Annotated in this window: 48 protein-coding genes (1 of these 48 cut by a window edge); 30 read left to right on the top strand and 18 right to left on the bottom strand. The window is 60.7% G+C overall.

Going from position 1 to position 57,671, the window contains the following annotated elements; genetic code table 11:
- Window positions 1-598: the 5' portion of a 5-(carboxyamino)imidazole ribonucleotide synthase gene (locus AOA59_RS15795; protein WP_065932075.1), read on the bottom strand. It extends 488 nt beyond the left edge of the window; the window shows 598 of its 1,086 coding nt (coding positions 1-598); the start codon lies at window positions 596-598; the stop codon falls past the left edge of the window.
- Window positions 599-610: 12 nt separating this feature from the next.
- Window positions 611-1,102 (bottom strand): 5-(carboxyamino)imidazole ribonucleotide mutase, encoded by a 492-nt coding sequence (gene purE / locus AOA59_RS15790; protein ID WP_003195648.1) that lies wholly within the window; start codon window positions 1,100-1,102, stop codon window positions 611-613.
- A gap of 374 nt (window positions 1,103-1,476) precedes the next feature.
- Between purE and AOA59_RS15785 the strand changes: the two genes are divergently transcribed.
- Window positions 1,477-2,106 (top strand): hypothetical protein, encoded by a 630-nt coding sequence (locus tag AOA59_RS15785; protein ID WP_065932074.1) that lies wholly within the window; start codon window positions 1,477-1,479, stop codon window positions 2,104-2,106.
- Between the two features lie 39 nt (window positions 2,107-2,145).
- Here AOA59_RS15785 and AOA59_RS15780 read toward each other — a convergent pair whose 3' ends face one another.
- Window positions 2,146-3,060 carry a LysR substrate-binding domain-containing protein gene (locus tag AOA59_RS15780; protein ID WP_065932073.1) on the bottom strand — a complete coding sequence of 305 codons (915 nt, stop codon included), beginning with the start codon at window positions 3,058-3,060 and terminating at the stop codon, window positions 2,146-2,148.
- A 182-nt stretch (window positions 3,061-3,242) separates the two neighbouring features.
- Between AOA59_RS15780 and aspA the strand changes: the two genes are divergently transcribed.
- From aspA to AOA59_RS15740, 8 genes are all read left to right on the top strand, one after another.
- Window positions 3,243-4,667, top strand: a complete 1,425-nt coding sequence (gene aspA / locus AOA59_RS15775) for an aspartate ammonia-lyase (RefSeq protein WP_017135792.1) — start codon at window positions 3,243-3,245, stop codon at window positions 4,665-4,667.
- Window positions 4,668-5,060: 393 nt separating this feature from the next.
- Window positions 5,061-6,506, top strand: a complete 1,446-nt coding sequence (locus tag AOA59_RS15770; protein ID WP_056860884.1) for a sodium:alanine symporter family protein — start codon at window positions 5,061-5,063, stop codon at window positions 6,504-6,506.
- Window positions 6,507-6,582: 76 nt separating this feature from the next.
- Window positions 6,583-7,560, top strand: a complete 978-nt coding sequence (locus tag AOA59_RS15765; RefSeq protein ID WP_099488239.1) for an asparaginase — start codon at window positions 6,583-6,585, stop codon at window positions 7,558-7,560.
- Window positions 7,561-7,610: 50 nt separating this feature from the next.
- Window positions 7,611-8,597, top strand: a complete 987-nt coding sequence (locus AOA59_RS15760; RefSeq protein ID WP_065932070.1) for an AraC family transcriptional regulator — start codon at window positions 7,611-7,613, stop codon at window positions 8,595-8,597.
- Between the two features lie 132 nt (window positions 8,598-8,729).
- Window positions 8,730-9,764, top strand: coding sequence for a histone deacetylase family protein (locus tag AOA59_RS15755; RefSeq protein ID WP_099488237.1), 1,035 nt, complete (start codon window positions 8,730-8,732; stop codon window positions 9,762-9,764).
- Entirely contained in the window at window positions 9,761-10,852 is a 1,092-nt protein-coding gene (locus tag AOA59_RS15750; RefSeq protein ID WP_099488236.1) for a polyamine ABC transporter substrate-binding protein, read from the top strand. Before AOA59_RS15755 ends, AOA59_RS15750 begins: the two co-directional genes overlap by 4 nt.
- Before the next feature lie 139 nt (window positions 10,853-10,991).
- Complete coding sequence (locus tag AOA59_RS15745; protein WP_099488233.1) at window positions 10,992-15,590, top strand: dermonecrotic toxin domain-containing protein; 4,599 nt, start codon at window positions 10,992-10,994, stop codon at window positions 15,588-15,590.
- A 146-nt stretch (window positions 15,591-15,736) separates the two neighbouring features.
- Window positions 15,737-20,410 carry a dermonecrotic toxin domain-containing protein gene (locus AOA59_RS15740; protein ID WP_099488232.1) on the top strand — a complete coding sequence of 1,558 codons (4,674 nt, stop codon included), beginning with the start codon at window positions 15,737-15,739 and terminating at the stop codon, window positions 20,408-20,410.
- Here the strand turns inward: AOA59_RS15740 and AOA59_RS15735 are convergent.
- A complete protein-coding gene (locus tag AOA59_RS15735; protein ID WP_099488230.1) occupies window positions 20,364-21,902 on the bottom strand; it encodes a PLP-dependent aminotransferase family protein in 1,539 nt (512 codons plus the stop codon). The two genes, AOA59_RS15740 and AOA59_RS15735, sit on opposite strands and share 47 nt — an antisense overlap.
- Window positions 21,903-21,989: 87 nt before the next feature.
- Here AOA59_RS15735 and AOA59_RS15730 point away from each other — a divergent pair, with 87 nt between their 5' ends.
- From AOA59_RS15730 to AOA59_RS15720, 3 genes are read left to right on the top strand one after another with little or no spacing between them, the layout of a single operon-like run.
- Window positions 21,990-22,628 (top strand): FMN-binding negative transcriptional regulator, encoded by a 639-nt coding sequence (locus AOA59_RS15730; protein ID WP_099488228.1) that lies wholly within the window; start codon window positions 21,990-21,992, stop codon window positions 22,626-22,628.
- On the top strand, window positions 22,625-23,071 hold the full coding sequence (locus AOA59_RS15725) for a GNAT family N-acetyltransferase (RefSeq protein ID WP_099488226.1): 447 nt from the start codon (window positions 22,625-22,627) through the stop codon (window positions 23,069-23,071). The genes AOA59_RS15730 and AOA59_RS15725 overlap by 4 nt, the downstream gene beginning before the upstream one ends.
- Before the next feature lie 10 nt (window positions 23,072-23,081).
- Window positions 23,082-23,762 (top strand): GNAT family N-acetyltransferase, encoded by a 681-nt coding sequence (locus tag AOA59_RS15720; protein ID WP_099488224.1) that lies wholly within the window; start codon window positions 23,082-23,084, stop codon window positions 23,760-23,762.
- A 3-nt stretch (window positions 23,763-23,765) separates the two neighbouring features.
- Here AOA59_RS15720 and AOA59_RS15715 read toward each other — a convergent pair whose 3' ends face one another.
- Window positions 23,766-24,665, bottom strand: a complete 900-nt coding sequence (locus AOA59_RS15715) for a homocysteine S-methyltransferase family protein (RefSeq protein ID WP_099488222.1) — start codon at window positions 24,663-24,665, stop codon at window positions 23,766-23,768.
- 113 nt (window positions 24,666-24,778) lie between these two features.
- Here AOA59_RS15715 and AOA59_RS15710 point away from each other — a divergent pair, with 113 nt between their 5' ends.
- The 3 genes from AOA59_RS15710 to AOA59_RS15700 all read left to right on the top strand — a co-directional run bounded on the left by AOA59_RS15710 (window position 24,779) and on the right by AOA59_RS15700 (window position 27,866).
- A complete protein-coding gene (locus tag AOA59_RS15710; RefSeq protein ID WP_068932278.1) occupies window positions 24,779-25,600 on the top strand; it encodes an ABC transporter substrate-binding protein in 822 nt (273 codons plus the stop codon).
- Window positions 25,597-26,427, top strand: coding sequence for an amino acid ABC transporter permease (locus AOA59_RS15705; RefSeq protein WP_069785755.1), 831 nt, complete (start codon window positions 25,597-25,599; stop codon window positions 26,425-26,427). Before AOA59_RS15710 ends, AOA59_RS15705 begins: the two co-directional genes overlap by 4 nt.
- Before the next feature lie 167 nt (window positions 26,428-26,594).
- Window positions 26,595-27,866, top strand: coding sequence for an autotransporter domain-containing protein (locus AOA59_RS15700; protein ID WP_069785756.1), 1,272 nt, complete (start codon window positions 26,595-26,597; stop codon window positions 27,864-27,866).
- Between the two features lie 83 nt (window positions 27,867-27,949).
- Here AOA59_RS15700 and oadA read toward each other — a convergent pair whose 3' ends face one another.
- Window positions 27,950-29,758, bottom strand: coding sequence for a sodium-extruding oxaloacetate decarboxylase subunit alpha (oadA, locus tag AOA59_RS15695; RefSeq protein WP_099488221.1), 1,809 nt, complete (start codon window positions 29,756-29,758; stop codon window positions 27,950-27,952).
- A gap of 11 nt (window positions 29,759-29,769) precedes the next feature.
- Window positions 29,770-31,185 (bottom strand): acetyl-CoA carboxylase biotin carboxylase subunit, encoded by a 1,416-nt coding sequence (locus AOA59_RS15690; RefSeq protein ID WP_003213442.1) that lies wholly within the window; start codon window positions 31,183-31,185, stop codon window positions 29,770-29,772.
- 196 nt (window positions 31,186-31,381) lie between these two features.
- Here AOA59_RS15690 and AOA59_RS15685 point away from each other — a divergent pair, with 196 nt between their 5' ends.
- Window positions 31,382-32,356 (top strand): LysR family transcriptional regulator, encoded by a 975-nt coding sequence (locus AOA59_RS15685; protein ID WP_065932057.1) that lies wholly within the window; start codon window positions 31,382-31,384, stop codon window positions 32,354-32,356.
- On the opposite strand, the gene AOA59_RS33145 is transcribed toward AOA59_RS15685, so the two are convergent.
- From AOA59_RS33145 to AOA59_RS15670, 3 genes are all read right to left on the bottom strand, one after another.
- Complete coding sequence (locus AOA59_RS33145) at window positions 32,286-32,480, bottom strand: PA3496 family putative envelope integrity protein (RefSeq protein WP_074854535.1); 195 nt, start codon at window positions 32,478-32,480, stop codon at window positions 32,286-32,288. The two genes, AOA59_RS15685 and AOA59_RS33145, sit on opposite strands and share 71 nt — an antisense overlap.
- A gap of 206 nt (window positions 32,481-32,686) precedes the next feature.
- Complete coding sequence (gene hexR, locus AOA59_RS15675; RefSeq protein WP_003177007.1) at window positions 32,687-33,553, bottom strand: transcriptional regulator HexR; 867 nt, start codon at window positions 33,551-33,553, stop codon at window positions 32,687-32,689.
- A gap of 162 nt (window positions 33,554-33,715) precedes the next feature.
- Window positions 33,716-36,589 (bottom strand): bifunctional diguanylate cyclase/phosphodiesterase, encoded by a 2,874-nt coding sequence (locus AOA59_RS15670; protein ID WP_099488219.1) that lies wholly within the window; start codon window positions 36,587-36,589, stop codon window positions 33,716-33,718.
- A 279-nt stretch (window positions 36,590-36,868) separates the two neighbouring features.
- Between AOA59_RS15670 and uvrD the strand changes: the two genes are divergently transcribed.
- The 3 genes from uvrD to AOA59_RS15655 all read left to right on the top strand — a co-directional run bounded on the left by uvrD (window position 36,869) and on the right by AOA59_RS15655 (window position 40,769).
- A complete protein-coding gene (gene uvrD, locus AOA59_RS15665; RefSeq protein WP_099488217.1) occupies window positions 36,869-39,052 on the top strand; it encodes a DNA helicase II in 2,184 nt (727 codons plus the stop codon).
- A gap of 301 nt (window positions 39,053-39,353) precedes the next feature.
- Entirely contained in the window at window positions 39,354-40,226 is an 873-nt protein-coding gene (locus tag AOA59_RS15660; protein WP_099488215.1) for a Tim44 domain-containing protein, read from the top strand.
- Window positions 40,227-40,361: 135 nt separating this feature from the next.
- The gene (locus AOA59_RS15655) at window positions 40,362-40,769 is read left to right on the top strand and encodes an SMI1/KNR4 family protein (protein ID WP_017135771.1); all 408 of its coding nucleotides are present in this window, start codon (window positions 40,362-40,364) and stop codon (window positions 40,767-40,769) included.
- 14 nt (window positions 40,770-40,783) lie between these two features.
- Here the strand turns inward: AOA59_RS15655 and AOA59_RS15650 are convergent, their stop codons facing one another.
- Entirely contained in the window at window positions 40,784-42,547 is a 1,764-nt protein-coding gene (locus tag AOA59_RS15650) for a cation:proton antiporter (RefSeq protein ID WP_099488213.1), read from the bottom strand.
- Between the two features lie 291 nt (window positions 42,548-42,838).
- Here AOA59_RS15650 and AOA59_RS15645 point away from each other — a divergent pair, with 291 nt between their 5' ends.
- A complete protein-coding gene (locus AOA59_RS15645; protein ID WP_003213461.1) occupies window positions 42,839-43,324 on the top strand; it encodes an acyl-CoA thioesterase in 486 nt (161 codons plus the stop codon).
- A gap of 131 nt (window positions 43,325-43,455) precedes the next feature.
- Here the strand turns inward: AOA59_RS15645 and pdxY are convergent, their stop codons facing one another.
- Window positions 43,456-44,328, bottom strand: coding sequence for a pyridoxal kinase PdxY (gene pdxY, locus AOA59_RS15640; protein WP_099488211.1), 873 nt, complete (start codon window positions 44,326-44,328; stop codon window positions 43,456-43,458).
- A 117-nt stretch (window positions 44,329-44,445) separates the two neighbouring features.
- Here pdxY and AOA59_RS15635 point away from each other — a divergent pair, with 117 nt between their 5' ends.
- Window positions 44,446-44,841, top strand: coding sequence for a DUF3301 domain-containing protein (locus AOA59_RS15635; protein ID WP_058421086.1), 396 nt, complete (start codon window positions 44,446-44,448; stop codon window positions 44,839-44,841).
- Here the strand turns inward: AOA59_RS15635 and AOA59_RS15630 are convergent.
- The 4 genes from AOA59_RS15630 to dksA are packed head-to-tail and all read right to left on the bottom strand — an operon-like array spanning window position 44,835 to window position 48,121.
- Window positions 44,835-45,797, bottom strand: coding sequence for a GTP-binding protein (locus AOA59_RS15630; protein ID WP_099488209.1), 963 nt, complete (start codon window positions 45,795-45,797; stop codon window positions 44,835-44,837). The genes AOA59_RS15635 and AOA59_RS15630 overlap by 7 nt on opposite strands.
- 42 nt (window positions 45,798-45,839) lie before the next feature.
- Window positions 45,840-46,484, bottom strand: coding sequence for a DUF1826 domain-containing protein (locus AOA59_RS15625; protein ID WP_099488207.1), 645 nt, complete (start codon window positions 46,482-46,484; stop codon window positions 45,840-45,842).
- Window positions 46,484-47,689, bottom strand: a complete 1,206-nt coding sequence (gene zigA / locus AOA59_RS15620) for a zinc metallochaperone GTPase ZigA (RefSeq protein ID WP_017135764.1) — start codon at window positions 47,687-47,689, stop codon at window positions 46,484-46,486. The genes AOA59_RS15625 and zigA overlap by 1 nt, the downstream gene beginning before the upstream one ends.
- Window positions 47,690-47,716: 27 nt before the next feature.
- Window positions 47,717-48,121 carry an RNA polymerase-binding protein DksA gene (gene dksA / locus AOA59_RS15615; protein ID WP_099488206.1) on the bottom strand — a complete coding sequence of 135 codons (405 nt, stop codon included), beginning with the start codon at window positions 48,119-48,121 and terminating at the stop codon, window positions 47,717-47,719.
- A gap of 126 nt (window positions 48,122-48,247) precedes the next feature.
- Here dksA and AOA59_RS15610 point away from each other — a divergent pair, with 126 nt between their 5' ends.
- Entirely contained in the window at window positions 48,248-48,616 is a 369-nt protein-coding gene (locus tag AOA59_RS15610) for a glutamine synthetase (protein WP_065932048.1), read from the top strand.
- On the opposite strand, the gene AOA59_RS15605 is transcribed toward AOA59_RS15610, so the two are convergent.
- Complete coding sequence (locus AOA59_RS15605; protein WP_065932047.1) at window positions 48,613-49,824, bottom strand: N-acetylmuramoyl-L-alanine amidase; 1,212 nt, start codon at window positions 49,822-49,824, stop codon at window positions 48,613-48,615. The two genes, AOA59_RS15610 and AOA59_RS15605, sit on opposite strands and share 4 nt — an antisense overlap.
- 128 nt (window positions 49,825-49,952) lie before the next feature.
- Between AOA59_RS15605 and folE2 the strand changes: the two genes are divergently transcribed.
- From folE2 to AOA59_RS15570, 7 genes are read left to right on the top strand one after another with little or no spacing between them, the layout of a single operon-like run.
- Window positions 49,953-50,849 (top strand): GTP cyclohydrolase FolE2, encoded by an 897-nt coding sequence (gene folE2, locus AOA59_RS15600; protein ID WP_099488204.1) that lies wholly within the window; start codon window positions 49,953-49,955, stop codon window positions 50,847-50,849.
- On the top strand, window positions 50,846-51,514 hold the full coding sequence (locus tag AOA59_RS15595) for a metal ABC transporter ATP-binding protein (RefSeq protein WP_099488202.1): 669 nt from the start codon (window positions 50,846-50,848) through the stop codon (window positions 51,512-51,514). The genes folE2 and AOA59_RS15595 overlap by 4 nt, the downstream gene beginning before the upstream one ends.
- Window positions 51,514-52,380, top strand: a complete 867-nt coding sequence (locus AOA59_RS15590) for a metal ABC transporter permease (protein WP_099488200.1) — start codon at window positions 51,514-51,516, stop codon at window positions 52,378-52,380. The genes AOA59_RS15595 and AOA59_RS15590 overlap by 1 nt, the downstream gene beginning before the upstream one ends.
- Window positions 52,381-52,391: 11 nt before the next feature.
- A complete protein-coding gene (locus AOA59_RS15585) occupies window positions 52,392-53,270 on the top strand; it encodes a metal ABC transporter substrate-binding protein (RefSeq protein WP_065932043.1) in 879 nt (292 codons plus the stop codon).
- Window positions 53,267-53,680 carry a phosphoribosyl-AMP cyclohydrolase gene (gene hisI / locus AOA59_RS15580; protein ID WP_065932042.1) on the top strand — a complete coding sequence of 138 codons (414 nt, stop codon included), beginning with the start codon at window positions 53,267-53,269 and terminating at the stop codon, window positions 53,678-53,680. The genes AOA59_RS15585 and hisI overlap by 4 nt, the downstream gene beginning before the upstream one ends.
- Window positions 53,677-54,237: a DapH/DapD/GlmU-related protein gene (locus tag AOA59_RS15575; RefSeq protein ID WP_017135756.1), complete on the top strand. Its 561-nt coding sequence runs from the start codon at window positions 53,677-53,679 to the stop codon at window positions 54,235-54,237. The genes hisI and AOA59_RS15575 overlap by 4 nt, the downstream gene beginning before the upstream one ends.
- A gap of 3 nt (window positions 54,238-54,240) precedes the next feature.
- Window positions 54,241-55,578: a dihydroorotase gene (locus tag AOA59_RS15570; protein ID WP_099488198.1), complete on the top strand. Its 1,338-nt coding sequence runs from the start codon at window positions 54,241-54,243 to the stop codon at window positions 55,576-55,578.
- Here the strand turns inward: AOA59_RS15570 and AOA59_RS15565 are convergent.
- Complete coding sequence (locus AOA59_RS15565) at window positions 55,575-56,096, bottom strand: DUF3617 domain-containing protein (RefSeq protein WP_065932040.1); 522 nt, start codon at window positions 56,094-56,096, stop codon at window positions 55,575-55,577. The genes AOA59_RS15570 and AOA59_RS15565 overlap by 4 nt on opposite strands.
- Window positions 56,097-56,226: 130 nt before the next feature.
- On the opposite strand from AOA59_RS15565, the gene cls reads away from it, so the two are divergent.
- On the top strand, window positions 56,227-57,666 hold the full coding sequence (gene cls / locus AOA59_RS15560; RefSeq protein WP_065932039.1) for a cardiolipin synthase: 1,440 nt from the start codon (window positions 56,227-56,229) through the stop codon (window positions 57,664-57,666).
- The last annotated feature ends 5 nt before the right edge of the window (window positions 57,667-57,671 follow it).

Raw genomic sequence — 57,671 nt, 5'->3', positions numbered from 1 at the left:
CCAACGGGTAAAAGCGGGTCTCGCCGTCACGGGCACGCACGGCGATCAGCGACACTTCACCGGTGAACGGCACAAAGCCTTCCAGCAGGCAGGCGACACTGCCCAGTTCGGCAAAGGTGCCAACCACATCGGCAGCGGTGCGCAGGACTTTCTGGCCCTTGCCGTCATAACCCAGGGTGCGGGTCTTGAGCACGGCTGGCAGGCCGATGCTGGCGACGGCGGCGTCCAGGTCCGCCTGGGACTGGATATCGGCGAAGGCCGGGGTCGGGATGCCCAGGTCCTTGAACATGCTCTTCTCGAACCAGCGGTCGCGAGCGATGCGCAAGGCTTCGGCGCTCGGGTACACCGGCACGAACTGCGACAGGAAGGCCACGGTTTCGGCCGGGACGCTTTCGAATTCGAAGGTCACCAGGTCGACTTCATCGGCCAGTTGGCGCAGATGGTCCGGGTCGCTGTAGTCAGCGCGCAGGTGTTCACCCAGGGCCGCCGCGCAGGCGTCCGGCGCCGGGTCCAGGAAAGCGAAGTTCATCCCCAGCGGGGTGCCCGCCAAGGCCAGCATGCGACCCAGTTGGCCGCCACCGATTACACCGATTTTCATCAATCAATACCTTCAGGCGATACGTGGGTCTGGGTTGTCCAACACGCTGTCTGTCTGCTCAGCACGGAATTTTTTCAGCACCGCATGGAACTGCGGGTGCTTGGCGCCCAGGATGCTGGCGGACAGCAACGCGGCGTTGATCGCGCCGGCCTTGCCGATTGCCAGGGTGGCCACCGGAATACCGGCCGGCATCTGCACGATGGACAGCAGCGAATCCACGCCCGAGAGCATCGACGACTGCACCGGCACGCCGAGCACTGGCAGGTGGGTCTTGGCCGCACACATGCCTGGCAGGTGCGCCGCACCGCCGGCACCGGCGATGATCACCTCGATGCCACGGGATTCTGCTTCATCGGCATACTGGAACAGCAAATCCGGGGTGCGGTGGGCAGAGACCACCTTCACTTCATACGGAATGCCGAGTTTTTCCAGCATATCGGCGGTGTGGCTAAGGGTGGACCAATCGGACTTGGAGCCCATGATCACGCCAACCAATGCACTCATCGTCGTGCCTCTTCTCTCTGGGCGCCCGCAGGCGCGTCAAAAAACAACAAGCCACGCGGGAAATCCGGCGTGGCTTGGTGTACGAATTAAGGCCGGTTAGACCGGCCGAAGGCCGCGCAGTATACCGTAATAATCCAGATAAACAGCCCCTTGGAAGACCGCCCGTCACAGGCCTGATCAATCGCACAAACTGACTTAAAAGTCAGGCAGGCGCTGACGACGCTCCGAATGTGCTTGAAAGATCGAACAGAGTTATTGAGCAACACTTTGTAGGAAATAAACACTTGAACACAGATGTTAACAAGTAAGCGTTTTACATGCCCGGCGTGATTGCTTTATTAAATAAGCCTTTAAGCCGATAGAGAGCGCTAGTCATGCAATCCATTAACAGATCACCCTTTGACTTCTGGCACGTTGCAAAACCCGGCGGCCCCCTACTTGCCAGCACTGAAAAAAAACCTGTTGAAATACAAGTTATCTTGCATGAGAGCATCAGGCTCACTCAGTCGCAGAAAGACCGAATGCAAAAAAACTTCAACCTGATCCAGTCTGAATTTAAAAAATATGCCGGGCGCGAGGTCAAGTTCAACGTCGATCATTACTCACATCTGCGTGGCTTCAGCAAAGGCGGCGACAAGCTCAGCGACCTGAACTCACAGGTCGACTATTTGAAGCGCCAACAGAAGCAACAGGCCACCGACAACTCGGAAGGACTCAAAAAATATTTGTTTATTACGCCAAAAAGTGAAGACGGTCACCCTGGATCAGGCGCTCCGGGCTTGGACGCCGGCATTGCTGCATTGAATGACGACAGGGGAATTGCCCACGCCGTAGGGCTTATGTTCGGCGCCAAACCAAGCGACGCCGAAGTTAACTATCATTTCCCTTGGTGGTACGAAACTGTTATGAACGATAGTAGCGTTTCAACAATGCACGCAAACGATTACCGCTTCAGCGATAAGAACCGAACAAACATCCGCACCTATCTAAACAAGTTCAGCTGACACACCATATTTACATCAGACGTCGGCGACTTCACTTGCTCATCCAGAAGTCGCCCCCGCGGCACCACCTTCAAGTTTACGCCACAACAACCGCACGTTCGCCTTGCGCACCAACGCGCAGCGATACAGGCGAATCTCCAGCGGCACGTGCCACTGCGGGCCGCCGCACACCACCAGTTCGCCCCGCGCCAGTTCGGCACGCACGCTCAACTGCGGCACCCAGGCAATACCCAAGCCTTCAAGGGCCATGCTCTTGAGACTGTCTGCCATGGCAGTTTCGTAAATGGTGGTGAAACGCAGGGCGCGCTGACGCAGCAGCAAATTTACCGAGCGACCGAGAAAGGCGCCGGCACTGTAGGCCAGCAACGGCACACTGCCCTCACCTTCCAGGTCGAACATCGGTTTGCCGTCGGCGTCGGCGGCGCACACCGGGAGCATTTCGGTGTTACCCAGGTGCAGCGACGGGAAGATTTCCGCGTCCATCTGCATGGCCGCATCCGGGTCGTAGAACGCCAGCATCAAGTCGCAGCCGCCTTCGCGCAGGGCGTGCACCGCATCGCCAACGTTGGTGGCGACCAGCCGGGTGGCGATATTCAAGCCCTCATTGCGCAGTTGCGCGATCCAGCGCGGGAAGAAACCCAATGCCAGGGAGTGGGCAGCGGCCACTTGCATGACTTCGCCCTGCCCGCCTTCCAGATGATGCAAATGGCGCAGCACTTCACCGAGCTGCTCGACCACGGTACGCGCCGTCACCAGGAACAACTGCCCCGCCGCCGTCAGCTCGACGGGCGTGCGCGAACGGTTGACCAGCGTCAGGCCCAACGCAGCTTCAAGGCTGCGGATCCGTCGGCTGAACGCCGGCTGGGTAACAAAGCGCCGCTCCGCCGCCTGGGAAAAGCTGCGGGTGGCCGCCAGGGCGCTGAAGTCTTCCAGCCATTTGCTCTCAAGGTTCATCACTTCCTCCCACGGGTATGCACCATTTTGGCACACACGCCCGCCATGATAACCGGGTCACACCTACATTATGCCGTTTGTGCATAGGCCAGTGCTTAACAGCATTGGCCCAAAAACTTCTACAAGCCTAGCATTCGCAGCGTTCCGGCCTGTTCCGGGTCCCTATCGAGATGATTTCCGTCATGTCCTCCGCTGCATCTTTCCGTACCGAAAAAGACCTGCTTGGCGTACTCGAAGTACCGGCTCAAGCGTATTACGGCATCCAGACCCTGCGAGCGGTGAACAACTTCCGCCTCTCGGGCGTTCCGATTTCGCATTACCCGAAATTGGTGGTCGGCCTGGCAATGGTCAAGCAAGCAGCCGCTGACGCCAACCGCGAGTTGGGCCAGCTCAGCGAAGCCAAGCACGCTGCCATCAGCGAAGCTTGTGCCCGTCTGATCCGCGGCGATTTCCACGAAGAGTTCGTGGTGGACATGATTCAAGGCGGCGCCGGCACTTCAACCAATATGAATGCCAACGAGGTCATCGCCAACATCGCGTTGGAGGCCATGGGCCACAACAAGGGCGAGTACCAGTACCTGCACCCTAACAACGACGTGAACATGGCGCAGTCGACCAACGACGCCTACCCAACCGCGATCCGCCTGGGTCTGCTGCTGGGCCATGACGCGCTGCTGGCCAGCCTCGACAGCCTGATCCAGGCATTCGCCGCCAAAGGTGTCGAGTTCGGCCACGTGCTGAAAATGGGCCGCACCCAATTGCAAGACGCCGTGCCGATGACCCTCGGCCAGGAATTCCGCGCCTTCGCCACCACCCTGGGTGAAGACCTGGCACGCCTGAAAACCCTGGCGCCAGAGCTGCTGACCGAAGTGAACCTGGGCGGCACCGCCATCGGCACCGGCATCAACGCCGACCCACGTTACCAAGCCCTGGCCGTACAACGCCTGGCGCTGATCAGCGGCCAGCCGCTGGTTCCGGCTGCCGACTTGATCGAAGCCACCTCCGACATGGGCGCTTTCGTGCTCTTCTCCGGCATGCTCAAGCGTACTGCGGTGAAGCTGTCGAAGATCTGCAACGACCTGCGCCTGCTGTCCAGCGGCCCACGCACCGGCATCAACGAGATCAACCTGCCGGCACGCCAGCCAGGCAGCTCGATCATGCCCGGCAAGGTTAACCCGGTGATCCCGGAAGCCGTGAACCAGGTAGCGTTCCAGGTTATCGGTAACGACCTGGCGCTGACCATGGCAGCCGAAGGCGGCCAACTGCAGTTGAACGTGATGGAGCCGCTGATCGCTTTCAAGATCTTCGACTCGATCCGCCTGCTGCAACGCGCCATGGACATGCTGCGCGAGCACTGCATCGTCGGCATCACCGCCAACGAAGCCCGTTGCCGCGAGCTGGTGGAACACTCCATCGGCCTGGTCACCGCGCTGAACCCGTACATCGGCTATGAAAACGCCACCCGCATTGCGCGTATCGCCCTCGAAAGCGGCCGCGGCGTGCTGGAACTGGTGCGCGAAGAAGGTTTGCTCGACGACGCCATGCTCGACGACATCCTGCGCCCCGAAAACATGATTGCCCCACGTTTGGTCCCGTTGAAGGCCTAAGCGTTTGTTGCACCGCTCACCAGGTTGAGGGACTAGACACCTCTCACCTTTTGAGGGCCTGAAGGCTCGTTCTTCAGGCCCTTTTTTTTGCCTCGAGGTTGTGAAATGACGCCCATAAAAACTCCAATATCGCCCTGCAAACCCTCATTGCCTGCAACCGCCTGGCTGAAACCTTTAATCGCCCCGTGCAGACGGATCACGCTCGCCTAGGTATAGTGCCGCCCCTCTTCGCGTCTGCGGCCGTCGGTAACGAGGCCCGGATACAACGCGAAAGCGCATGAATAACAACACCCGCAAAAGGATTGGGGTCGAACCGTCGCGCACTGCCTGGTGCTATGCGAGGGCTCGCACCGTCCTGCGTTTGCCATTAGAAAAATCAGCGAGGAACACTCCATGCTCGAAGTCATCAACGACTTCCTCTCAGGGAAAGTACTGATCGTGCTCATTGTCGGGCTCGGCGGTTATTTCACGATCCGCTCGCGTTTCGTACAGTTGCGTCACTTTTTCCACATGTTCTCGGTGTTCAAAGACAGCCTGAAGAGCAGCTCCGGCCAGCTCAGTTCCTTCCAGGCATTGATGCTCAGCCTGGCCGGCCGCGTGGGTGCCGGTAACATCGCCGGTGTCGGCATTGCCGTCACCCTGGGTGGCCCGGGCGCCGTGTTCTGGATGTGGGTCACCGCGCTGGTGGGCATGTCCTCGAGCTTTATCGAGTGCTCCCTCGGCCAGTTGTACAAGCGCACCGATGCCGAAGGCACCTACCGTGGCGGCCCGGCGTATTACATCCAGCACGGTTTGCAGAAGCGCTGGCTGGGTATGGTCATGGCGTTCCTGTTGCTGGTGACTTTCGGTTTCGCCTTCAACGGCCTGCAAGCCCACGCCGTGACTCACTCGCTGAACAACGCCTTCGGCCTGGACACCACCTACACCGGCCTGGCGCTGGCGGTATTGCTGGGCCTGGTATTCATCGGCGGGATCAAGCGCATCGCTTCGATTGCCGACCTGCTGGTGCCGGTCAAGACTCTGGTCTACATCGCTGTGACCCTGTACGTGATCGTGCTGCAATTCGACCACGTACCGGCCATGCTCGCGACCATCGTCAAAAGCGCGTTCGGCCTCGACCAAGCCTTCGGTGGCCTGGTGGGCAGCGCGATCATCATGGGTGTGAAGCGCGGCGTGTTCGCCAACGAAGCAGGTTTAGGCAGTGCGCCTAACGTGGCCGCGGTGGCCTCGGTAGAACACCCGATCGCCCAAGGCGTGGTCCAGGCGTTCAGCGTGTTCCTCGACACGTTCGTGATCTGCACCTGCACCGCGTTGCTGATCCTGCTCTCCGGCTTCTACACCCCAGGCTTTGAAGGCGACGGCATTGCCCTGACCCAGAACTCCCTGGCGGCGGTAGTCGGTGACTGGGGCCGCATGTTCATCTCGGTGGCCCTGGCGTTGTTCGTGTTCACCTCGATCATGTACAACTACTACCTGGGCGAGAGCAACCTGCGCTTCCTGGTGGGCAACAACCGCAAGGTGCTGATGGGCTACCGCGCGCTGGTGCTGGTGCTGATTTTCTGGGGTTCGATCGAGAACCTGAGCACCGTGTTCGCCTTCGCCGACATCACCATGACCCTGCTCGCGTTCGTGAACCTGTTCGCCCTGGCGTTCCTGTTCAAGATTGCCATGCGCATCCTCAATGACTACGACAACCAGCGCGCAGCGGGCATCAAGACGCCGGTGTTCGACTCCAGCCAGTTCCCCGACCTGGACCTGGACCGCAAGGCCTGGCCGGCCAACCCGGCAAAGCCGGAAGCAGTCGCCTCGGCTGAACTGAGCGCTCAAGCGCAACGTTAATCACCGCTAGATGACACGCCGCCCGGCCTTGGGCATGCTCTGGGCCCGGCGGCGTTTTTCGTTCAGGAGATTTTTCATGCAACCAGCTAACAACGTGATGGTGCTCTATACCGGCGGCACCATTGGCATGCAGGCCAGCGCCAACGGCCTGGCGCCGGCGTCGGGTTTTGAGGCGCGCATGCGCGAACAGCTCGCCGATGCAGCAGTGCCCACCTGGCGCTTTCAAGAGATGTCGCCGCTGATCGACAGCGCCAACATGACGCCCACCTATTGGCAGCATCTGCGCAGCGCCGTGGTTGAAGCCGTGGACGCAGGCTGCGATGCGGTGCTGATCCTGCACGGCACCGACACCCTGGCCTACAGCGCGGCAGCCATGAGCTTTCAACTGCTGGGCCTGCCGGCGCCGGTAGTCTTCACCGGCTCCATGTTGCCGGCCGGCGTGCCCGACAGCGATGCCTGGGAAAACGTCAGCGGTGCATTGACGGCCTTGGGCGAAGGCCTGGCGCCGGGTGTGCAGCTGTACTTCCACGGCGCGCTGATGGCACCGACCCGTTGCGCGAAAATCCGCAGTTTCGGTCGCCACCCGTTCGCAGCCTTGCAGCGCAATGGCGGCGTCGCCCAGGCCGACATGATCCCGGCCGCCCTGCATTACCGCCAGCCCAAAGCCTTGGCCAATGTCGGCGTGTTGCCGCTGGTGCCGGGCATCGCCGCCGCGCAACTGGATGCGTTGATCGACAGCGGCATCCAGGCGCTGGTGCTGGAATGCTTCGGCAGCGGCACCGGGCCGAGCGATAACCCTGCGTTTCTCGCCAGCCTCAAACGAGCGCAGGCGCTGGGCGTAACCGTCGTGGCAATCACCCAATGCCATGAAGGCGGCGTGGAGCTGGACGTATACGAAGCCGGCAGCCGCTTGCGTGGCGTGGGCGTGCTGTCCGGTGGCGGCATGACCCGCGAAGCGGCGTTCGGCAAGCTCAATGCCCTGCTCGGCGCCGGGCTTGAGGCCAGCGAAGTGCGCCGTCTGGTGGAACTGGACCTGTGCGGCGAACTGAGCTGACCGGCATGTAACTTGCTGCCCTTCCAGCCATCCCCTGGCTGGAAGTTCCCATGCTGCACTCCCACCTCACCACCCTCAATGCTGTTTCGCTGGTGCTCAATACCTTCAAAGGTTTGCCCCATGAGGCACTGCTGGCCGGCAGCGGCATCTGTGCGGCGGACTTGAGCCGGGCCGACACGCGCATCACCACCAATCAGGAAATGCGCGTGTGCGCCAATGCCGTGGCCCTGCGACGCGATGTCGGCCTGGAGCTGGGCGCACAAATGCATGTGTCGGCCTACGGCATGCTCGGTTACGCCCTGCTCACCAGTGCCACCTTTGGTGACGCGTTACGCTTGGCCCTGCGGTATCCGGCGCTGTTGGGAACACTGTTCGAGCTGAGCCTTGAAGAGGACGGCGAGCGCATCTGGTTCACCGCCGGCGACTACCGGGAAACCCCCAGCCTGGAAATGTTCAACGTCGAGCTGTGCCTGGCGTCATTGAAAGTGATCTGCGACGACCTGCTCGGCCAGCCTTTGCCCTTACTGGCTGCGCGCTTTGAACATGACGCCCCCGACTACCGCACGCGCTACGCCGAACGTTTCCCCTGCACGCTGCAATTTCAGGCCACCGCCAATGCCTTTGCCTTCGACAAACACTGGCTGGACCAACCTCTGCCCCTGGCCGACGCCATCACCCACCAGGCCATGGCCGAGCGTTGCCGTAAACAAAACCTGGAGTTCACCGGGCGCCAGGCCTGGCTCGGCAGAATTCGCCAACTGCTCATCGCACAGCTCAACGCCGCGCCCGGCCTGGAGGGTTTGGCCGAGCAGATGAACTGTTCAGCGCGCACCCTGCGCCGACACCTGCATGACCTGGGCTGCAGCTACCAGGAGCTGCTGGACGAGTTGCGCTTCGAACGCGCCAAGCAACTGCTGGCTGAGGACCAGTGGCCGATCTACCGGATTGCCGAGGCACTGGGCTTCAGCGAAACGGCAAGTTTCAGGCATGCCTTTGTGCGTTGGAGTGGCGTGGCACCGAGCCAGTTTCGCGCATGATGCTTCATTGAGGGGCGAATTCAGGACAGATAATTTGGCCATAATTATCCCCTTTTGGCCGCTCCTGCCGTTCTCTTAAAGCACGCCCGCCGCAAGACTGGATCCACCGATACAGCCTGCGGAGAACAACAAATGCTGACGATCTACTCGGACGATCACCACCTGCACCATGGCCGCTGTGAGTTGATGGACGGGCAACTGATGCCCTGCTTTGAAATGCCCTCGCGCGCCGACCACGTGTTGCAACGGGTCAAAGACCGCGAACTGGGCCCGGTGCACGCACCGCAGGATTTCGGCCTGGCGCCGCTGCAGCGTATCCATAGCCATGACTACCTCGACTTCTTCCAGGGCGCCTGGCAGCGCTGGGCCGAATTCGGCCAGGACGGCGATTTGCTGCCCTACACCTGGCCCGCGCGCACGCTGCGCCGGGTGATCCCCACAAGCCTGCATGGCCAGCTCGGCTATTACAGTTTCGACGGCGGCGCGCCGATTACTGCCGGCACCTGGCAAGCGGCCTACAGCGCGGCGCAAGTCGCCCTCACGGCGCAACAGGCCATCCAGAACGGCGCCCACAGTGCCTTCGCCCTGTGCCGCCCGCCCGGGCACCACGCCGCTGGCGACTTGATGGGCGGCTATTGCTACCTCAACAACGCCGCCATTGCCGCCCAGGCCTTCCTCGACCAGGGCCACAAACGCGTCGCGATCCTGGATGTGGATTACCACCACGGCAACGGCACCCAGTCGATTTTTTACGCCCGCAGCGACGTGTTGTTCACCTCGATTCATGGCCACCCGGAAGCGGAGTTTCCGTTTTTCCTCGGCTATGCCGACGAGCTGGGCGAAGGTGACGGCGAGGGCTTCAATTTCAACTACCCACTGCCGGCCGGTTCCGGTTGGGCAGCCTGGAGTGCTGCACTGGAAGAAGCCTGCACCGAGATCCAACGCTATGGCGCCGACATCATCGTCGTGTCCCTGGGCGTGGACACGTTCAAGGACGACCCTATCTCGCAGTTCAAGCTCGACAGCCCGGACTACCTGGCCATGGGCGCGCGCATTGCCCGGTTGGGCAAGCCCACGCTGTTTGTGATGGAAGGCGGCTACGCGGTGGAAGAAATCGGCATCAACGCCGTCAACGTCCTCGAAGGTTTTGAAGGAGCAGCCCAATGAACAAGCTCAAGTCGCTCGTCCTCTGTGCCGCCGTCCTCAGCGGCGCGGCTCACGCCGAAGAGAAAACCCTCAAGGTCTACAACTGGTTCGACTACATCACGCCCAAAGCCCTGGAAGACTTCAAGGCGCAGAACCCCGCTATCAAATTGGTCTACGACATCTTCGACACCAACGAAGCGCTGGAAGCCAAGCTGCTCACCGGCAATTCCGGCTATGACGTGGTGGTACCGTCCAATGTGTTCCTGGCCAAGCAGATCGAAGCCGGCGTGTTCCAGCCGCTGGACCGCAGCAAGCTGCCAAACTGGAACCACCTCGATCCCAAGCTGATGAAGTTGATTGAGGCTAACGATCCGGGCAACAAGTTCGCGGTGCCCTACATGTACGGCACCATCCTCATTGGCTTCAACCCGGCCAAGGTCAAGGCGGCGCTGGGTGACAATGCGCCGGTGGACAGCTGGGATCTGATCTTCAAGGAAGAGAACATCAGCAAGCTCAAGCAGTGCGGCGTGGCGTTGCTGGACTCGCCATCAGAAATCCTGCCGCTGGCTTTGCAGCACCTGGGCCTGGACCCCAACAGCAGCAACCCCAAGGATTATGACAAAGCCGAAGCGCTGCTGATGAAGATCCGCCCGTACATCACCTACTTTCACTCCTCCAAATACATGGCCGACATCGCCAACGGTGATATCTGCGTGGCCGTGGGCTATTCCGGCAGCTTCTCCCAGGCCGCCAACCGCGCCAAAGAAGCCAAGAATGGCGTGACGGTGGACATGCGCCTGCCCAAAGAAGGCGCGCCGATCTGGTTCGACATGCTGGCCATCCCCAAAGGCGCAAAAAACCCGGACGACGCCTACACCTTTATCAACTACCTGCTGCAACCCAATGTGATCGCGCCGGTCAGCGATTTTGTCGGCTACCCCAACCCGAACAAGGACGCCACCGAGCTGGTCGACCCGGCCATTCGCCACAACCCCAACCTGTACCCGACCGAGGCGGCGATGACGACGCTCTATACCCTCAAACCCCTGGACAGCAAAGCCGAACGCGCCAGGACAAGGGCCTGGACCAAGATAAAGTCCGGAAGGTAAAGCGCTCTACAGGCGCACCTGCCTTTAACAGCAGGCCTATGTAAGCACCGCCTCCCTGGCTGGCCGAGCCCTAGCATGGAAATCCCGAGCCTGTATCTCGGGCTATCTCCATCAACCGGCCAGACAGGGAAACCACACCATGACCTCACCCGCTGCAAATAACCACACGAACGCTAAACGGCTGGATGAGCGCTCAGCGCTGTTCACCCAACTCTATGTCGGCCCTTCATTCAGGGAAACCGCATCGGCCTTGTTGCGCCAGTCACTGCGGGAACTGTACCCAACGCTGGATATCGACCCGGACATCGCCATGGTCGGTACGCCGACCTGGCAACTGATTGACGACGAGATTGTCGCCGGGCCCACGGAGTACAAGGCCCTCAGCGACATCCTCGCCAAACAGGCAGTTCTGTCAGTGCCGGCTTTGTACATCGAGGGCGAACATTTTCTCACCCAGCAACCGATCGTCGAGCCGACAGTTCACTTGCCCGTGCGTATCTGTGAAATCGCCAAAACCCTCAACCTGCTGGCCCCCGTCATGCTGCGGGCCTTCCAGCAACAGTTGGTCGCCTACTGGAATCAAACCAACAGTAGCGGCCCCCATTGGCACGAGTTGTCGAGCATGTTGCGGGAGGTCTGGAATGTCGAGACTGCAGACGACTGGAGCACCACCGAGTGCGCCATGGCGCGCACCCTGTTCACCCACCCCGATAAAGCCGACAGGAAGGGCAAAGACCCATACAACCTCAAGGCCTGCCTGATCGATATCGACCGCGTCGACGCTGACCACATGACCCACCAGAATGAAGTCGTGATCGCGGTACTGCTCGGCGAACATGAAGGGCAGCAGTCGATCCTCATGTATTCACTGCTCAAGGGCTATGAAAAATTTCCCTCGCTGGAGCACCTGGGCAATTCATTGTCATTGCACCTGCCAGCCTCTGCCTCGAACCAGGAAATTCATTGGCGTCTGTTCGAGCCTGATGGCGACTTTTTCGATCATCAGGCCTGCGCGATGGTGTCCGTGCTGATCGAGGCCGTGGGTGCAATCGACTTCTCGGACCTGCGCCAAACCCATAACGCCGATGTCGTCCTCGGCACGCCGCCAGCGATCGCCCCCCTTGCCCCTGAAAAAGGCCCGGGGCTTGCCTGGTATCAGAACCAGTTGCCCGAGTGGCTGACCAAGGCGTCCATCGCCGACCAGAACTTCTTTGCTCGGCACTTGAAGGACCTCGCCGCCCTGCACAACCAGAACGCCGGCCGTTCCTACCTCGACGACGTCCCTTCCATCGGGGACTACGCATTGAAGGTGATCAAGGCGCAAATGATCAAGGATCATCCCGCCAGCGCCAACGTTCCCTTGGATAGAATCCGCCTGACGGTGAAAAGCCCGGTCATCTGGGGCACCTTTGTGGTGCCGGGGCAGTTCGAAACCACCTCTTTGAGCGTGGTAGAACTGGCCTTGCAAAACCTGATTGCGCTGCCGACCGGCAGCCGATCCGTCGAGACCGATAATGGTTTCAAACTGCCTGGGTGGATGAACTCCAGCTATTTTGTAGACTTGGTCACCCAAGCCGATATCGGCAGTGCCTATCCCGCGTTGATCAAACAAAAACTGCTGGACGACCCGCAGGAATCGCTACGCCGTAAAAACCTCTATAGCCAACACCTGCGTATCCAACTGCCTATGCAGGCCTTGCAAGCCAAGATTCGCCAGCAAGAAGGCATTGACGAGCGAGGCTACCGTTATGTGGCGGCGGTGTTACAAGACCAGGCCACTGACCGCCAGGTTGACGGGCAAACCATTGTGCTCAGGCCACTGGCGTTCCGGCCCCTGCGGCGCGCGAAAGCGACATTGGACACCGTTGCCAACATGTACGTGATCGGCCCCGAGGACCAGACGGCCGGCCCATGCCTGTTGTATCGACCGATGTTCACACCGCCCCTGATACAGTTCCCGACCCCGGCCAATCTGATCTATGGGATTTCGCAATCGAGCACCCTGCGCGAGTCGGTACTGGCCTGGCTACCGGATGCGGTGCGTAACGATTACGCCAATTACGTATTCCCCGGCGCACTGCCTACGCCCTGGCAAGTGGCCGACTACCTGATCGAACCCGACAAACTATGGACCATGAGCGGCCCCATGGAGTTGGGTGAACAAGTGCTTAACGGCGATCGTTTTTCCACACTGTTCAAAGCCAACGCCGATGCCTTGATCGAACTGTCGGATCGGCAATCGGTTTCCAATGCCGAAAACCGTTGGGCCACGTTCAAGCAAGCCGGCTGGCTGATGTTCAATGCCGTGCTGCCCTTTCTCGGCCGTACCGTGGGCACGGCGGCGTGGATCTGGCAGGTGGTCGATCAACTGCAGAACTTTATCGAGGCCCGGGAGCACGGTGAGCAGCAAGCCGAGTGGTCGGCGCTCACCGATGTTCTGCTCAACCTGGGGATGGCCATCACCTTGCACGTCGCCAGCCGCAGCGACCGTCCCGGCTACCCACGCAAGGCCCAGCCAACCCTGCCGCAGCCGACAAGCGCCACAGACGTCACCGTTAAACAACAACCGTCCCTGACCCAGGCGTTGGCGTCCAAACATTCACCTCACTTGCACATCAGTGGCGCAATCAAGCGCGCCCCTGGTGAACTCGCCAGCCTGCTCGACAGCTTCAAAGTCACTAAGCCCGAGGGCCTGGGCACCGCTGAAAGCGCGGCAGGCCAGCACCAGCATCTATTCCGGCACGCACAGCACTACTACGCCCCCGTGGGGGAGCGCTGGTTTGAGGTGAACACGGATGAAGATGAAACGGTGGTCATCATCGACCCCAGGCAACCGGAGCGCACGGGCCCGACGTTGATTCACAACGCCCAGGGCCAATGGTTCATCGACACGCGCCTGCGTCTGCGCGGCGGCGGCCCGAAAAAACAACAGGAAAGGTCCAGATCCGAAGTGGATGTCAAGGCGGTGGAAGCCCAGCGGCGGTTGTCAGCATTTGAGCAAGACAAGAGCACCACGCAATTCGAGATACAGGCGGCCCGCGCTGAGATGGAGGATCCCGAGGCCAGCACTTCGGCCGATGCCCGCCGTGAGATCTACCTGCAAAAGCTCGAGGCCCAGCGAAATAACTACGAAACGGCGCTGCAACAACTCAAGGTCTTGAATGTTTTTGCCCCGACTGCGAACTATCAAGAGCAAGTCGTGCGCTACGTCGGCGCCCAGTTGGACCTGACGGAAACCGGCATACGCGAAGCTCAAGTCACGTTCACGCCGAAGCTTAAAACCGTGCTGGACCAGATTGAGCGCCAGGCCAGCCATCCCGAGGAGCGCCATATCGAGGACGCCCAAACCCTGACCGAGATGAGCCAGGACATGATCGAACGCCTGAACTACACAGAATCGCGGTTCGCTCAGCTTAGGGCGATGGGGCGATCCGGCTTCAAGGCGATGAGCCAACATCGCAAAAGCTTGCCGATTTACACGGCTCGCGACCTCAGGTTCCTGCAAGTGACCCTGGCGCGCAATCTGTGCGTGGACGAAAACAGCATAACCACGGCTCCGGATGCCTGGAACGCCATCGACCGTATTGTCGACAGCGCCAATCTGTCGATTCAGACCTTGCGTGAAACCCTGTTCGAACGCAGCGAGTCGCGCCTGGACGAACGCATCGAAACCTTGGGCAGCCTGGTCGAACAGTTCAATGTCCTCGATGAACGCCTGCAGGACTTTCCGGCTGAATTTACCAACGTTGCACTGACCACTCCCCTAACGCGCCTGCGTGAGAAAATCCGCAGTTTCTACAACGAAACCGTTGGCCACCTGGAGCTGCTGCACAATGAACGCGAGGCCCTCAGAAACCGACCAACCCCGCCCCCAACCCCGCCAAAAGCCCGGAAGAAAGTCATTTATACGCGTTACAACGGTGTGCTCGTAGGTGACCCACGCCTATCGGCGATGGGCGAGGAAACCGGGCTGGTGGATATCAGGTCTCCGCTTACCCAGGAGGTCATGGCGACCTTCCACGAAAAGCCCGCAGGCGTCTGGGTGCAGCGCGTGAACCCGGTCGAAACAACGTCCAGCACCGCCGTCGATATCGCCACCCGCATCCATCAAGCCCAGGACCTGTTGGACGCACTGGAGGCTTTCAAGCAGCGTGCTACCGAACAAGCTGCCAAGCCGGAGCGCACTGCTACCGGCATAGAAGCGCTGTATCACCAGCACGCACTGGAACTGGAACAGGCGTCTTCGAATATTGAAGAGGCCCTTACCCAAGGCAATGCAACCGAAAGTCACCAAACCTCGGCGGCCCTTGTCGACAAAAAACTCAACGAGGCGGCCCAAGCCCTCTACAAGGAGGCTTCACGCTGCAAGTCGTTGTTGTTTAAAAAACATCCACCCACGGTGCATGCCCTGGAATGGCTGCTGAAACACCAGGAAATCGTCATCAAAAAAACCGTCACGCGTCGCCGGCTCAAAGGCCCGGAGAGGGACTATCTGGACGAGTACACCATCCACAACCGTGAAGACCATAGCGTGCTGTGGTATGCGCACTTTCATTATTCAACCGACTGGGTGCCCGCCAAGGCATTCCTGCGGGCGCGCCTGAAAACCCCGCAGGAGCACGCCCGTGGCGCGCAATCCGACACCCTCAACGGCCTTGGCGAGAAGCATAAAACCGCGGTGTATCTCAGCGAAATCAATCTGGACCAGGCCCGGCGGTTGTTTTTCACGGTGAAATAACCCCTGAGGCGAGGGCGTTCGCGCCCTCGATTCATGATCGCAGCCAGCCGCAGCGCGACGTATCTACCGCCCCTGCGGTAACGTCGCTCGCTACCTTGCGCGTTCCTTAAAGCCCGTACGGGCCATTGAATGCAACGGAGCTGCGCATGCCCAATGACACTGTCAACAATCACCGCCCACCTACTACCTATGAACTGCTGACCCAGTTAACCAGTGGCCCCACTATCCGCGAAGTGGCCGCAACGGCATTGCGCTCAGCCATCAAAGCGTTATATCCCACGCTGGATATCGAACCCGACCTGGCCATGGTCGTCAGCCCTCAATGGGAGGTGGTCGGCAACGACGTCGTGCGTGCGCCGGCCACTGTCGAACCGCTCACGTCCGTGCTGGCCCGGCAGGCACTGTCCAGCGAGAGAGTGACCTATATCGACGGCCAACATTTCCTCACCTTGCAGCCATACGCTCTGATTCCTGTGCACTTGGCAGTGAAAATCGATGCTATCGCACGCTTGATCAACGAGCTGTCCGACCTGCTGTTCACTGCGTTCCAGGAACAGCAACTGGACTTCTGGAACGCGTCCAATGGCGCCACCGGTCCGCGCTGGCAAGCCTTTTCCAGCACACTGAGGAAGGTGTGGAACATCACCGAAGAGCAAGGTCTGAGTGAGCACGAAAGCGCGATGGCACGTGGATTTTTCCAGGAACCCGACCTGGCCAGACGTTCGCTGAAAGACCCTTACAAGACCCACGCGTACCTGGTCGACGTGGACATTCTTGACGCCGGCCTGTCCACCCATGTCAGCTTCCTGGATATCACCGTATTGGTGGGCGAGCACGCCAATTGCCCGATGATCCTGACGCACTCGTTGCTGAGCGGGTATGAGACGTTCGAGTCACTGGCACAATTTGGTGCCGCGCTGCCTGCACGAATGAGTGCGTCCGACAGGGACGCCACCTTGCAATGGCGCTTGTATGAACCCGACAGCAACTTCTTCGATACGCTGGCCTGCAATCTGATCTCGTTGCAAATCGACGCCATAGGCAGTTACGGCGAATCCGGCCTGGAGGACCCGGTCGAAGCACAGGCGCCCGCGACAACGGTCGCCCGCATCGTGCCCAGTATCGAAGAAATGAGCGATCACCAACTGTCGAATATCCGCGATATTCACCGACAACTTCCAGGCTGGCTGGCGTCGGCAACGGACTCCGATATCGCCGCCTACGGCCGCTATATGATCAACCTGGCCCAACTGCACAGCCATTACCACGGCGAAACGTTTCAGGACGGCATTCCAGCCATTCGTGACTACGCACGGACGCAGCTGCAAAACCTTATCCGCTCCCCCGAAGAGGGCGCGCGCCTGAACCTGGACAACATCGAGATCGTCATTGAGAGCCCAGTGCTGTGGGGCACGTTTATCGTCCCCGGAGCCGTGGACACCACACGCCGCAGCCTGATCGACCTGGCCTTGGAAAACCTCACCGGCCTGCCCACCGGCAACGTGACAGTGCACTACAACGGCAGGGGCAGTGACACCCCCGCCTGGCTGACCTACAGCTACCTGAAAGACGTGATCGAGGACATCGATATCGGTCAGCGCTACCCCGCACTGGTCAAACAGCAACTGCTCGATGACCCTACCCAATCGAGTCACCGACAACAGCTCTACATCGGCCACCTGCAGATTCAACTGCCGTTGCTGGCCCTGCAGATGAAAATCCGAAGCCAGAGCGGCTTCGATGAGCTGGGTTATCGCTACGTCGCCGCCGTTATGCATACCGATGAACATGCGCGCCATGTAGACGGGCACCCTATCGTCATGCGTTGCCTGGCCTTCGTGCCCAGCCTGCGCCCCGGGCCTGAGCATGACGTGGTCACCAATATGTTCGTGATTGGCCCGAAGCATTCCGACAACGGTCCCTGCGTACTCTATCGGCCGTTGCTGGAGCCGGCCCTGATGCAATTTGCGTCGCGGCAAAACCTGCTCTATGCCATCAAACATGACCGCTCCTTGCGCGAGTCGGTGTTGGCCTGGCTACCTGAAGCGCAAAGATTCAACTACGCCCAATACGTTTTCCCCGACACCCTTCCTTCGCCCTGGACCGTGGTGCGCGCACTGGTCGAACCGCTGACCGTGCTGTACATGAGCGGCCCGGTGACGTTGAGCGATGAAGAAATGGGCAATGACATCTTTGCCACGCTGTTCAAGGCCAACGCCAATGCCATGGTCGAGTTGGCGACACGCCAGTCGGTGTCCAACGTGCAGAAACGCTGGGCGACCTTTCGGCAGGCCGGCTGGCAAATTTTCAACGCCGCCCTGCCCTTCATGGGCCGCACCCTTGGCATCGCCGCCTGGGTCTGGCAAATCATGGACGACCTGCAGGCCGCCGAGGAGGCCGTGAACAAGAGTGATCAACCTGCCTCCTGGACAGCGTTGGTGGATGTCTTTCTCAACCTCGGCATGGCGCTGACGCTGCACATCGCCCTGCGCCACCCTGGAGCGCCCAAGCGATCCGCTCCCCCCAGAGTCCGAACTGAACCAAAGAAAACGACGATTGAAACGGTAGACAGGCCGTCCGTTAACGAGAAGACACTTACCTCAGTGCAACAGGCCACTATTTCCGACAGCCAACTTTCAGCCAAGCATCAAGGCCCCGTGCACACTCGCGGAGCCCTCAGTCACAGCCGCCTCGGACTGGCCAAGACGCTCGACAGTTTCAAGGTCGCCAAGCCCGAAAAACTCGGTGAACAAAATAAAAACCCCGGTCACCACCTCAATCTCTATCCGCTTGCAGACAAGTGGTACGCACCGGTCAGCGAGCGTTGGTTCGAGGTCACGGTGGATGACAACGACAGCGTCGTCATCATCGACCCGAAAGAACCTTCGCGTACCGGCCCCCCGCTGATCGGCAACCTCGCGGGGCAATGGTTTGTCGATGTCCGTTTGCGGCTACGCGGCGGCGGTCTTCGAAACCGGCGGCGTGCGGTCAAGATCGATCAGCCGGCGCGCATTGCGGCACTTATGACTCAACTCAACGCCTTCGACGCGGTCGCCGCCCGCCAACAGCTGGACGTGCTTGAGGCAGAGCCTGCGCTGGACGCTGCCCCCGGACCTTCCACAGACCTGCGGCGTACAACGTTCATCAGTAAAGTCGACGGCCGGCTGGCGGCGTACGACGAAGCGATCAGCCAACTGAAGTCCTTGAGCATCATCGACACGGTGCCCACCTACCAGAGCAATATGAGCGGTTACCTGAAACAGCAATTGCAACTGACTCAGATCGCTTTGGATCAACAAGTGGTGAGTTATAGGGAGGCCCTGAAGTCGTCGGCCCCAATCCTCGATGCCGAGGTTGACATCGACTATAAAAACCAGGTTCGCAGCGCCCAGGACCTGTCCACCCTGAACCAGGCAATCATCAAGCGCCTGCAGTTCATCAACGACCGTTTCAACGATCTCAGAGCATTGGGAGATGAGGGTGCAGCCGTCATTCGTAAAACCATCGGGGAGTTGCCACAGCTAACCCTCACTGAACTCAAATCCCTGGAGATCATCCTGGGCCGCTACTTGTGTATCGATGAAGAGCAACGCCAGATCCCCGCCACGCTGCGCGAGCGGATGGGCCAGATCGTCGATAGCGCCGAACTGAACGTCGAGAGTTTCAATGAGATTGTGGAACGCGGTAATGGCGCATCGCTGGATGAGCGCATCGATGTACTCAACAGCCTGGTAGAGCAATTTTCCAGTGCCGACCAGCGCCTGCTCGATCTTCACGCCGATTACCCGCAACACTTGCACAAAAGCCGCCTGGAAAGTTTCCGCCAACAGATTGGCGAATTCAGCCAGCGGGCTGTGCGCGACCTGGCGCAATTGCTGCGCGCGAAGAAAGCCCTGGAGCCCAAGCCCGGCGGCTCGAAGACCGAGCCCCGCCCGCGGCGCAAAGTGATCAAAACACGTCATCACGGCTTGGTCATGGGTGAGCTGCGAGAAACCGACAGTTCCCTGGTCGATGTCAAGGCCAGCATGACCGGCAAGGTGATCGCCACATTCCATGAAAAGTCACCAGGCGTCTGGGTCACACGGCACAGAACTCCACTGAATCCACCCGCCCCTGTTTCCGTGGACCTGGACACCAGCATCAACGCCGGGAAAACGCTGTTAGAGGCCGAGAGGGCTGAAGTTCGCAAATACGAGGGCTTCTCAAGGAAGCCCTGGCACGCACCGCAAGATATTCGAGATATGTACGATGACTATGCAAAGGTTCTGGAAGACGCGTCAAAGAACATCGAAGAAGCGCTGACCCAGCGCAATCTCACGGAAAGCGATCATGTTTCCGCCGCAGTGACCAACCGCAATCTCAACGACGCGGCACAGCGTTTCTACCGGTTGGGTAAAAAAACCTATATCGACATGATCAAGCGTCAGCTCCCCACCGCCGAACGGGTGAATTGGCTGCACAGCGAAGGGCTGATCACCATTGCCAGGGTCGGCAAGCGCCGCCCCCTCAAGGGGCCCTGGAAGGACTACCTGGACGAATACGAGATTCGCGATAAGGAGAACGGCGCTGTGCTGTGGTTCGCGCACTTCCATTATGAAACCAAGGATGCCGAGCCGGAGAATTTCACCAAGGGCCATCTCAAGACCCGCGAACAACAACGGCTCGGTGGGTCCCACCAACGCACCGGACCCAGTGATTGGGAGTTGATAGAGATCCATCGCAGCAGGATCAGCGAGCAACTGGCCGAGTCACTGTTCTTCAACCGCAGAGCAGCTATGCCTTCCACGCCTGGCGCAAGCGCATCAGCGCCTTCGCGATAGCTGCCTCGGGCACGGCGGCAAACCCCATTACCAGACCAGCATGCTGGTCCGGTGGCGGGCGTGTGCCAGCCAGCCAATAGCTACTCAAGCCATTGATCTCGACATCCACTGCATGGGCCTGAGCCAGCAATACCTGCTCGCGGGCCAGGCTGTCCACCCGCACCGTGATGTGCAACCCCGCCGCGACATTGGGCAAAGCACCGACCCCGGGCAACCCGGCGGGCCATCCGGCCAACAACGCATTGCGTCGGCTGAGCGCGGCGCGACGCATCCGGCGGATGTGCCGCTGGAAATGCCCGGCCGCCATGAATTCGGCCATCACCGCCTGGGTACTGACTTCGGAATGGCGCATATCCACCGCGCGGCGGCGAGTGAAGGCTTGCACCAGCCCCGGTGGCAACACCAGGTAACCCAGGCGCAACGCCGGGAACGCCACCTTGCCGAAGGTGCCGACATACAACACGCGCCCACTGCGATCCAGGGCCGCCAACGGCGACAGGGGCGCGCCGCTGTAGCGATACTCTCCGTCGTAGTCGTCCTCGATGACCCAACCGCCGCTACGCTCGGCCCAGGCCAGCAGCTCCAGGCGCCGCGCCAGGCTCATCACCACGCCCAACGGGTATTGGTGGGACGGCGTGACATAGGCCACACGACAGTCATCCAGGGTGTTAAGCACCTGGCTATCCATGCCCTCGCTGTCTACCGGCACGCCATGCAATCGCGCGCCGGCCAGGGCGAACGCGTGGCCGGCGGCGCGGTAACCGGGATTTTCCACCGCCACGCCGTCCCCAGGCTCTACCAGCAACTGTGCACAAAGGCTAATTGCTTGCTGTGCGCCACTGGTGATCACAATTTGTTCAGCCGTGCATTGCATGCCACGTGAACTGCGCAAATACGCAGCGATCAGACCGCGCAAACGATCGTCGCCGGCCGGGTCGCCATAGCACAGCAGTTCCAGGTTCGGCTTGCGCCAGAACGCCCCATTCAGCTTGGCCCATATATCAAACGGGAACAGGTCGAAGGCCGGCACACCCACACGAAAGGCCCGCGGCGGCCCGGCTGGAGGGTGAGCCAGGTGGTTGTTTTTTACCCGTGTCAGGCCCGCGCTGTGGATAACTTCATTGTCCAGATCTTCCGGCAAATCCGCCCATTTTGTGGATAAGGCTGGGGGTAACCCTGTTGAAAACCCTGTGGATACTTTTGTGGATAGTTTTTTTGCCGTAGGCAGTTGGGCCACATAGGTGCCGTCACCCACTCGGCTTTCGATAAACCCTTCTGCGTACAGCTGATCGTAGGCGCGCACTACGCTGTTGCGCGAGATCGACAGGGCCGCCGCCAGATCACGCGTGGCGGGTAATCGCGTGCCGCTCACCAGCCGCCCGTCCAGCACCCGCTGGCGCAGCGCTTCATAGAGCTGCCGAGTAAGCCCCTGGCGACGATCCAACTCGATACCCGCGGGGTTGAACGACAGCGGCGGCGTGATGGGTGACATATTGGACCTATGAAATTGGTGCCAGATGGCTCTTACAACGAACCATTAGCCTGCCTAGGATGCAGGCATTCGCCAAGGAAAATTTCCATGTATACACCGCGCGCCTTTGCCCTCAATGATTTGCCTGAACTGCAGCAACTGATCCAGCACACCCGCCTGGCGCAGTTGGTGACCGTTGGTGAGCAAGGCCTGCAGGCCAGCCATTTGCCGCTGCTGCTTAATCCCGATGAAGGCCCCAATGGCACGCTGTACGGGCACTTGGCCAAGGCCAATCCACAATGGCGTGACCTGCAAAATGGCAGCGAAGCACTGGTGATCTTTGCCGGTGCCGACGCTTATATCAGCCCGGCGTTTTACCCGGCCAAGGCCGAGCACGGCAAAGTGGTGCCCACCTGGAATTACATCGCCGTGCATGCCTACGGCAAGGCTGAGGTATTTACCGACGCCGAGCGGCTGCTCGCGGTGGTTACCGCCCTCACCGATCGCCACGAAGGCAACCGCGCCCAGCCGTGGAAAGTCAGCGACGCCCCGACCGACTACATTGACGGCATGCTCAAGGCCATCGTCGGCTTCGCCCTGCCCATCGAGCGCCTGATCGGCAAGCGCAAACTCAGCCAGAACCGCAGCGCAGCCGATATTGCCGGCGTGCGCGAAGGCCTGGCTGCCAGCATTGATGTACGCGACCAGACCCTCGCGCGCTTTATTCCCCAAGGAGTTTCCGAATGAGTCAGATCGACATCCGCCAGGTCACGGCCGCCGACCACGCCGCGTGGCTGCCGCTGTGGCAGGCGTACTTGAAGTTCTACGAAACCGAACTGCCGGACGCCGTCAGCCAAAGCACCTGGCAACGCCTGATCGATGCCAACGAGCCGACCCATTCGGCGCTCGCCTGGCAGGACGGCAAAGCGGTGGGCCTGGTCAACTTTATCTACCATCGCTCCAACTGGAGCATCGAGAATGCCTGCTACCTGCAGGACCTGCTGGTGGATCCGGCCCAACGCGGCACCGGCGTGGGCCGCAAATTGATCGAATTCGTCTACGCCACCGCCAAGGCCGATAACTGTGCCAAGGTGCACTGGTTGACCCACGAGACCAACGCCACCGCGATTGCGCTGTACGAACGCATCGCCGAACGCCCAGGTTTTATTCAATTTCGCAAAGGTCTTTAAGGAGCGCAGCATGCCTATCTCACCCGCCGACTGGAAAGGCGTCCCGGCGCCCAAGGCTCAACTGCTGGAAGGGCGTTTTATCCGTCTGGAAAAACTCGACCCGGCGCGGCATGCCGACGGCCTGTTCCGCGCCCTCGAAGGCCCGGGCGCCGACCCGAAACTCTGGGACTATTTGCCTTACGGCCCCTTCCCCGAGCGCGCCGCGTTCGATGCCTGGCTCAACAACCATGCCACCAACAGCGACCCTTATTTCTTCAGCGTGATCGACCGCGCCAGCGGCGATGTGCAAGGCATCCTCAGCCTGATGTCCATCGTCCCGGCCCAGGGCCGCATTGAAATCGGCCACGTCACCTTCGGCGCCCCGATGCAACGCTCGCCGAAAAGCACCGAGGCCGTGTACCTGCTGGCCAAATACGCGTTTGAGCAGGGCTACCGCCGTCTGGAATGGAAGTGCAACAACGGCAACGCCCGCTCAAAATACGCGGCCGAACGCCTGGGCTTCAGCTTTGAAGGGGTGTTCCGCCAGCATATGGTGGTGAAGGGGCAGAATCGCGATACCGCGTGGTATTCGATTCTGGATTCGGAATGGCCCACCGTGGGCGCAGGCTTTGAAGAGTGGCTGTGCGAAGCGAACCAGACCGGTTCTGGTCAGCTCAAAAGCCTGGCGGAGTGTCGCCGCCAGGCGATCTAAGCCTTAGGCCAGCTTCTGGGCGAGCACGGCAATGTGTTCCGGCCCAATCCCGCAGCAACCGCCCAAATGGCTGGCACCGCGTGCCTGCCAGTCGGCGGCCCAGTGCAAGTAGCCGGGCGGGTCGAGATCGTCACGCAGGGGGTCGAGGCCATCGTTCGCGGTGGCCTCCTTGGGTTGCGGCGGGAAGGCGTTAGCGTACGCGCCGATCTGAATGCTCACCCCCAGGCGCTCAAACGTTTGGCGCGCGGTATCAATGGCTGCACCAATCACCTCCGGCTGGCTGCAATTGAACAGCAGCACCGCCACACCCAGTTGCGCGGCCGCTTCAGCCGCGTCTGCCACCGGTTCGCCAGAACGCAGGCGTGGCACCTCATCGGTGTCTTCATCCTTCAAGGTAAACGACAGCCAGAACGGTTTTCCGTCCTGCGGCAGGCAGGCATGAATAGCCCGGGCCTCAACGATCGAACTCTGGGTTTCCGCCAGCCATAGGTCGACATGGGGCGCCAGGCCATTCACCAGTGGCGTCAGCAGTTCGCTGACTCGGCCGGCCTCGAACAAATCAGGCCGGTAGGAGCCGAACAGCGGCGGCAATGAGCCTGCCACGCGCACCGTCTGGCCTGAAGCCTGTACCGCACGTCGGGCCAATTCACCGGCCAACGCCGCAAGGGCCTGGCCTTCGGCAGCAAACCGCGCTTCGCCAATATGAAACGGCACAACCGCGTAGCTGTTGGTGGTGATCACGTTGGCACCGCTCTGGATATAAGCCGTGTGCACCGCCTCAACGGCCTGCGGCGCTTCGCTCAACGCCAATGCCGACCACTCCGGCTGCCGAAACGGCGCGCCCCGGCGTTGCAGTTCACGGCCCATGCCACCATCGAGAATTATTGCGTTTGCTGCGCCCATATGCTTTTTACTCATATGCTTATGAAAATAACTCACTATGAGAGTCGTTCTTATAACTATTTAATGCGTACCGTCCGGTTAATAACAACCCTTTTCTTATTCAGGTGTCGATTGTGAAACTTAAACCGCTGTTGGCCCTGGGCCTGACGATGCTGGCTGCCTCTACCCAAGCCTTTGGCGGTGCAACCCTTGACCGGGTTGAGCAGAAAAAAGAACTGGTGGGCGTGCTGATGGAAAGCTACCCACCGTTCTCGTTTCTCAACGAGCAGAACCAACTGGATGGTTTTGACGTCGACGTGGCCAAGGCAGTGGCGCAGAAATTAGGCGTGAAGCTGCGTCTGGAAACGCCGTCCTGGGATGTGATTGCCGCAGGTCGATGGGGCGGGCGCTACGATATTTGCATCTGCTCCATGACCCCGAGCAAGGCCCGCGCCGAGGTGTTTGATTTCCCGGTGGAGTACTACGCCTCGCCTGCGGTGATCGTTGTCAATGCCAAGGATGAGCGCATCCACGGCGCCAAAGACCTCAGCGGCAAGAAAGTCGGCCTCACCAGCGCGTCCAGCTATGAAAGCTACCTGAACAAGAACCTGGTGATCGAAGGCGCCGAAGAAACGCAACTTCAGTACCCGTTCGAGGATGTGCAGATCGCCCCGTACGACACCGATAACGTCGCCTTCCAGGACCTGGGTCTGGGCGCCGGTGTGCGCCTGGATGCGATCCTCACCAACCTGGTCACGGCCCAACCGCGCCTGAACCAGGACAAGCGCTTCAAGCTCGCCGGTGAATCGCTGTATGCCGAGCCCAATTCGGTGGCCATCGAGAAAGGTGACCCGCAGTGGGACGCCAAGGTGCGCGAAGTGTTCGCACAGTTGAAACAGGACGGCACCTTGAGCAAGCTGTCGCAAAAATGGATCGGTGCCGATATCAGCAAATGACCGCCTTCCCGACACCCCCCAAGCCGCCGGTGAACGCATCGCGGCTACAGCGACTCTTTGGCTTTCGTACGCGGTTGTACCTGACGTGGGCAGCGCTGTTTTGCCTGTTCGCCAGCTTCTTCCTGAGCTTTGACCTGAAGTTCTCGATCATCCTCGACAAGCTGCCCAACCTGGTCGGCGTGCACCTGGCGCCCAACGGGTTTTTGCAAGGCGCAGCGCTGACGCTGTTTCTGTGCCTATGCTCGATAGTCGCCTCGTCGGTGCTGGGTTTTATCACCGCGCTGGGGCGCCTGTCGAAAAGCGCCGTGGCCTTTGGCATTGCGAGTTTTTACGCATCGTTCTTTCGCGGCACGCCGCTGTTGATCCAGATCCTGCTGATTTATCTGGGCCTGCCCCAACTGGGCCTGGTGCCAGGCGCCCTCGTCGCCGGGATCATCGCGCTCTCGCTGAATTACGGCGCTTACCTGAGCGAAATATTCCGCGCCGGCATCCTCGGTGTTCCCCACGGCCAACGGGAAGCCGCCCTGGCCCTGGGCATGCGTGACAGCGCGATCTTCTGGCACGTCACCCTGCCCCAGGCCATGCGCACCATCGTGCCGCCCGCCACCAACCAGTTCATCTCCATGCTCAAGGACTCGTCCCTGATCTCGGTGATGGGCGTGTGGGAAGTGATGTTCCTGGCGCAGTCTTACGGGCGATCAAGCTATCGATACATCGAAATGCTCACGACCGCCGCAATCATTTACTGGGTGATGTCCCTCGGGCTGGAACTGATCCAGGCGCGCCTGGAGCGGCACTACGGCAAAGGCTATGTGCGGCGGGGGTGACGCTCAAGGCAACAGCCACAACCACACGCTGACAAGCCAAAGGCAAATACGGTTTTAATCGCACCGCAGTAGAGACAACTCCCGCAAGCCAGGGGTCGATAGCCCGACAGTTATCACCTCGCGATCTCGCTAAATTCCCGGCCTCATTCATCAGAGGTCACGACTTCATGCCCTTTTCCGCCCTGAACCTTGCACGCGCTATTGCCCTTGCTGTTGGCGTAGCCAGTTCGCCCTTTACCTTGGCAGCCACTCCCTTCAAGTTCGAACTCGACGCGGCCAATGACCCGTGGCATTACGAGCCTCCGGCCGAGATCGTCCCCCTCGACAGCTACTTCAACCAGGCGACGACTCATAACGGCCAGCAACTGGCCGCGGTGCTTAAACCTGCATTGCAACGTGCACTGCAAGCCGGCGACCTGACCTCGGAAGAAATCAAAAGCCTGCAAAAAGCCGCTGACGCCCTGTCCCAACAACCAGGCGGCCTGGGTGCGGCGTTCGAGCAGTTGGCAGGCAGCCAGAATGCCAACTTGGCGGGCGCGACCCAAAACGCCACCGCGCACATCAGCCACTCATTGCTCTCAACCCTGCGCACGCTGCCCAACGATGGCGACGGCCACTTTTGGATGCAAGGCCTGGGCAACGGCGGCAAGCTCGATAAACAAGGCGGCGGTGACGGTCTCAAGCACGACACCAAAGGCTTGATGCTGGGCGCCGATTGGGCCGTGGGTGACGCCTGGCGAGTCGGTGTAATGGGTGCCAGGTCCACCAGCGAGCTGCAAGCTCAACGTTTCAAAGGCGAGCTCGACAGCTTGCACCTGGGCGGCTATGCCGTGCGTCAGGACGGCCCATTGGCCCTGCGGCTGGGGGCGTTCTACAGCGATCACGCGGGCAAGAACAAACGTGACGTCAACTTGCTCGGCTTCAAGGAGCAACTCCAGGGCAACTATAACGCTCAAAGCCAAACGGTGTTTTCAGAGCTGGGTTACCAATTGGGCAGTGCCGACCTACACGTAGAGCCCTTCGCAGGCCTGGGCTATCAGCGCTATCACCGCGACAGGTTCAAAGAAAAGGGCGGTTTGACCGCGCTGAACGTCGGCTCACAGACCCAGCAAAACCTGAACAGCACCGTTGGCCTGCGGCTGGCCACGGTGTACCGGTTCGACAATCGGATGAGCCTCACACCCCACCTGAGTACTCATTGGAAGCACCTCTACGGAGAAGTCGACAGCCAAGTGCGCCAATCCTCTCGCGCCGCACCGGGGGTCATCGACAGCTTCACCGTCACCGGCTCCTCGCTGGACCGCAATAGCCTCGGCATGCAAGCCGGCCTCGACCTCGCCTTGTCGACCGAACACAGTGTCGGCCTGACCTACAGCGCCCAAGCCGGTACCCAGAGCCGCAGCCAGGGCCTGACGGGCGAGTGGAAGATGAATTTTTAAACCGCGCTGATCGGTAAATTTCAGGCAAAAAAAAGGGGGGCACCTGCCCCCCCGAGGATTAAGCGGTAGTGTCGAAGGCTGTATCAGCCTTCGATTTCAATCAGGATTTCGCCAGGGTTGACCCGGTCGCCCTTGGCCACATGAACGGCGGTTACCTTGCCGGCAATCGCTGCCTGCACTTCGGTTTCCATCTTCATGGCCTCAGTAATCAGCACCGCCTGGCCGGCTTTGACCACGTCGCCTTCCTTGACCAACACGTCGACGATGTTGCCCGGCATCGCCGTGCTGACATGGCCCGGCTCGGTTGCATGCTTGCGCTTGCTGCCGCCGCTGCTGACAAACTCGTTGAGCGGTTCGAACACCACTTCTTCGGGCATGCCGTCGATGGACAGGTAGAAGTGGCGCTTGCCTTCGGCTTTCACGCCGACACCGGTGATGTCCACACGGTAGCTTTCGCCGTGCACATCGATGACGAACTCAGTCGGCACGCCTTCGCCACCGGCACGTGCTACACCGCCGGCTTCGGGGATCGGCAACAGCACTTCAGGCGTGAGGGTGCCGGCGTCACGTTCTTCGAGGAACTTGCGCCCGATGTCCGGGAACATGGCGTAGGTCAGCACGTCTTCTTCGGACTTGGCCAATGCGCCGATTTCGCCGCGCAGCTTGGTCATCTCCGGCTTGAGCAGGTCGGCCGGGCGATGGTCGATCACCTCTTCGCTACCAATAGCCTGGCGACGCAGCTTCTCGTTCACGGTGCCCGGCGCCTTGCCGTAGCCGCCTTGCAGGTAGAGCTTCACTTCGTTGGTGATGGTCTTGTAGCGCTCACCGGCCAGCACGTTGAAGAACGCCTGGGTGCCGACGATCTGCGAGGTCGGCGTGACCAGCGGCGGGAAGCCCAGGTCTTCACGCACCCGCGGGATTTCGGCCAGCACTTCGCTCATGCGGTTGAGAGCGCCCTGCTCTTTCAACTGGTTGGCCAGGTTGGAAATCATCCCACCCGGCACCTGGTTGACTTGCACGCGGGTGTCGACGGCGGTGAACTCGCTTTCGAACTGGTGGTACTTCTTGCGCACGGCGTAGAAGTACAGGCCAATTTCCTGCAGCAGTTCCAGGCTCAGGCCAGTGTCGAATTCGCTGCCTTTAAGGGCGGCAACCATCGACTCGGTGCCGGGGTGGCTAGTGCCCCAGGCGAAGCTGGAAATGGCGGTGTCGATATGCTCGGCACCGTTTTCGATCGCCTTGAGTTGGCACATCGCAGCCAGGCCAGCGGTGTCATGCGAATGGATGAAGATCGGCAGGCTTTGCTCTGCCTTCAACGCCTTGACCAGTTCGCCGGTGGCGTACGGGGTCAGCAAGCCGGCCATGTCCTTGATCGCCACCGAGTCACAACCCATGGCTTCCATTTGCTTGGCCTGGGCCACGAATGCCTCGATGGTGTGCACCGGGCTGGTGGTGTAGGCAATGGTGCCTTGGGCATGTTTGCCGGCAGCTTTGACCGCTTCGATAGCCACACGCAGGTTACGCACGTCATTCATGGCGTCGAAGATGCGGAACACGTCGATGCCATTCACAGCAGCCTTGGCGACGAAGGCTTTGACCACGTCGTCGCTGTAGTGGCGGTAGCCCAGCAGGTTCTGGCCACGCAGCAGCATTTGCAGGCGTGTGTTAGGCAGCGCGGCGCGCAGCTTGCGCAGGCGCTCCCACGGGTCTTCCTTGAGGAAACGCACGCAGGCATCGAAGGTCGCGCCGCCCCAGACTTCCAGGGACCAGTAGCCGACTTTGTCGAGCTTGTCGCAGATCGGCAGCATGTCATCGGTGCGCATGCGGGTCGCCAGCAGCGATTGGTGGGCGTCGCGCAGGATGGTATCGGTTACGAATATTTTCTTGGACATTGTTGTATTCCTCACAGGCCTGCGTGGGCGGCGATGGCGGCGGCGATGGCCAGGGCCAGCTCTTCGGGTTTGCGCTTGATCGAGTAGTTGGTCAGCTCAGGGTGGCTTTCCACGAAACTGGTGTTGAACTGGCCGCTGCGGAATTCCGGGTTGCGCAGGATTTCCTGGTAGTAGGCGGCCGTGGTCTTCACGCCTTGCAGGCGCATGTCGTCCAGGGCACGCAGGCCGCGGTCCATGGCTTCTTCCCAGGTCAACGCCCACACCACCAGTTTCAGGCACATGGAATCGTAGAACGGCGGGATGGTGTAGCCGGTGTAGATCGCCGTGTCGGTGCGCACGCCGGGACCGCCGGGCGCGTAGTAACGGGTGATCTTGCCGAAACTTGGCAGGAAGTTGTTCTTCGGGTCTTCGGCGTTGATGCGGAACTGCAACGCGAAACCACGGTGCTGAATGTCTTCCTGTTTCACCGACAGCGGCAGCCCCGATGCGATGCGGATCTGCTCCCGCACGATGTCGATGCCGGTGATTTCTTCGGTGATGGTGTGCTCTACCTGCACGCGGGTGTTCATCTCCATGAAGTACACCTCGCCCTCGGCGAGCAGGAACTCCACGGTGCCGGCGTTCTCGTAACCCACCGCCTTGGCGGCGCGCACCGACAGGTCACCGATGTAGGCGCGCTGTTCCGGGGTCAGTTGCGGGCTGGGAGCAATTTCAATCAGCTTCTGGTTACGCCGTTGGATCGAGCAATCGCGCTCGAACAGATGCACCACATTGCCAAAGCTGTCACCGAGGATCTGCGCCTCGATGTGCTTGGGATTGACGATGCATTTTTCCAGGAACACTTCCGCCGAACCGAACGCCTTGGTGGCCTCGGAAATAACACGAGGGAAGGCTTGTTCAAGTTCTTCGCGGCTGTTGCAGCGACGGATACCGCGGCCGCCACCACCGGAGGTAGCCTTGAGCATCACCGGGTAACCAATGCGGTCGCCTTCGGTGAGGGCTTCGGCGATATCGGCGACGTTGCCTTCGGTGCCCGGCGTGACCGGCACACCGGCCTTGATCATGCTACGGCGCGCTTCGGTCTTGTCGCCCATGCGGCGGATCACTTCGGCCGACGGGCCGATGAACTTGATCCCGCGCTCGGCGCAGATATCTGCCAATTCGGCGTTTTCCGACAGGAAACCATAGCCTGGGTGCAAGGCGTCACAACCGGTTTCCACGGCCAGGTTCACCAGCTTGCGCGGGTTCAGGTAACCGGCCAGCGGTTCGGCACCAATGCTGTGGGCTTCGTCGGCACGTTTAACGTGCAACGCGTGGCGGTCGGCGTCCGAGTAAACCGCGACCGAGCGAATGCCCATCTCGGCGCAGGCACGCACGATTCGTACGGCAATTTCACCACGGTTGGCGATCAGGATCTTTTTTATCACTTGGAAATTCCCTTGAGCCGATTGCTGCGTTCTACGACCCGTTGGATCCGAGTCGGCGCGTGACCAAATGTTTCATGACAGTCGCGAGACACACACTATGCGCACCGAAGGATTAACAAAAATCAATAATTATTGGGTTGTGTATAAGTAAAGACTTATAGTTGGCCGAGCGGCCCAGGGCGAGAGGATTTAAATAATGCGTAAGTCATTGATGCGTATGACATTGCGTCAATTGCAGATTTTCAATGAAGTGTGTGATTTACGGTCCTACAGCCGCGCAGCCGAGGAAATGTCTCTCACCCAACCCGCCGTAAGCCTGCAAATTCGCCAGCTTGAAGAGCTGATCGGCCAGCCGCTGTTCGATTACGTCGGCAAAAAGCTCTACATGACTGAAGCCGCCGAGGCCTTGCAGCGCGCCAGCCGGGATATTTTCGGGCGCCTGGAAAACCTCGATATGCAGCTGTCGGACATGCAGGGCTCACTGCAAGGCCAACTGAAACTGGCGGTGGAATCCAGCGCCAAGTACTTCGTGCCGCACCTGTTCGCAGCCTTTAAACGCCAGCACCCGGAGGTGCAGTTGCACCTCACGGTGGTTAACCGCACCCAGGTGATTCGCAGGCTTTCGGACAACCGTGATGACTTGGTGATCATGTCCATGGTGCCTCAGGACATGGGCCTGGAATTCCTGCCGTTCCTGAACAACCCGATTGTCGCCGTGGCACCGCTCGACCACCCGCTGAGCCTGAAAGGGCCGCTGCGCCTTCAAGACCTGGAACCCTACACGCTGCTCATCCGCGAACCAGGCTCCGGCACGCGGCTGGCCTGCGAGGAGTACTTCAAGGAAAAACGCGTGCACTTCACCCAGACGGTGGAAGTAGCCTCGGCCGAGGCGCAGCGCGAATGCGTCAGCGCAGGGTTGGGCGTGGCATTGCTGACGCGCCACGCAGTCAACCTGGAGCTGGCCACCGGCGGGCTCAAGGAGCTGCCGGTGGAAGAACTGCCGCTGTACCGCAGTTGGTGCCTGGTGCAGGCCAAAGCCAAACGCCTGTCACCGGTGGCCCATGCGTTCCTGGGCTTTATCCGCAGCGAACGCGTACAGATCAGCGCGCTGGCTGAGCGCTTCGCTGGGCAGCCGCGGGTGCCTGCCAGTGGAGTTCCGGGTAGTCACTGATGCTCTGGAGCAGTTGGCGCTCCTCACAGCGGTCTTCGATTGCGCGACGGAACGCCATGCGGCGCTGGTCTTCTTGCTGACGACGGGTTTTGACGGTGCTGCTGTCTTCGTAGTGCCGGGCCATTTCGAGTCTCCCAATGCGAGTACGGGGAGTACAGAATGGGGGCAAGGGATGACGTTTTGGCGGCGCGAGGGTTACAGGACGATGAATCTTCTGAACTGATCGTTCCCACGCTCTGCGTGGGAATGCAGCCTTGGACGCTCCGCGTCCCGCGACGCAGAGCGTCGCAAGAGACGCTCCCACGCAGAGCGTGGGAGCGATCAAACCCACTAATCGTCGAGGGCTTTGACGGACTTGGGCGACAACCGCAGGCTGCGCAAGCTGCGCTTCACGCTCTTGAGGTGGTTGACCAGGCTCGGCCCGCGCGCCATGGCCACGCCCATCGCCAGCACGTCGATCACCACCAGGTGGGCGATACGCGAGGTCAGCGGCGTGTAGATCTCGGTGTCTTCGTGCACGTCGATCGCCAGGTTGACCGTGGACAGCTCCGCCAACGGCGTCTGGCTCGGGCACAGAGTGATCAACGAAGCGCCGCTTTCACGCACCAGGTTGGCGGTGATCAGCAGGTCTTTGGAGCGCCCGGACTGGGAAATGCAGATGGCTACGTCGGTCGGCTTCAAGGTCACCGCCGACATCGCCTGCATGTGCGGGTCGCTATAGGCCGCAGCGGTGAGCAGCAGGCGGAAGAATTTGTGCTGGGCATCAGCGGCGACGGCACCCGAAGCACCAAAACCATAAAACTCTACGCGCTGGGCCTGGGACATGGCGGTCACGGCCTTTTGCAGCTCAACCGGATCGAGTTTCTCGCGCACTTCCATCAGCGTGTGCAAGGTGGTGTCGAAGATTTTCAGGCTGTAGTCGGCGACGGAGTCGTCTTCATGGATCGCAAACTGCCCGAAGCTCGCACCGGCCGCCAGGCTTTGCGCCAGCTTGAGTTTCAAGTCCTGGAACCCGGAACAACCGATGGCACGGCAAAAGCGCACGATGGTCGGCTCACTGATGCCCACGCTGTGGGCCAGGTCGGCCATGGAACTGTGCATCACGGCCGCAGGGTCAAGCAGCACGTGATCGGCAACCTTGAGTTCCGATTTGCGTAACAGGTGGCGCGACTGGGCGATATGTTGCAACAGGTTCAAAGGGCAGGACTCTTGTTATTGGCAGACGCCAGGGATGTAGCAAGCTTGTAGTTATACTACAAGAATTACCGTTTTGCCCGCCCGATGCATCACTAAATCGCCCTGATGCCCTTTGAATCAGCGGGCAGCCGCCTTGTAGCCACAGGGGCGGCGTGGCGGTCTTTAAGGAACGTCTGCATTTTTTCGTAATAAATCTGCCAACCCTTCAGCGGCCATCGGCCGGCTGATCAAGTAACCCTGTACTTCATCGCAGCGTTCGCCGCGCAGGAAATCCAGCTGCTGCTGGTCTTCCACACCTTCGGCCACCACCTTGAGCGCCAGCCCGTGGGCCATGGCGATGATTGCACGAGTGATGGCCGCATCTTCCCGGCCCTGGCCAAGCCCACGGATAAACGTCTGGTCGATCTTCACGTAATCCACGGGGATGCGCTTGAGGTAGCTGAGGGACGAATACCCGGTGCCGAAGTCATCGATGGCCAACTTCACGCCCAAATCGCGCAATTGCTGGAAGGTCGCAATGATGTGCTCAACGCTGTCGAGCAATTGGCTTTCGGTCAGCTCCAGCTCCAGGTATTGCGGGTCCAGGCCGGTTTCTTCGAGCACTTGGCGCACCAGGCTGACCAACTTGCCCTGGCGCAGTTGGTGCACGGAAAGGTTTACCGACACGCGGATCGGCGCCAGCCCCTGGCGCTGCCACTCGCACGCCTGCCAGCAAGCCTGGCGCAGCACGAATTCGCCCAGCGGCACGATCAGGCCGGTTTCCTCGGCCAAACCGATAAAGTCCCCCGGCGGCACCATGCCCCACTGCGGGTGCTCCCAACGCACCAGCGCCTCGGCGGCGTTCAGCTTGCCCGTGGCCAGGCACAGTTTCGGTTGGTAGAACACCGTGAGCTGGCGCTCGTCGATAGCCTTGCGCAGGTGGTTTTCCAGCTGCAAACGCTCCAGCGTGCTGGCTTGCAGGCTGTCGGTGTAGAACTGGAAATTGTTGCCGCCCAAATGCTTGGCGTGCTGCATGGCCATGTTGGATTGGCTGACCAGCGCAGAAATTTCCCGCGCATTGTCCGGCAGCAAGCTGACGCCCATTGAGGCGCTGACCACCAGCTCATGCCCCTCCACCGTCACCGGCACCCGCAACTTGGCGAGCAGCCGCGTGGCCACCCGTGCCAGGCTCGACAGGCTGCCGTAAGCATCGAACAGCACGGCAAACTCATCACCGGACAGGCGTGCGATGGTGTCGGCTTCGGGCAAGGCATTGATCAGACGGCGGGCCATTTTCTGCAACAGTTGGTCGGCGACTTCATGGCCGAGGCTGTCGTTGAGCAGCTTGAAGCGGTCCAGGTTGATATGCAGCAGCGCCAGGCTGCGCCCGCCCTGCCGCACCCGCGCATGCGCCTCACGCAGGCGTTCGCGAAACAGCGAACGGTTGGCCAGGCCCGTCAGCTCGTCATAGTGAGTGAGGTAGCGCATGCGCTCCTCGGATTCACGCCGCGCCGACAAATCGGCGAAGAAGCCCACAATATGGCTCACTTTTCCCCGAGCATCGCGCACTACATTCAATTGCAGCCACTGCGGGTACAGCTCGCCGTTCTTGCGCGTTTCCACCAACTCGCCCTGCCAGGTGCCATGGCTGAGCAGGGCCTGGCGGATCACCGGGAAGTGGCGGCGGGCGTCGCGGCTGCTGGGCAGTTCGACAACATTGCGGCCGATCATGTCGTCGATTTCAAAGCCGGTGACACGGCTGAAGGCCTGGTTGACGGCGATCAGCACGTACTCGGGGTCCAGAATTACGATGCCTTCGCTGGCCGCTTCGAACACCGTCGAGGCCAGGCGTTGCTGCTCCTCCAGGGCCTTGTCGGCGCTGATGTCGCGGCGCGTGCCGAGCATGCGCGTAACGCGGCCGCCGGGCGTGCGCTCCACGGCGCGGCCACGGTCTTCAATCCACACCCAATGGCCGTCGCCATGGCGCACGCGGTATTCCACCTGGTAATCCTCGCTGCGCCCCTTGAGATGCTCCACCAGCGCGCGCTTGAGCAGCGGCAGGTCTTCGGGGTGCAGGCGCGGCTTGAGGTGGCTGAGCATCGCCGTGACGTACTCGGGCTCCAGGCCGAACAACTCTTTGAGCTGAGTGTGATGCACCTCGTCGGTTTGCAGGTTCCAGTCCCACAGGCCCAACTCACTGGCTTGCAGGGCCATGGCCAGGCGCGCTTCACTTTTATTCAGGGCCAGGCTGGCGGCGTCCAGCTCCTGGCTGCGTTGCGTCACGCGGTCTTGCAGGCCGATTTGGGCGTCGCGTAATTCCTGTTCGGCCTGGCGACGTTGGCCGACTTCGCGCACCAGTTCCTGATTCAACTGCTCGCTGCGTTGCTGCGCCTGCTGAAGATGCTCGATCAGCGCCTGGTTCTGAAAACGTCGCAACAAGCCGCGCTGGATCAGGCGGTTGACCTGCCAGGCCACCAGGCTCAACGAGGCCAGCAGGATCAGGCCAAGCACGCCCCAGCCTTGTTGCTGCGCAGTGCCGTTCCAGAACAGATAGACAATCGCCGGCACCAGACACGGCACGGCAAAGGACAGGAACGCCGGCAAACTCACGGCATAGGCCACGCTGGCCGACAGCGTCGCGGCGCCGATCAGGCCGAACACCCAGGCCTGCTGCATAAAGCTGTCCGCCGGCACCAGGGCGATGGCGGCGGTGGCCAGGGTCAAGCCACTGACCGCCGAGCCGAGCATGAACATGCGCCGCCAGATCGGCAGGGCCTGGCGGCTGGGCATCGCCGAATCGAACGCCGCTACCTGGATCACACGCAGGGCCACCAGGGCGAGCAGCCAGACCAGCCAGATGCTGTCCAACAGGTATTGCTTGGGGTTCCACAGCAACCAGGCGCAGACCAGGCCGTTGACCAGCATCAATAACGTCGGCAGCAAGGAGCCTTGATACAACAGGCGAGTGCGTTCGACCGCCATCTCGGTTGCGTAATGTTTACGGATGACCTGCGCGGGCGCCACCGAGGGGCCAAACAGGTCGGGACTGAGGGTCATAGGCAGTGTTCTTATAATGGTGAGCCCGAAACGTGGACGGAGCATACACAAGCAAACGCTTGGGCCAAACTGCTCCAAGTCATAAAATCCCCACGGTTTTTACCCGCAAACTTCGCGGCCAAAGCGCTTGAGCTAGACAGTGCGCGGGCTGTGGGCCATGACCAACCGGTCATCACCGCCAGCAGAATGTTTGCGCGGCCAGGATCGCCCGGAATGTTTTGTATCGACCACCCGGCATTGGGATTTGCCCGACTCCCCGCAGCACCCTAGAATGCGCCGATGCGCGATGATCTCTCCCTTTTGCTGAACTCTCTCAACGATGCCCAACGCCAGGCTGTCGCAGCCCCCGTTGGCCGTCAGTTGGTCCTGGCCGGTGCTGGCTCCGGTAAAACCCGAGTGCTGGTGCACCGTATCGCCTGGTTGATCCAGGTCGAGAACGCGTCCCCGCATTCCATCTTGTCGGTGACCTTTACCAACAAGGCTGCTGCCGAGATGCGCCATCGCATCGAACAGTTGATGGGCATCAGCCCGGCCGGCATGTGGGTAGGCACCTTCCACGGCCTGGCGCATCGTCTGTTGCGGGCGCACTGGCAGGAAGCAGGCCTGGCCCAGACCTTCCAGATTCTCGACAGCGATGACCAGCAACGCCTGGTCAAGCGGGTGATCCGCGAGCTGGGCCTGGACGAGCAACGCTGGCCGGCGCGTCAGGCGCAATGGTTTATCAACGGCCAGAAAGACGAAGGCCTGCGCCCGCAACATATCCAGGCCAGCGGCGATTTGTTCCTGGCCACCATGCGCAGCATTTATGAAGCCTACGAGGCCGCCTGCGTGCGCGCCGGCGTGATCGACTTCTCCGAGCTGCTGCTGCGCGCCCTCGACCTGTGGCGCGACAACCCAGGCTTGCTGGCCCATTACCAGAAACGCTTCCGGCACATTCTGGTGGACGAGTTCCAGGACACCAACGCCGTGCAGTACGCCTGGTTGCGCCTGCTGGCCAAAGGCGGCGACAGCCTGATGGTCGTAGGCGACGACGACCAGTCGATCTACGGCTGGCGCGGCGCGAAAATCGAGAACATCTACCAGTATTCCGACGACTTCCCGGACGCGGTCACCATCCGTCTGGAACAGAACTATCGCTCCACCGCCGGCATCCTCAAGGCCGCCAACGCCTTGATCGCCAACAACACCGGGCGCATGGGCAAAGAACTGTGGACCGACGGCGGCGAAGGCGAAGCGATCAACCTGTACGCCGCGTTCAATGAACACGACGAAGCGCGCTACGTGGTGGAAACCATCGAAAGCGCGTTGAAAACCGGCCTGGCGCGCAGTGATATCGCGATTCTGTACCGCTCCAACGCCCAGTCGCGGGTACTGGAAGAAGCCTTGCTGCGCGAGCGCATTCCGTACCGCATCTATGGCGGCCAGCGCTTCTTCGAGCGTGCCGAAATCAAGAACGCCATGGCTTACCTGCGCTTGCTGGAAGGCCGTGGCAACGATGCGGCGCTGGAGCGCGTGATCAATATCCCGGCGCGTGGCATCGGTGAGAAAACCGTTGAAGCGATTCGCGACCACGCCCGCCACGCCGATGTGTCGATGTGGGAATCCATGCGCCTGCTGATCGCCAACAAGGGCCTGACCGGGCGTGCTGCCGGGGCGTTGGGTGTGTTTGTCGAGTTGATCGAGAACCTGGCGGCCAAGTGCGCAGAAATGCCGCTGCACTTGATGACCCAGACCGTCATCGAGCAGTCCGGCCTGATCGCCTATCACGAAGCGGAAAAAGGCGAAAAAGGCCAGGCCCGGGTAGAAAACCTTGAGGAACTGGTCAGCGCTGCCCGCGCCTTCGAAAACACCGAGGAAGATGAAGAGCTGACGCCGCTCGCCGCCTTCCTCGGCCATGCGTCGCTCGAAGCCGGTGATACCCAGGCTGATGAGCATGAAGACAGCATCCAGCTGATGACCTTGCACAGTGCCAAGGGCCTGGAATTTCCGTATGTGTTCCTGGTGGGCATGGAAGAAGGTCTGTTCCCGCACAAGATGAGCCTGGAAGAGCCCGGCCGCCTTGAGGAAGAACGCCGCCTGGCCTACGTGGGCATCACCCGCGCGATGCAGAACCTGGTGATGACCTACGCCGAGACCCGACGCCTGTACGGCAGCGAAACCTACAACAAGGTGTCGCGCTTCGTACGTGAAGTGCCGAAAGGTCTGATCCAGGAAGTGCGCTTGTCCAACAGCGTCAGCCGACCGTTCGGCGGCGGCCAGCAGCAGAACTCCAGCAGCATGTTCGCGGGTTCCGAGATACCGGAAACCCCGTTCAGCCTTGGCCAGCAGGTCAAGCATGCGATCTTCGGTGAAGGTGTAATCCTTAACTTCGAAGGCGCCGGCGCCCAGGCACGGGTGCAGGTGAACTTCGCCGAAGGCAGCAAGTGGCTGATGATGGGTTACGCGAAGCTCGAAGCAATCTGATACATCTTCCCTGCATTCATGATCGTTCCCACGCTCCGCGTGGGAATGCATCAAGTAACGCTCTGCGTCACACCTTCAAAGCGGGACGCGGAGCGTCGCAGGCGGCGTTCCCACGCAGAGCGTGGGAACGATCTGCGGTGGTGCCCTTGTTTTTAAGCAGCGCGGGCCAATATCTGAGATAAGTCCTACAGGCCATTCTGAATCGGTCTTACGCAAAAGCCCGAAACATTATGTCGCTAGCCACTGTCACGACACCTGTGCAACATGGCGCGCGTGCAATCCACAAATGGGAATTCCCTTTATGAAACGTTTTCTTAGCATCGCCATGGCGTTGTGCATCGGCCTGACGATGAGCCTCGACGCCAACGCCAAGCGCTTCGGTGGCGGCAAAAGCATGGGCTCGGCTCCGACTCACCAGACCAGCCAAATGGCTCCATCCGCAGGTGGCATGGGCGGCGCAGCGGCGACCGCTGGTGCAGCCGGTGCCGCTGGCGCTGCTGCCAAGGCCGGCGGTGCTTCGCGCTGGTTAGGCCCTCTGGCCGGTATCGCCGCCGGTGGCCTGCTCGCTTCCATGTTCATGGGCGGCGGCTTCCAGGGCATGCAGATCTTCGACATCCTGATCCTGGCGGTCATCGCCTTTGTGATCTTCCGCTTTATCGCCGCCCGTCGACGCAAGCAGCAGGAGCACCTGGCTCCCGCCGGCGCGCCGATGCAGCGTGAAGCGTTCGAGCAAAAACCCGCCATGGGCTCGATCTTCGGTGGTTCGGCAGCACCTGCCGCCGCCCGTCCGGTGATCAATGCACCGGCCTGGTTCAACGAAGAGCGTTTCGTCGAAGCGGCCCGCAGCCACTTCCAGTCCCTGCAGCAGCACTGGGACGCCAACGAAATGGACAAGATCGCCGAGTTCGTGACCCCGCAACTGCTGGAGTTCCTCAAGCGCGAACGCGCCGAAATCGGCGATGCGTTCCAGTCGACTTACATCGACGACCTGCGCGTGCAGTTGGACGGTGTGGATGATCGCGCCGACAAGACCATCGCCACCCTGACCTTCAGCGGTGTGTCGAAGACCTCGCGCTTCGACCAGGGCGAAGTGTTCAGCGAAAGCTGGAACATGGAACGCCCGCAAGGCGAGAACCAGCCTTGGCTGGTCGCCGGTATCCGCCAGAACGGCTGATAACCGCACGCTTGAGCACTTGGTAATAAAAACCCCGGACATGTTCCGGGGTTTTCTATTTCGCGGTTGCACTTATAGCGAGCTACTGTATAAAACGCCCTATTAACCGCGCCAACTAGCAAGAGGATCCCGGCCGTGGAAGAAATCATCGAACAATTGCGTGAAGCCAACGAACCGGTCCCGGTTCCTCTGGAGCTGCCTGACGAAGATCAGATTGTGGAAATCGAGGAACAACTGTTCATCGACATCCCGTTTGTCTTCCGTGAATTCCTGTTGACCGTCAGCGATGTGGTGTACGGCAGCCTGGAACCGGTGACCGTCACCGACCCACAGTCCCACACCTACCTGCCGGACGTTGCCGCCAACGCCTGGGACGCCGGTGTTGACCGCAGCATGATCCCGATCTGCCAGGACGGCGACGACTACTACTGCGTCGAAGAAGACGGCACCGTGGTGCTGTGGTCCGGCGAAGAAGAACTGGTCACCGAAGAAACCTGGGAATCGGTGTGGCACTGGGCGCGGGACGTCTGGCTGGAAAGCTGAGCTCCGCCAGACCTCTAGTGCTCCGGCGTATCTTTGTGGTTATCCAGGGTCTCCAGCAAGGCGACCTGCATCCGCGTATGCACGCGGATGAACCACCGCCAGAGCACCGCCGCCACCGCCGCCGTGACCACGGCAATCAGCACCAGCAGCTTGTTGGTCGGCAAAATACTCGCCGACAAGGCTGCCAATAGCAGGAAGATCACCAGCAGCGACAGGACCGGGATCACCTCGGCGATCACCCGTCGCACACGCTGGGTATGCCGCCCGGCCATCTCCGGTTTCACACTCATCTCCGCCAGCAACATCGACAGCGCCTTGAGCTTGCGGTACGCCGCAATCAGAAACGGCAGCGACAGCAGCAACGCCCCACCCCAGATCAATGCCTTCTGCCAGCTCGGATCATTGACCCAGCCTTCCAGATACCCGCCAATGCGCGCCGCGAAGAAGCCGCCGGCAAAGAAGATCGCGATCACCAATGCCAGGTTCACGCCCACTTGCAGGATGATCTTGCGAATCATCGACGCCAGCATCGCGCCCTCACCTTGAGGCTGGATACTGCGCAACCATTCGCCATACAGACCGAACACCCGGCTCATGCGCTTGGGCATTACCGCGGCAATCTTCAACGACAACGGGTCAGCGCCACGAATCAGGTACGGCGTGAGCAGTGTGGTAATCGCCGAAACCGCCACCGCCACCGGATAGAGAAAGTCGCTGGTCACCTGCAAGGTCATCCCCAGCGCTGCGATGATGAAGGAGAACTCGCCAATCTGTGACAGCCCCATGCCCACGCGCAGTGAGGTGCGGCCATCATTGCCGGCAATAAACGCCCCGAGGCCGCAGGACAGCATCTTGCCCAGCACTACCGCCACGGTAATCACCGCGATTGGCCAGGCGTACTGCAGCAGGATCTGCGGGTCGATCATCAAGCCGATGGCGACAAAGAAGATCGCGCTGAACATGTCGCGAACCGGCTCGATCAGGCGCTCAATTTTAATCAACTGGCGGGATTCGGCCATGATCGCGCCGATCAGGAACGCGCCCAGCACCATGCTGTATTCGAGCTTGACCACCAGCAGGCAGAAGCCGAAACACAGGCCCAACACGGTAATCAGCAGCATCTCGTTACTTTCAAACCTGGCCACATAGGCCAGCAGGCGCGGCACCAGCAAAATGCCGATCACCAACGCCACAATCATGAACAGCGACAGCTTGCCGACCGTGGAGAACACCTCGCCGGAACTCACCGTGCCGCTGACGGCGATGCTCGACAGCAGGGCAATGATGCCGATGCCCAGGATGTCCTCGACGATCAGCACACCAAAAATCAGCTGGGCAAAACGCTGGTTCTTCATCTTCAGGTCATTGAGTGCCTTGACGATGATGGTGGTCGAAGAAATCGCCAGGATCGCGCCGAGGAACAGCGAATCCATGGTGTTCCAGTCGAACCAGCGACCGATCTCGTAGCCGATCCAGATCATCAGGATGATTTCCAGGAAGGCCGCGATAAACGCCGTGGCGCCGACCTTGAACAACTTGCGCAGGCTGAACTCCAGGCCCAGGCAAAACATCAGGAAGATCACTCCGAGCTCAGCCAGGGTCTTGATGGTGTCTTCGTCGTGGATCAGGCCGAACGGTGGCGTGTGAGGACCGATGATGAACCCGGCGACGATATACCCCAGCACCACCGGCTGCTTGAGGCGGTGAAACAGGATGGTGACAACCCCTGCCACCAACATGATCACGGCCAAGTCCTGGATAAAGCTGATGGCGTGCATGGCGAGGGGCTCCTTGAGGGTACTGGCGCTTTTCCCACTTCCGCAGGCGCCCTTGGACAGTCGCGAAGCGCGGAAGGAAAAGTCTGCCTTGATCGTAAGAAATGCCCTGAGATGGGCTTTTGAAGGTTAACACCGCGACTTCCGGCAGAAAGCCGGTGCAATATATGGAAACAGATCGGCGTTCGCGTGACGGCAAGCCGCCCATCGGCGTCCCGTTAGGGAGAGCGCTGTAAAGATTCCAGCACCCGTAGAGGTGTCCCCCAACCAATGCCTACAACCCGTGAGTGTGCTATGGAACCCGGAAACGCCCAGCTGTCGATGACGGTATTGATGACCCCTGACATGGCCAACTTCTCAGGCAATGTGCACGGCGGCACCCTGCTCAAGTACCTCGACGAAGTGGCCTACGCCTGCGCGAGCCGTTACGCGGGCCGTTATGTGGTCACGCTGTCGGTCGACCAGGTGATTTTTCGCGAGCCGATTCATGTCGGCGAGCTGGTGACCTTCCTGGCGTCGGTCAACTACACCGGCAACACGTCGATGGAAGTGGGCATCAAGGTGGTGACCGAAAACATCCGCGAGCGCTCGGTGCGCCATACCAACAGCTGCTTCTTCACCATGGTGGCCGTGGACGACCAGCGCAAACCCGCCGCCGTACCGCCGCTGCAGCCGCAGAACAGCGAAGACAAGCGCCGGTTTGTACAGGCGCAGCAGCGTCGGCAGATCCGTCAGGAGCTGGAGAAGCGTTACCAGGAAATCAAGGCCGACGGGCCGTAAGTCTGGAATTGTAAACCGGGTCAAATGTGGGAGCGGGCTTGCCTGCGATGAGGGCCTGACAGTCGACATCTTTGTCGCCTGACACACCGCTATCGCAGGCAAGCCAGCTCCCACATTGGGGTTTTGTGTGCCTACAGGCCGATGGGTGTTGCTTCAAAGCGCACACGCGGATGCGCGATACGATCCTGAGCCCGCACCAGCTCCAGTTCGTAACTGGCGCAGGCCTGGGTTTCCAGCAGCACTTCATGCACCGCTGCGGCGGTGAATTCGAAGGCCGTCAGCAGGCTGTCGCCCAACAGCACACGCGCCAGGAACAACCCCGACGTCAGGTCGCCCACGCCCACCGGCTGACGCGGAAACGCCAGCAACGGCCGGCGCAAGTGCCAGCTGCCTTCTGCTGTGACCAGCAGCATTTCGAAACCCTCCGGCAGCTTGCCCGGATAATCCAGGTGTTTGACCAATACCGCCTTCGGCCCACGGGCCAGCAGCGCCTTGGCCATCGCCAGGCAATCGAACAGCGATTGCGGCTTGCGCCCGGCAAAGCTATCCAGCTCCAGTTGGTTGGGGCACAGGAAATCCGCCATGGCCGCCGCCTCGTCCAGCAGGAAATCGCTCACTTCCTGAGGCACGATGCAGCCCTTTTCCGGATGGCCCATGACGGGGTCGCACAGGTACAGGGCTTTAGGGTTAATGGCCTTGATACGTGCCACGCCGGTCAAAATCGCGCGGCCCTGATCGGCACTGCCCAAGTAGCCGGACAGCACCGCGTCGCAGTTACCCAGCTCGCCAATCGCGGCTATGCCTTCTACCAGCGCCGGAATTTGCTGCGGCGCCAGCACTTCGCCCGCCCACTGGCCATACTGAGTGTGATTGGAGAACTGCACGGTGTTCAGCGGCCAGACGTTCACCCCGACCCGCTGCATGGGGAACACGGCGGCGCTGTTTCCGGCGTGGCCAAAGACCACATGAGACTGGATCGCAAGCAGATGAGGTGTGCGTTTCATGCGGGAGATTTCCGTAAAGCCGTTAGAATTCTGGCCGCGCAGTATGCGACTAAACGCAGCCTGTACGACAGACCAACGACACAGTTAAGCTGCTCTCACTTTGTTGGAGTTCATCGCATGCTGACCCTGGGAAACATCTTCGTATTGATGCTGTTGGCGACCGGTGCCGCCTGGGTATGGCACAACCACGGCCTGCGCGAAAAGGCGCTGGAGCGGGTCAAGCAGCATTGCGCCAAGCTCGATATCGAACTGCTCGACGGTGCAGTGGCGCTCAAACGCATCGGTTTTGTGAAAGATGCCAATGGTCGGCGCCGCTTGGCGCGCATTTATAACTTTGAGTTCACTGTGACCGGCGAAGCCCGTCATCCTGGGACTATCACTCAGTTCGGCGCCCACAGCGCGCAGATCGAATTGGCGCCCTACCCGTTCGAAATCAAAACGCCGCTGCCCAGTGCCGAAGTCATCGAGCTGAGCCAATGGCGCCAGGACCACGCCAGCAAGACCCGTCACTGACGGCAGGCGGCCAGCGCGCTCTGTAGCCCAGCCACGTCCTGTGGCTGGCTGAAAATCAATTCGATACGTGAATCGCGGCGCCATTCGCTGGGTTGCCAGATGAGTGGACTATTATCCACAGCGTTAGCCGATACCCAGGTAGCGCCGCTGTGGATAACCAGCTTGGCACGGCGCCAATCAAGGCCTGACAGCCAGCTGTGCAGGCGCGCAATGTCGAACGACTGGCTCGGATGCCAGCGCCAACCGATACTCCAGCCACCTTCCTGGGCCTGGCTCAAGCAAATGGGCAACGCAGGCTCCGTCCAGATCGCCGGCATCTGTGCCAGGCCTTTGGGCACGTCGAAGTTATCCACCGCTGCGCCAGCCTGTGTATTCAGACCGGGCAATTGCGTCAGGGGCAATTGCGCCTGGCGGGTCCAGTAAATCGGGCAAGCAGGGAGTTGCTGTTTTATGGCCTGGCGCTGTGAGCCATCCAACGCTTCATCTTTGTTCAGTACCAGCAAACCGGCGCTGGCCAGCGCTTCCTGCTGTGCCTGCGGCAATGCTTTGCCCGCTGCCAACGCTTGGGCGTCCAATACCAACACACAGGGCTGAACTGCGAGCACGCCCTGCCATGGCGCCTCGCGCAACTGTTTGAGCAATTGCGCCGGGTGGCCCAGGCCCGAGGGCTCGATAAACAGCCGATCCGGCTTGGCCTTACGCAGCAGGCGGCCAAGCCCTACCTGGAACGGTGCACCATTTACACAGCACAAGCAGCCACCGGCCACTTCGCCCAGGGCAATGCCGTCGTCGTCCTGGGTGAGTAATGCGGCGTCCAGGCCGATTTGCCCGAACTCATTGATCAACACGGCCCAGCGCTCGTTGGCCGGGCGTTGGGCCAGCAGGTGTTTGATCAGGCTGGTCTTGCCGGCGCCCAAAGGCCCGGCAATCACGTGGGTGGGAATGTTCTGCAGCATGGGGCTTCATTCAGGCCGAGTAGAGCGCTTGATCCTACGCGGTTATGCGAGCCAATCCAGCGTCAGGATCAACCGGCGCTCGTCGGCCCTGAGCGCGGGTGAACGATGGATCAAGCCATGGTTCTCGTTGCCGTGCCATTTTGTGCCCTTGAGCAGGGCCACTTCACCGCAGTGGACCTGCTCGATACACTCGGTGGGTTCCGCGTCGGGCTGGCTGAGCTTACGACGGTCCATCACGCCTTCGCGCAGCCACTGGCTGCCGATCCCGGCGTAGGTGGTGATCAGTCGAACCGGCACATGGTCGACGTGAAAACGCGGGCACATGGCCTTGTCCAGCAGCCGCAAACGCACGCCAATCCTTTTGGCGCCGAGCAGGCAAGCAAACGCGCTGACCAGCCAGGACACATCGGCAATAAAGCCTTCGTAGCCTTCAAGATCGCGGCAGCTGGAGGCCAAACCCTGCAAATTCGGCACAGCGTCCTCATTCTCCAGTTCAATCACCATGGAATCGGCCAACGGCTCATTGAGCGCCACCAGCAAGGCGCCGAATTCGGCGATATGCAGGGGCAACTGGCGCTGCCACAGCGTCAGGTTGACGTCGTTTTCGAGGATGTCCGACAGCACCAGCGGGGTTTCACCACGGGTCTGCCGGATGAGCGGGCGTAAGGGAATTACCGGGGCCAGCATCAGGCTACCTGCTCATACCAAGGGCCAAAGGGGTCGGCCAACTGGCGCCAACCTTCGACGCCCTGGGCCATTTCTTCATCATTAAGCAAGCATGCGTCCAGCTCGGCACGCATCTGCGCGAAGTCGATGTTCTGCCCGATAAACACCAATTCCTGGCGGCAGTCGCCGGTGCTCAATTGCCAGTTGCCCATGATCGCCGCCACGCTTTCCTCATCCTGAGGCCACTGGCTTTTCGGCACAAACCGCCACCAGCGTCCGGCAAAGCCATGGCGCATCAAGCCGCCGGCCTGGGACCAACTGCCCGCATCCTGATGCTTGCTCGCCAGCCAGAAAAAGCCCTTGGAGCGCAGCAGTTTGCCGTTCACCCAAGGGCGGTCGATAAAGTCGAAGAAGCGTTGCGGATGAAACGGGCGACGCGCGCGGTAAGCGGTGGAGGCGATGCCATATTCTTCGGTTTCCGGCACGTGTTCACCGCGCAACTCCTGCAACCAGCCCGGCGCTTGCGCTGCGCGTTCGAAGTCGAAGCGGCCGGTGTTGAGAATCTTGTTCAGCGGCACTTCGCCCATCACCATCGGAATGATTTCCGCCTGCGCATTGAGGCGCTCAAGGATGGCCATCAACTCCTCGCGTTCGCGGCTGCTGATCAGGTCGATCTTGCTGATCAGAATCACGTCGGCAAATTCGATCTGCTCGATCAGCAGGTCAGTGATGGAACGCTCGTCGTCTTCGCCCAGGGTTTCACCCCGGGAAGCCAGGCTTTCGGCAGCTTGGTAATCGAGCAGGAAGTTCATGCCGTCGACCACGGTGACCATGGTGTCCAGGCGCGCGATGTCGGCCAGGCTTTGCTCGTTTTCATCACGAAACGTGAAGGTTTCGGCCACGGGCAGCGGCTCGGAAATACCGGTGGATTCGATCAACAGGTAATCGAAGCGACCTTCCTTGGCGAGCTTTGTGACTTCTTCCAGCAAGTCCTCACGCAAGGTGCAGCAGATGCAGCCGTTGCTCATCTCGACCAGTTTTTCTTCGGAGCGATTCAGGGTGACGTCGCGCTGCACCTCGCTGCCGTCGATATTGATTTCACTCATGTCGTTGACGATCACCGCCACCCGCAGGTTTTCGCGGTTGCGCAGAACGTAGTTGAGCAGCGTGCTTTTACCAGCGCCGAGGAAGCCGGACAGCACGGTAACGGGAAGGCGATTGGTCATCAGGTAGTCCTCATCAGGGTTGGCCGGTCAAATCGCCCGTTTATGGCGTTCGCGCAGCTCTTCACGTTCTTTGGCTTCGATACACAAGGTGGCGGTGGGACGCAGCAGCAGGCGTTGCAGGCCGATGGGCTCGCCGGTTTCGCGGCACCAGCCGTATTCGCCGCGGGCCAGCAGTTCGAGGGCATCGTCGATCTTGTCCAACAGCTTTTTTTCGCGCTCCAGCAGGCGCAGCTGCCATTGGCGCTGCTCTTCGGCGCTGCCGATGTCGGCCAGGTCGCTGTTGGTTTCCTGCTCGCGCAGCAGCAAAAACTCGGCCTCGATACGCGCCTGTAATTCGTCGCGCTGGGTCAGCAACAGTGCTCGGAAGAAACCTTGCTGAGCGTCATTCATGTAGTCGGCGGGCGGTTGGGCCAGAAGGTCTTGTTCAGTCATGGGAAGCGGTTCACGGGTCAGGCTGTTTTTTAATGTTATAGTATAACAATACAAATAAGCCAATCCCCGCTTGCTCGCCACGACGAAGGGCGCAATGCTGGAACACGTTCTTGCCCGAGAGGTGCTATGAAAACCCTGGTGTGTGCCCTGTTATTGGGCGTGGCAGGCACTGCCTGCGCGCAAACGCCGAGCCTGCTGGCGAACTGCACGCGCAGCGCCAACTTGCTGGCCTGTGTAGACCCGCTGGGCAACGCCTACAGCGTGGCGACGGCTGGCAGCACCACGTATTTGCGCGGCTTTGAAGTGATCGGCAAACGCTATTGGGCACAGACCAGCAGTCGCTACGGGCAGCTGACGTTCTTTACCGGGTTGGCGTCCGATGGTGAGGCGTGGGTCGGCTACACGCGCCGCGTGGGCTGGACCACCATCAACCGGTTTTCCAGTTCGGGTGGCGCCAGCGCCAAGTTCACCTGCAGCCGTATAGCCGGTTGTTAGACCTGGCCGCTCTTCTGTTCCTGAACCCAGGCCATGTAGCTGTTCATCGGCGGGTTCTTCTCGAAGTATTTTTTCAGGCCGTCGAACAGCCCATCCGCCACGGCTTGTTGATGACGCGCCGTCACCAGCCGCTGAGCGTCCTGGGTGTTGGAGATAAACCCGGTTTCCACCAGGATCGACGGCACGTCGGGTGATTTGAGCACCGCAAACCCGGCTTGCTCCACGCGCTTCTGGTGCAGCGTGGTGATGCTTTGCAGGCTGCCCAGCACCGAGCTGCCCAGTTGCAGGCTGGAGGCGATGGTGGCGTTCATCGACATATCGAGAATCACCCCGGCGAGCATCGGGTCCTTGTCCTTGAGGTTGAGCAAAGTGGTGGCGCCCAGCAGGTCGGCGCCGTTTTCGCGCTGCGCCATAAAGCGCGCGGTGGCGGAGGTGGCGCCGCCTTCCGACAACGCATACACCGAAGCGCCGGATGCGGTAAGGCGCGGCGCGGCGTCGGCATGCACCGAGATAAACATATCGGCCTTGTGCTGACGGGCGATATCCACGCGCTTGCGCAGCGGCACAAAGAAGTCATCGTTGCGCACCAGCTTCACGTCAAAGCCCTTCTCGCGCTTCAAGCGTTTGGCCAGCAGTTGGGCGATGGACAGCACCACGTCTTTTTCGCGCTGGCCCTTGGAGCCGATGGCGCCAGGGTCTTTGCCGCCGTGGCCGGGGTCGACCACCACAATGATGTCGCGCTTGGGGTGCGCTTTATCTACTGGAGCCACCAGCGGCGCCGGCTGCGCAGCAATCTGGCGCGGCGCGTGGGTGGCGCTGGTCAGGTCGAGCACCAGCCGATGGCCTTGGCCATCCTGCGGCGGCAATAGAAAGCTGTTGAGCTGCATCGGCGAGGCCAGGTCCAGCACGATGCGCGTATCGCTCTTGCCGAAATGCCCCGAACGAATCGAAGTAATCCCGCTGTTCTTCAACGCCAACTGAGAGAAGTCACCACTGAGCCCGGCGCCGCTCAGGTCGATGATCACACGCTCCGGCGACGTCAGGGAGAAGGTCTTGTATTGCACCGGGCCGCTGAGGTCGAACACCAGCCGCAGTTTGTCGTCGGAGCGCCACAAGCGCGCATTACGAATCTGTGTGGCAAACGCCCCCAATGGAAAGGTGAACAGAGGGCTGACCAGCAGCAGATTGAGAAGCTGACGTCTGTGCATGAAAAACACCGCAAATAAAGGAGCGTCCCTGCTCGACATGACTGAAGAAAGACTGGAGCAGAAAAATCATCGTCGCCTTAATGGTTATAATATAACATGTCTTTTTATTTCCAACGACGGACCTGCTCATGAATGCGCTGACTCTGCCGGATATCGCCGCGCAGGCTTCACGGCAAGCCTTGCCGCTCGACTGGGTGGGCATGTGCGGCATCGCCCTGCCAATCGTCATCGACGGCCAACGCCTGACTGCCACCGCCGATGCAGGCGTAAGCCTGGACGATGGCGAGGCCCGTGGCATTCATATGTCGCGCCTGTACCTGGCCTTGGAAATGCTCGACCAGCAGCTTCTTACACCTGCACTTCTGCGTAATGTACTGCAGCGCTTTCTTGAGAGTCATGAAGGATTATCTAAGAACGCCTACTTGCGCATTCATACGGATTTGTTACTCAAACGCCCGGCCTTGGTCAGCCCGCTGGCCGGTTGGAAAGGCTACCCGGTGTGCATCGAAGCGCGTCTGGAAAACCAGATGTTCCACGTGGAACTAAAAATTGACGTTACTTATTCTTCAACTTGCCCTTGCTCGGCAGCGCTCGCCAGGCAGTTGATTCAGCAGCAATTTCTCCAGGACTTTGCCAACACGCCGTTGCAGCATGAGGATGTTTTGACCTGGCTCGGCAGCGCCAACGGCATCGTCGCCACGCCTCACAGCCAGCGCAGCAGCGCCCAACTGTCGATCCAACTGGACGCCAGCCAGAACACCCTGCCGCTCACAGACCTGATCGACACCGTCGAAGCCGCCCTCGGCACCGCCGTGCAAACCGCTGTAAAACGTGCGGACGAACAAGCCTTCGCCTTGGCCAACGGGCAGAACCTGATGTTCTGCGAAGACGCCGCCCGCCGCCTGAACCTCGCCTTGAAACGCTCGGATGCCGTCAAAGCCTTCCACCTCAAAGTGATCCACGCCGAAAGCCTGCACGCGCACGATGCCGTGGCTGAAAGCCGCTGGACGAGAGACTCTGCATGATCACCTGCAACGCTTTGCGCTGGGGCGCCCCTGGGCAACCACTCACCCCTGCGCTGGATCTAAGCCTGGAAAAAGGCAGCCTCACCGGCATCATTGGCGCCAACGGTACGGGCAAGAGCAGCCTGCTCAAAGTTATTGCCGGGCTGCAAAAGCCATTGGCGGGCAACGTCAGCCTGGATGTTCCACGTCGTGGCGGCTTGTCGTTCCTGCCGCAGCAGCAACACCTGGACCGGCAGTTTCCGATCAGCCTGCAAGAGTTGGTCGCCGCCGGCTTCTGGGGCACCAAGCTCAGCCCGGAACAACGCAGCCAACGTCTGCAAGCTGTGTTGGAAGACTGGTGCCTCACCGGCCTGGAGCATCGACCGTTGATGGCGTTGTCTGGCGGCGAACTGCAACGCGCGCTGCTGGCGCGCATGAGCCTGGCTCAAGCACCGGTGTTGCTACTCGATGAACCTCACGCCGCCCTCGACGAAGAAGGCCAGGCGCTGTGCTGGAAACATGTGCACGCCTGGCACGATGAGGGCCGCACGGTGGTGATCGTTTGTCATGACCTCGCCTCCGTGCGCCACCACACTCAGGATGTGGTGCAGATCAGAAACACCGGCTGCGTGTTCGGCCCCAGCAAAGAGCTGATCCGCCCGCAACCGCATATGCAGGTGGCCTGATGCACTTCGCCGCCCACCTGTGGATGCCGTTTCAAGATTTCGTCTTCATGCGCCGCGCCCTGATTGGCGGGCTGGTGCTTGCGTGCAGCACTGCGCCGCTGGGTGTGTTCCTGATCCTGCGGCGCATGAGCCTGATCGGTGACGCCGTCGCCCACGGCATCCTGCCCGGCGCCGCGCTGGGCTTCTGGTTCGCCGGTATCAGCCTGCCGGCCCTGACCATCGGCGGCCTCGGCGCCGGCCTGGGCATGGCCGGTTTGTCGGCGTGGATCACCCGCCGCACCGGCCTGCGTGAAGACGCCAGCCTCGCCGCCGTCTACCCGATCTCGCTCGCCGCCGGCGTGCTGATCCTGGGCATCGCCGGCAAGCGCCTGGACCTTCTGCACCTGCTGTTCGGCTCTGCCCTGGCGGTGGATGAAACCACCCTCACCGGCATGCTCTGGGTCTCGGGTTTCAGCCTGATCGCCATGGCGCTGATCTACAAACCGCTGCTGCTGGACACCCTTGATCCGCTGTTCCTGCAAACCGTCAGCCGTCTCGGCCCACTCGCCCACGGTTTATTCCTGACCCTGGTGGTGCTGAACCTGGTGATCGGCTTCCAGGCTATCGGCGCGTTGATGGTGGTGGGTTTGATGATGTTGCCGGCGATTGCTTCACGCTTCTGGAGCCGACGCCTGCCGGTGTTGATTGCGGTATCGGCGGTGCTGGGATGCCTGTCGGTGTGGCTTGGTTTGCTGCTGTCGTTCTACTACTCACTGCCCAGCGGCCCGGCCATCGTGCTGGTGGCTGGCGGCGGGTATTTGCTGTCCGTGGTTTTCGGCCCGGTGCACGGCTTGCTGCGCCGCCCGCCCTCTCTTACATCCCAATGAGGTGTTTCCCGATGCGCGCTTTACTCGTGCTGTTCAGTCTTCTGCTGCCCTTGTCGATGGCCCAGGCCGCCGACAAACTCCAAGTGGTCACCAGCTTCAGCATTCTCGATGACATCACCCACCAGATCGGTGGCGACCACATCCAGATCAGCAACATGGTCGGCCCCGACTCCGATGCCCACACCTATGAGCCGACGCCGGACGATGCCAAGGCGCTGCTCAAGGCCAAGGTCATCATCAAGAACGGCCTGGGCTTCGAACCCTGGCTGGACCGCCTGGTTACCAGTACCGAAACCAAGGCCACCGTGGTCACCGCCAGCAAGGGCGTGATCTCCCACACCATGGAAGAAGACGGTGAAACCATTCCGGACCCACACGCCTGGCACAACCTGGCCAACGCCGAAATCTATGTGAACAACATCACCAAGGCACTGGTGGCAGCCGACCCGGCCAACAAGGCTGACTATCTGCGTAACAGCCAGACCTACCTGAAAGAAATCTACCGCTTGCTGGCCGAAGCCAAGACCAAGTTCGGCGCGCTGCCGGCCGGCAACCGCCGCATCGTCACCTCCCATGACGCCTTCGGCTACCTGGGCCAGGCCTATGGCATCCAGTTCCTGGCGCCACAAGGCCTGTCGACCGAACGCGAACCTTCGGCCGCTGAAGTCGCTGCGCTGATCACCCAGATCCGCAAGGACAAGGTCAAAGCCGTGTTCATGGAAAACATTAAGGACTCGCGCCTGCTCAAGCAGATCGCTGACGAAAGCGGCGCGCAGATCGGCGGCACGCTGTACTCCGACGCCCTCGCCGCCGAAGGCCCGGCGAGCACCTTCACCGGGCTGTTCGAGTACAACCTCAACACCTTGTGCGCCGCCCTGAGCAAGCCATGACCCTGAGCATGCTCGACCTGGAAGAGGCTGCCCTGGGCAGCCGCTTTCCACTCGAACCCGTACTCGACGCGCTGCCGTGGAACAGCGATGGCCTGATTGCCGCCATCGCCCAGCAACACGGCAGCGGCGTTGTGCTGATGCTGGCCTGGATGAATCGCCAGGCGCTCAGCGAAACCCTGGCCACTGGGCACGTCTGCTACTGGTCACGCTCGCGCCAGCAACTGTGGCGCAAAGGCGAAAGCTCCGGCCACTGGCAACAGTTGATCGAGGCGCGCCTGGATTGTGATGGCGACGCCGTGCTGCTGATCGTCGACCAGCAAGGCCCGGCCTGCCACACCGGGCGGCCGACCTGTTTCTACAACGCCATAGATGGCGATCACGTTCACATTATTACGGAGCCTGTTGCATGATTCGCAAGAACCCTTCCGGCGACTTGCCGGTGATTGCCGAGTCGGCCTACGTCGACAAGACCGCGATCATCTGCGGCAAGGTCATCATTGGCGAGAACGTGTTCGTCGGCCCCTACGCCGTGATCCGCGCCGACGAAGTCGACGCCACCGGCGACATGGACCCGATCACCATCGGCGCCAACTCCAACATCCAGGACGGCGTGGTGATCCACTCCAAATCCGGTGCGGCGGTGACGATTGGAGAGTTCACGTCTATCGCGCACCGCTCCATCGTCCACGGCCCGTGCACTGTCGGCGACCGCGTTTTCATCGGTTTCAACAGCGTGCTGTTCAACTGCGCCGTCGGCGACGGCTGCGTGGTGCGCCACAACTCGGTGGTCGATGGGCGCGACTTGCCCGCCGCCTTCTACGTGCCCTCCACCACCCGCATCGGCCCCAATACCGACTTGTCGCAATTCCCGCCGGTGAGCGTCAGCGCCTCGGAATTTTCCGAAGACGTCGCGCGTACCAACGTCGATCTGGTACGTGGTTACAAAGCCTTGCAAAACGAGTTCTGAACCATGAGCCGTCTGCTGATCCGCAACGCCCGCCTGGTCAATGAAGGCCAGGAATTCGACGCCGATGTGCTGGTCGCCAATGGCCGCATCGAGAAGATTGCCGCCAGCCTTGAAGGCTACAACGAGCCTGTGGAGATCGACGCCCAAGGCCAATGGCTGCTGCCGGGCATGATCGACGACCAGGTGCACTTTCGCGAACCCGGCGCGCCGGACAAAGGCAGTTTCTACAGCGAATCCCGCGCGGCGGTGGCCGGTGGCATTACCAGCTTCATGGACATGCCCAACACCAGCCCGGCCACGCTGAACCTAGAAGCACTGGCCGATAAAAAGCGCCGCGTCGCGTTGCACTCGGTGGCCAACTACGGCTTTCACTTCGGCGTGAGCAACGACAACCTCGACGTGGTTGCCGCCCTCGACCCGCGTGAAGTGGCCGGGGTTAAAGTGTTTATGGGCGCCTCCACCGGCAATATGCTGGTGGACGACCCACGGATTCTGGAGCGGCTGTTTGCGCAAGTGCCGACCCTCCTGCTGGCCCACTGCGAACACACGCCGAGCATCCTGGCCAACGAGCAACGCCTGCGCGAGCGTTTCGGCGAACAGATTCCTGCCGTCGCCCACCCGCTGATCCGCGATGCCGAAGCCTGTTATCGCTCGTCGTCCTTTGCCGTGGAATTGGCCAAGCGCCATGGCACGCGCCTGCATGTGCTGCACCTGACCAGCGCCCGCGAACTGGCATTGTTCGAAGACAAGCCTTTGGCCGAAAAGCACATCACCGCCGAAGTCTGCCTGCACCACCTGCTGTTCGATGACCGTGACTATCATCACCTCGGCCACCAGATCAAATGCAACCCGGCGATCAAGAGCCGCGCCGACCGCGACGCGTTGCGCCTGGCCTTGTTGAGTGATCGTCTGGATGTGATCGGCACCGACCATGCGCCGCATACCTGGGCGCAAAAACAGTTGGGCTACCGTGAAGCGCCGTCCGGGTTGCCGCTGGTGCAGCACGCGTTGCCGGCGTTATTGGAATTGGTCATGGACGGGCATTTGCCCCTGACCACGCTGGTGGCAAAAACCAGTCACCGGGTGGCCGATTTATTCGCCATCCCGGACCGTGGTTACTTGCGCGAAGGTTATTGGGCCGACTTGGTGCTGATCAAACCCGAGCCTGAAGGTAAACCCGTCAGTAGCCAGCCGATCCTCGCCCGCTGCGGCTGGACACCGTTCGCCGAACGCAGCTTTCGCCACAGCGTGAGCACCACGCTGGTGTCCGGCCACCTGGCGTGGCACAACGGCCAGGTGGTCGACAGCTGCCAGGGCTTGCCCCTGCATTTTTTGCGTTAGGCGCGGGGTTTTACCGTACCGCAATCGTTACCCAACCACTGGGCGTGGGTGTCCAGGCTGCCCTTCTGCTGGACACCGGTGGCATTGAAAGTACCGTTTACCCTGGTAGTGAATTCCTGCTGGCTCTGGAAGGTTGCAACGCCAGTGCCCTGGGCTTTCGGGCAGCTGAAACGGAATTTCCATTGGTTGCCGGTCTTGTCGGTCACTTCCTGCTTGCAGCCCGATTGCGGGTCGGTCAGCGGGATCGAATCAGAGGCGACCTGGGCGGGCGTCAAGCAAACCTGCACGCCTTTACCGGCCATGGTGATGCCTTGTTTTTCCAGCATCGCACGCTGCTCAGGGGTCATCTGTTGCTTGAGCTGACCGAGGATCAGCGAAAGGTCCGGCAAATCCTGGTTATCGACTTTCATATTGCTGGTGGTCAATTCCCACAAGCCCGGCGCCAGCATCTGCGCCTGAGCCGCCACGGGCAGCGTCAGTCCAACAACCATGGCCAAACCAAGCAGACGAGCATTCATCGGGTAACTCCTGGGTAATTGTGGGCGTTAGACGCCGCAAAGCCGCCAGTGTTGCACGGCAAATAAAATAGCGACATTCGCTGTGGAACATGGTCTGTTAGGCACTTGATTGCCTGGAGTCATGTCGTTCATGGATTTTTTTGGCCCGCACCTGCTCGCCTACTTCATTGCCACGCTGCACTTTCTCGGGACGCTGGCGGCGATCCACGCGGTACTGACGGTCAGGACCGCCCAAGGCTCGATCGCCTGGGCCTTGTCGTTGATGTTCATGCCTTACCTGACGCTGATCCCGTACCTGATCTTCGGCCGCAGCACCTTCGATGCGTACATCCAGGCCCGTCGCCAGGCCAACCAGGAAATGCACACCGCCATCACCGAGCTGAACTGGCGCCCATGGGTCGAAGAAGCCCTGGCCGCGCGCAACTCCAGCGCCTACGGCTCCTTGCGCGCCATGCCCAAACTGGGGCGCATGCCGTGCCTGGCCAATAATGAAGTGCGGTTGCTGATCAATGGTGAGGCCACATTCAGCGCGATTTTCGACGCCATTCGCAATGCCAAAACTGCAGTGCTGTTCCAGTTTTTCATCATTCATGACGACGAGCTTGGCAGACAGCTGCATGCGCTGCTGAAGGAAAAAGCTGCCGAAGGCGTAGATATTCATGTGCTCTACGACCGCATCGGCAGCCACGCCCTGCCCCACCGTTATGTGCAATCACTGCGCGACGCCGGGGTCAAAGTCAAAGCGTTCGCCACCCGCAGCGGCTGGCTCAACCGTTTCCAGGTCAACTTTCGCAACCATCGCAAAATCGTGGTGGTGGACGGCATTACCGGCTTTGTCGGCGGGCACAACGTCGGTGATGAATACCTGGGCAAAAAGCCGCCGCTGGCACCCTGGCGCGACACCCATGTGCAGGTCACAGGCCCGGTGGTGGCGTGCCTGCAGGAGTCATTTGCCGAAGACTGGTTCTGGGCGGCGCGCGAACTGCCGCCACTGATTTTGCCGGACACTTACCCCGAAGACGGCGTGCTCTGCCAATTGCTCGCCAGCGGCCCGGCCGACCCGTACGAAACCTGCTCGCTGTTTTTTGTCGAAGCCATACATGCCGCGACCGAACGCGTGTGGATCACCAGCCCGTATTTCGTCCCTGATGAAGCCGTGTTCTCGGCCTTGCGCCTGGCCGTGCTGCGCGGTGTTGACGTGCGCTTGCTGCTGCCGTCGCGCCCTGACCATCGCATCGTCTACGCCGCGTCCAGCCTTTACGCGATCGAAGCGGTACGCGCCGGCGTGCGGGTATTCCGCTACAAGCCAGGCTTTCTGCATCAAAAAGTCGTGTTGGTGGACAGCGAAATCAGCGCCATCGGCAGCGCGAACATGGACAACCGTTCGTTCAGGCTGAATTTTGAAGTGATGCTGCTGACGGTGGACGAGGCGTTTGCCAGCGAGGTGGAGCAGATGTTGCTGGATGACTTCGCCCTGGCCCATGAAGTCAGCCAGGAAGAAAGTCGCGAGACTCGGCGCCTGCAACAACTGGGCATGCGGGTGGCGCGGCTTATCTCACCCATTCTCTAAGCAGC

This window comes from Pseudomonas sp. 2822-15 (assembly GCF_002742515.1).
In the GTDB taxonomy this organism is placed as follows: Bacteria; Pseudomonadota; Gammaproteobacteria; order Pseudomonadales; family Pseudomonadaceae; genus Aquipseudomonas; species Aquipseudomonas salomonii.
The sequence above is the reverse complement of the archived record's forward strand: the minus strand, read 5'-3'. Positions and strand labels throughout refer to the sequence as shown.

Excerpts from the sequence above, each read along its gene's own strand:
- purE (WP_003195648.1), bottom strand. The coding sequence starts at position 1,102 with ATGAGTGCATTGGTTGGCGTGATCATGGGCTCCAAGTCCGATTGGTCC.
- AOA59_RS15785 (WP_065932074.1), top strand. The coding sequence starts at position 1,477 with ATGCAATCCATTAACAGATCACCCTTTGACTTCTGGCACGTTGCAAAA.
- AOA59_RS15780 (WP_065932073.1), bottom strand. The coding sequence starts at position 3,060 with ATGAACCTTGAGAGCAAATGGCTGGAAGACTTCAGCGCCCTGGCGGCC.
- aspA (WP_017135792.1), top strand. The coding sequence starts at position 3,243 with ATGTCCTCCGCTGCATCTTTCCGTACCGAAAAAGACCTGCTTGGCGTA.
- AOA59_RS15770 (WP_056860884.1), top strand. The coding sequence starts at position 5,061 with ATGCTCGAAGTCATCAACGACTTCCTCTCAGGGAAAGTACTGATCGTG.
- AOA59_RS15765 (WP_099488239.1), top strand. The coding sequence starts at position 6,583 with ATGCAACCAGCTAACAACGTGATGGTGCTCTATACCGGCGGCACCATT.
- AOA59_RS15760 (WP_065932070.1), top strand. The coding sequence starts at position 7,611 with ATGCTGCACTCCCACCTCACCACCCTCAATGCTGTTTCGCTGGTGCTC.
- AOA59_RS15755 (WP_099488237.1), top strand. The coding sequence starts at position 8,730 with ATGCTGACGATCTACTCGGACGATCACCACCTGCACCATGGCCGCTGT.
- AOA59_RS15750 (WP_099488236.1), top strand. The coding sequence starts at position 9,761 with ATGAACAAGCTCAAGTCGCTCGTCCTCTGTGCCGCCGTCCTCAGCGGC.
- AOA59_RS15745 (WP_099488233.1), top strand. The coding sequence starts at position 10,992 with ATGACCTCACCCGCTGCAAATAACCACACGAACGCTAAACGGCTGGAT.
- AOA59_RS15740 (WP_099488232.1), top strand. The coding sequence starts at position 15,737 with ATGCCCAATGACACTGTCAACAATCACCGCCCACCTACTACCTATGAA.
- AOA59_RS15735 (WP_099488230.1), bottom strand. The coding sequence starts at position 21,902 with ATGTCACCCATCACGCCGCCGCTGTCGTTCAACCCCGCGGGTATCGAG.
- AOA59_RS15730 (WP_099488228.1), top strand. The coding sequence starts at position 21,990 with ATGTATACACCGCGCGCCTTTGCCCTCAATGATTTGCCTGAACTGCAG.
- AOA59_RS15725 (WP_099488226.1), top strand. The coding sequence starts at position 22,625 with ATGAGTCAGATCGACATCCGCCAGGTCACGGCCGCCGACCACGCCGCG.
- AOA59_RS15720 (WP_099488224.1), top strand. The coding sequence starts at position 23,082 with ATGCCTATCTCACCCGCCGACTGGAAAGGCGTCCCGGCGCCCAAGGCT.
- AOA59_RS15715 (WP_099488222.1), bottom strand. The coding sequence starts at position 24,665 with ATGGGCGCAGCAAACGCAATAATTCTCGATGGTGGCATGGGCCGTGAA.
- AOA59_RS15705 (WP_069785755.1), top strand. The coding sequence starts at position 25,597 with ATGACCGCCTTCCCGACACCCCCCAAGCCGCCGGTGAACGCATCGCGG.
- AOA59_RS15700 (WP_069785756.1), top strand. The coding sequence starts at position 26,595 with ATGCCCTTTTCCGCCCTGAACCTTGCACGCGCTATTGCCCTTGCTGTT.
- oadA (WP_099488221.1), bottom strand. The coding sequence starts at position 29,758 with ATGTCCAAGAAAATATTCGTAACCGATACCATCCTGCGCGACGCCCAC.
- AOA59_RS15685 (WP_065932057.1), top strand. The coding sequence starts at position 31,382 with ATGCGTAAGTCATTGATGCGTATGACATTGCGTCAATTGCAGATTTTC.
- AOA59_RS33145 (WP_074854535.1), bottom strand. The coding sequence starts at position 32,480 with ATGGCCCGGCACTACGAAGACAGCAGCACCGTCAAAACCCGTCGTCAG.
- AOA59_RS15670 (WP_099488219.1), bottom strand. The coding sequence starts at position 36,589 with ATGACCCTCAGTCCCGACCTGTTTGGCCCCTCGGTGGCGCCCGCGCAG.
- uvrD (WP_099488217.1), top strand. The coding sequence starts at position 36,869 with ATGCGCGATGATCTCTCCCTTTTGCTGAACTCTCTCAACGATGCCCAA.
- AOA59_RS15660 (WP_099488215.1), top strand. The coding sequence starts at position 39,354 with ATGAAACGTTTTCTTAGCATCGCCATGGCGTTGTGCATCGGCCTGACG.
- AOA59_RS15650 (WP_099488213.1), bottom strand. The coding sequence starts at position 42,547 with ATGCACGCCATCAGCTTTATCCAGGACTTGGCCGTGATCATGTTGGTG.
- AOA59_RS15645 (WP_003213461.1), top strand. The coding sequence starts at position 42,839 with ATGGAACCCGGAAACGCCCAGCTGTCGATGACGGTATTGATGACCCCT.
- pdxY (WP_099488211.1), bottom strand. The coding sequence starts at position 44,328 with ATGAAACGCACACCTCATCTGCTTGCGATCCAGTCTCATGTGGTCTTT.
- AOA59_RS15635 (WP_058421086.1), top strand. The coding sequence starts at position 44,446 with ATGCTGACCCTGGGAAACATCTTCGTATTGATGCTGTTGGCGACCGGT.
- AOA59_RS15630 (WP_099488209.1), bottom strand. The coding sequence starts at position 45,797 with ATGCTGCAGAACATTCCCACCCACGTGATTGCCGGGCCTTTGGGCGCC.
- AOA59_RS15625 (WP_099488207.1), bottom strand. The coding sequence starts at position 46,484 with ATGCTGGCCCCGGTAATTCCCTTACGCCCGCTCATCCGGCAGACCCGT.
- zigA (WP_017135764.1), bottom strand. The coding sequence starts at position 47,689 with ATGACCAATCGCCTTCCCGTTACCGTGCTGTCCGGCTTCCTCGGCGCT.
- dksA (WP_099488206.1), bottom strand. The coding sequence starts at position 48,121 with ATGACTGAACAAGACCTTCTGGCCCAACCGCCCGCCGACTACATGAAT.
- AOA59_RS15610 (WP_065932048.1), top strand. The coding sequence starts at position 48,248 with ATGAAAACCCTGGTGTGTGCCCTGTTATTGGGCGTGGCAGGCACTGCC.
- AOA59_RS15605 (WP_065932047.1), bottom strand. The coding sequence starts at position 49,824 with ATGCACAGACGTCAGCTTCTCAATCTGCTGCTGGTCAGCCCTCTGTTC.
- folE2 (WP_099488204.1), top strand. The coding sequence starts at position 49,953 with ATGAATGCGCTGACTCTGCCGGATATCGCCGCGCAGGCTTCACGGCAA.
- AOA59_RS15595 (WP_099488202.1), top strand. The coding sequence starts at position 50,846 with ATGATCACCTGCAACGCTTTGCGCTGGGGCGCCCCTGGGCAACCACTC.
- AOA59_RS15590 (WP_099488200.1), top strand. The coding sequence starts at position 51,514 with ATGCACTTCGCCGCCCACCTGTGGATGCCGTTTCAAGATTTCGTCTTC.
- AOA59_RS15585 (WP_065932043.1), top strand. The coding sequence starts at position 52,392 with ATGCGCGCTTTACTCGTGCTGTTCAGTCTTCTGCTGCCCTTGTCGATG.
- hisI (WP_065932042.1), top strand. The coding sequence starts at position 53,267 with ATGACCCTGAGCATGCTCGACCTGGAAGAGGCTGCCCTGGGCAGCCGC.
- AOA59_RS15575 (WP_017135756.1), top strand. The coding sequence starts at position 53,677 with ATGATTCGCAAGAACCCTTCCGGCGACTTGCCGGTGATTGCCGAGTCG.
- AOA59_RS15570 (WP_099488198.1), top strand. The coding sequence starts at position 54,241 with ATGAGCCGTCTGCTGATCCGCAACGCCCGCCTGGTCAATGAAGGCCAG.
- AOA59_RS15565 (WP_065932040.1), bottom strand. The coding sequence starts at position 56,096 with ATGAATGCTCGTCTGCTTGGTTTGGCCATGGTTGTTGGACTGACGCTG.
- cls (WP_065932039.1), top strand. The coding sequence starts at position 56,227 with ATGGATTTTTTTGGCCCGCACCTGCTCGCCTACTTCATTGCCACGCTG.